The 57,671-nt window shown below is 45.8% G+C and carries 57 protein-coding genes, 1 riboswitch and 1 other annotated feature; of the genes, 18 read left to right on the plus strand and 39 right to left on the minus strand.

Annotation, left to right across the window (positions count from 1 at the left end):
* Positions 1-76: 76 nt before the first annotated feature.
* On the plus strand, positions 77-505 hold the full coding sequence (locus PQG66_RS19170; protein WP_272039413.1) for a hypothetical protein: 429 nt from the start codon (positions 77-79) through the stop codon (positions 503-505).
* A 94-nt stretch (positions 506-599) separates the two neighbouring features.
* Here PQG66_RS19170 and PQG66_RS19175 read toward each other — a convergent pair whose 3' ends face one another.
* From PQG66_RS19175 to PQG66_RS19205, 7 genes are all read right to left on the minus strand, one after another.
* Positions 600-947 (minus strand): hypothetical protein, encoded by a 348-nt coding sequence (locus PQG66_RS19175; protein ID WP_272039415.1) that lies wholly within the window; start codon positions 945-947, stop codon positions 600-602.
* Between the two features lie 13 nt (positions 948-960).
* Positions 961-2,238, minus strand: coding sequence for an MFS transporter (locus PQG66_RS19180; RefSeq protein ID WP_272039417.1), 1,278 nt, complete (start codon positions 2,236-2,238; stop codon positions 961-963).
* A 17-nt stretch (positions 2,239-2,255) separates the two neighbouring features.
* Positions 2,256-2,711 carry an NUDIX hydrolase gene (locus tag PQG66_RS19185; protein ID WP_272039419.1) on the minus strand — a complete coding sequence of 152 codons (456 nt, stop codon included), beginning with the start codon at positions 2,709-2,711 and terminating at the stop codon, positions 2,256-2,258.
* Between the two features lie 239 nt (positions 2,712-2,950).
* A complete protein-coding gene (gene rarD / locus PQG66_RS19190; protein ID WP_272039421.1) occupies positions 2,951-3,829 on the minus strand; it encodes an EamA family transporter RarD in 879 nt (292 codons plus the stop codon).
* Between the two features lie 251 nt (positions 3,830-4,080).
* Complete coding sequence (locus PQG66_RS19195) at positions 4,081-4,722, minus strand: NAD(P)-dependent oxidoreductase (protein ID WP_272039513.1); 642 nt, start codon at positions 4,720-4,722, stop codon at positions 4,081-4,083.
* A 363-nt stretch (positions 4,723-5,085) separates the two neighbouring features.
* Positions 5,086-8,994, minus strand: coding sequence for a carbohydrate binding domain-containing protein (locus PQG66_RS19200; RefSeq protein WP_272039422.1), 3,909 nt, complete (start codon positions 8,992-8,994; stop codon positions 5,086-5,088).
* A 500-nt stretch (positions 8,995-9,494) separates the two neighbouring features.
* The gene (locus tag PQG66_RS19205; protein WP_272039423.1) at positions 9,495-9,851 is read right to left on the minus strand and encodes a HesB/IscA family protein; all 357 of its coding nucleotides are present in this window, start codon (positions 9,849-9,851) and stop codon (positions 9,495-9,497) included.
* A gap of 444 nt (positions 9,852-10,295) precedes the next feature.
* Between PQG66_RS19205 and mqnE the strand changes: the two genes are divergently transcribed.
* Together mqnE and PQG66_RS19215 are read left to right on the plus strand one after the other, a co-directional pair.
* Entirely contained in the window at positions 10,296-11,402 is a 1,107-nt protein-coding gene (gene mqnE, locus PQG66_RS19210) for an aminofutalosine synthase MqnE (RefSeq protein WP_272039424.1), read from the plus strand.
* Positions 11,403-11,675: 273 nt separating this feature from the next.
* A complete protein-coding gene (locus PQG66_RS19215; protein ID WP_272039425.1) occupies positions 11,676-12,737 on the plus strand; it encodes an NAD(P)/FAD-dependent oxidoreductase in 1,062 nt (353 codons plus the stop codon).
* On the opposite strand, the gene PQG66_RS19220 is transcribed toward PQG66_RS19215, so the two are convergent.
* Complete coding sequence (locus PQG66_RS19220; RefSeq protein ID WP_272039426.1) at positions 12,734-12,988, minus strand: YuzB family protein; 255 nt, start codon at positions 12,986-12,988, stop codon at positions 12,734-12,736. The two genes, PQG66_RS19215 and PQG66_RS19220, sit on opposite strands and share 4 nt — an antisense overlap.
* Positions 12,989-13,067: 79 nt before the next feature.
* Here PQG66_RS19220 and PQG66_RS19225 point away from each other — a divergent pair, with 79 nt between their 5' ends.
* Positions 13,068-13,313, plus strand: coding sequence for a NifU family protein (locus PQG66_RS19225; RefSeq protein WP_053783253.1), 246 nt, complete (start codon positions 13,068-13,070; stop codon positions 13,311-13,313).
* Positions 13,314-13,392: 79 nt separating this feature from the next.
* Here the strand turns inward: PQG66_RS19225 and PQG66_RS19230 are convergent, their stop codons facing one another.
* Positions 13,393-14,157: an SDR family oxidoreductase gene (locus PQG66_RS19230; RefSeq protein WP_272039427.1), complete on the minus strand. Its 765-nt coding sequence runs from the start codon at positions 14,155-14,157 to the stop codon at positions 13,393-13,395.
* Between the two features lie 323 nt (positions 14,158-14,480).
* Between PQG66_RS19230 and PQG66_RS19235 the strand changes: the two genes are divergently transcribed.
* Entirely contained in the window at positions 14,481-15,479 is a 999-nt protein-coding gene (locus PQG66_RS19235) for a DUF2167 domain-containing protein (RefSeq protein ID WP_272039428.1), read from the plus strand.
* A 109-nt stretch (positions 15,480-15,588) separates the two neighbouring features.
* Here the strand turns inward: PQG66_RS19235 and PQG66_RS19240 are convergent, their stop codons facing one another.
* From PQG66_RS19240 to PQG66_RS19265, 6 genes are all read right to left on the minus strand, one after another.
* Complete coding sequence (locus tag PQG66_RS19240; RefSeq protein ID WP_272039429.1) at positions 15,589-16,425, minus strand: MetQ/NlpA family ABC transporter substrate-binding protein; 837 nt, start codon at positions 16,423-16,425, stop codon at positions 15,589-15,591.
* 37 nt (positions 16,426-16,462) lie between these two features.
* Positions 16,463-17,122, minus strand: a complete 660-nt coding sequence (locus tag PQG66_RS19245; RefSeq protein ID WP_272039431.1) for a methionine ABC transporter permease — start codon at positions 17,120-17,122, stop codon at positions 16,463-16,465.
* Entirely contained in the window at positions 17,122-18,156 is a 1,035-nt protein-coding gene (locus PQG66_RS19250) for a methionine ABC transporter ATP-binding protein (protein ID WP_272039432.1), read from the minus strand. Before PQG66_RS19250 ends, PQG66_RS19245 begins: the two co-directional genes overlap by 1 nt.
* A gap of 119 nt (positions 18,157-18,275) precedes the next feature.
* A riboswitch (SAM riboswitch) is annotated at positions 18,276-18,415 on the minus strand.
* A gap of 174 nt (positions 18,416-18,589) precedes the next feature.
* A complete protein-coding gene (locus PQG66_RS19255; RefSeq protein WP_272039433.1) occupies positions 18,590-19,309 on the minus strand; it encodes a Cthe_2314 family HEPN domain-containing protein in 720 nt (239 codons plus the stop codon).
* 235 nt (positions 19,310-19,544) lie between these two features.
* Positions 19,545-20,432 carry a COX15/CtaA family protein gene (locus PQG66_RS19260; protein ID WP_442955133.1) on the minus strand — a complete coding sequence of 296 codons (888 nt, stop codon included), beginning with the start codon at positions 20,430-20,432 and terminating at the stop codon, positions 19,545-19,547.
* Positions 20,433-20,912: 480 nt separating this feature from the next.
* Entirely contained in the window at positions 20,913-21,257 is a 345-nt protein-coding gene (locus tag PQG66_RS19265) for a thioredoxin family protein (RefSeq protein WP_272039435.1), read from the minus strand.
* A 141-nt stretch (positions 21,258-21,398) separates the two neighbouring features.
* Between PQG66_RS19265 and PQG66_RS19270 the strand changes: the two genes are divergently transcribed.
* Positions 21,399-22,688: a DUF2515 family protein gene (locus tag PQG66_RS19270; protein WP_272039436.1), complete on the plus strand. Its 1,290-nt coding sequence runs from the start codon at positions 21,399-21,401 to the stop codon at positions 22,686-22,688.
* A 169-nt stretch (positions 22,689-22,857) separates the two neighbouring features.
* On the opposite strand, the gene PQG66_RS19275 is transcribed toward PQG66_RS19270, so the two are convergent.
* From PQG66_RS19275 to PQG66_RS19330, 12 genes are all read right to left on the minus strand, one after another.
* Positions 22,858-24,486, minus strand: coding sequence for a putative polysaccharide biosynthesis protein (locus PQG66_RS19275; protein ID WP_272039437.1), 1,629 nt, complete (start codon positions 24,484-24,486; stop codon positions 22,858-22,860).
* A 65-nt stretch (positions 24,487-24,551) separates the two neighbouring features.
* Positions 24,552-24,992 carry a DUF456 domain-containing protein gene (locus PQG66_RS19280; RefSeq protein WP_272039514.1) on the minus strand — a complete coding sequence of 147 codons (441 nt, stop codon included), beginning with the start codon at positions 24,990-24,992 and terminating at the stop codon, positions 24,552-24,554.
* Positions 24,993-25,046: 54 nt separating this feature from the next.
* Positions 25,047-25,796: a Cof-type HAD-IIB family hydrolase gene (locus PQG66_RS19285; RefSeq protein WP_272039438.1), complete on the minus strand. Its 750-nt coding sequence runs from the start codon at positions 25,794-25,796 to the stop codon at positions 25,047-25,049.
* On the minus strand, positions 25,793-25,939 hold the full coding sequence (locus tag PQG66_RS19290; protein ID WP_272039439.1) for a hypothetical protein: 147 nt from the start codon (positions 25,937-25,939) through the stop codon (positions 25,793-25,795). Before PQG66_RS19290 ends, PQG66_RS19285 begins: the two co-directional genes overlap by 4 nt.
* Positions 25,940-26,147: 208 nt before the next feature.
* Positions 26,148-27,020 carry a metal ABC transporter permease gene (locus tag PQG66_RS19295; RefSeq protein ID WP_272039440.1) on the minus strand — a complete coding sequence of 291 codons (873 nt, stop codon included), beginning with the start codon at positions 27,018-27,020 and terminating at the stop codon, positions 26,148-26,150.
* The gene (locus PQG66_RS19300) at positions 27,021-27,980 is read right to left on the minus strand and encodes a metal ABC transporter permease (protein ID WP_272039441.1); all 960 of its coding nucleotides are present in this window, start codon (positions 27,978-27,980) and stop codon (positions 27,021-27,023) included.
* A gap of 4 nt (positions 27,981-27,984) precedes the next feature.
* Entirely contained in the window at positions 27,985-28,737 is a 753-nt protein-coding gene (locus PQG66_RS19305; RefSeq protein ID WP_272039515.1) for a metal ABC transporter ATP-binding protein, read from the minus strand.
* 103 nt (positions 28,738-28,840) lie between these two features.
* On the minus strand, positions 28,841-29,776 hold the full coding sequence (locus tag PQG66_RS19310) for a metal ABC transporter solute-binding protein, Zn/Mn family (protein ID WP_272039443.1): 936 nt from the start codon (positions 29,774-29,776) through the stop codon (positions 28,841-28,843).
* A 200-nt stretch (positions 29,777-29,976) separates the two neighbouring features.
* Complete coding sequence (locus PQG66_RS19315) at positions 29,977-31,941, minus strand: peptidoglycan D,D-transpeptidase FtsI family protein (protein ID WP_272039444.1); 1,965 nt, start codon at positions 31,939-31,941, stop codon at positions 29,977-29,979.
* Between the two features lie 238 nt (positions 31,942-32,179).
* Positions 32,180-34,210 (minus strand): peptidoglycan D,D-transpeptidase FtsI family protein, encoded by a 2,031-nt coding sequence (locus PQG66_RS19320; RefSeq protein WP_272039446.1) that lies wholly within the window; start codon positions 34,208-34,210, stop codon positions 32,180-32,182.
* A 97-nt stretch (positions 34,211-34,307) separates the two neighbouring features.
* On the minus strand, positions 34,308-35,453 hold the full coding sequence (locus PQG66_RS19325) for a transglutaminase domain-containing protein (protein WP_272039448.1): 1,146 nt from the start codon (positions 35,451-35,453) through the stop codon (positions 34,308-34,310).
* Between the two features lie 19 nt (positions 35,454-35,472).
* Complete coding sequence (locus PQG66_RS19330; protein WP_272039449.1) at positions 35,473-35,928, minus strand: ATPase; 456 nt, start codon at positions 35,926-35,928, stop codon at positions 35,473-35,475.
* A gap of 220 nt (positions 35,929-36,148) precedes the next feature.
* Between PQG66_RS19330 and PQG66_RS19335 the strand changes: the two genes are divergently transcribed.
* Both PQG66_RS19335 and PQG66_RS19340 read left to right on the plus strand, forming a co-directional pair.
* Positions 36,149-37,351, plus strand: a complete 1,203-nt coding sequence (locus PQG66_RS19335; RefSeq protein ID WP_272039450.1) for an MFS transporter — start codon at positions 36,149-36,151, stop codon at positions 37,349-37,351.
* 166 nt (positions 37,352-37,517) lie between these two features.
* Entirely contained in the window at positions 37,518-37,865 is a 348-nt protein-coding gene (locus tag PQG66_RS19340) for a toprim domain-containing protein (RefSeq protein WP_272039451.1), read from the plus strand.
* A 162-nt stretch (positions 37,866-38,027) separates the two neighbouring features.
* Here PQG66_RS19340 and PQG66_RS19345 read toward each other — a convergent pair whose 3' ends face one another.
* Positions 38,028-38,645 carry an SCO family protein gene (locus PQG66_RS19345; RefSeq protein WP_272039452.1) on the minus strand — a complete coding sequence of 206 codons (618 nt, stop codon included), beginning with the start codon at positions 38,643-38,645 and terminating at the stop codon, positions 38,028-38,030.
* A 452-nt stretch (positions 38,646-39,097) separates the two neighbouring features.
* Between PQG66_RS19345 and PQG66_RS19350 the strand changes: the two genes are divergently transcribed.
* Positions 39,098-40,078: a metal-dependent hydrolase gene (locus tag PQG66_RS19350; RefSeq protein WP_272039453.1), complete on the plus strand. Its 981-nt coding sequence runs from the start codon at positions 39,098-39,100 to the stop codon at positions 40,076-40,078.
* Between the two features lie 101 nt (positions 40,079-40,179).
* Here the strand turns inward: PQG66_RS19350 and PQG66_RS19355 are convergent, their stop codons facing one another.
* On the minus strand, positions 40,180-40,401 hold the full coding sequence (locus PQG66_RS19355; protein ID WP_056702318.1) for an alpha/beta-type small acid-soluble spore protein: 222 nt from the start codon (positions 40,399-40,401) through the stop codon (positions 40,180-40,182).
* A 119-nt stretch (positions 40,402-40,520) separates the two neighbouring features.
* Between PQG66_RS19355 and PQG66_RS19360 the strand changes: the two genes are divergently transcribed.
* The gene (locus PQG66_RS19360; RefSeq protein ID WP_272039455.1) at positions 40,521-40,724 is read left to right on the plus strand and encodes a hypothetical protein; all 204 of its coding nucleotides are present in this window, start codon (positions 40,521-40,523) and stop codon (positions 40,722-40,724) included.
* Positions 40,725-40,842: 118 nt separating this feature from the next.
* Here the strand turns inward: PQG66_RS19360 and trpS are convergent, their stop codons facing one another.
* Positions 40,843-41,835 carry a tryptophan--tRNA ligase gene (gene trpS, locus PQG66_RS19365; protein ID WP_272039456.1) on the minus strand — a complete coding sequence of 331 codons (993 nt, stop codon included), beginning with the start codon at positions 41,833-41,835 and terminating at the stop codon, positions 40,843-40,845.
* Between the two features lie 61 nt (positions 41,836-41,896).
* Positions 41,897-42,166, minus strand: a binding site (T-box leader).
* A 246-nt stretch (positions 42,167-42,412) separates the two neighbouring features.
* Between trpS and PQG66_RS19370 the strand changes: the two genes are divergently transcribed.
* Both PQG66_RS19370 and PQG66_RS19375 read left to right on the plus strand, forming a co-directional pair.
* Positions 42,413-43,393: an aldose 1-epimerase gene (locus PQG66_RS19370; RefSeq protein ID WP_272039516.1), complete on the plus strand. Its 981-nt coding sequence runs from the start codon at positions 42,413-42,415 to the stop codon at positions 43,391-43,393.
* A gap of 161 nt (positions 43,394-43,554) precedes the next feature.
* Positions 43,555-43,788 carry an alpha/beta-type small acid-soluble spore protein gene (locus PQG66_RS19375; protein WP_272039457.1) on the plus strand — a complete coding sequence of 78 codons (234 nt, stop codon included), beginning with the start codon at positions 43,555-43,557 and terminating at the stop codon, positions 43,786-43,788.
* A gap of 69 nt (positions 43,789-43,857) precedes the next feature.
* Here the strand turns inward: PQG66_RS19375 and PQG66_RS19380 are convergent, their stop codons facing one another.
* Together PQG66_RS19380 and PQG66_RS19385 are read right to left on the minus strand one after the other, a co-directional pair.
* Positions 43,858-44,262 (minus strand): O-methyltransferase, encoded by a 405-nt coding sequence (locus PQG66_RS19380; protein WP_272039517.1) that lies wholly within the window; start codon positions 44,260-44,262, stop codon positions 43,858-43,860.
* 288 nt (positions 44,263-44,550) lie between these two features.
* Positions 44,551-46,350 (minus strand): M3 family oligoendopeptidase, encoded by a 1,800-nt coding sequence (locus tag PQG66_RS19385; protein ID WP_272039458.1) that lies wholly within the window; start codon positions 46,348-46,350, stop codon positions 44,551-44,553.
* A gap of 118 nt (positions 46,351-46,468) precedes the next feature.
* On the opposite strand from PQG66_RS19385, the gene PQG66_RS19390 reads away from it, so the two are divergent.
* Both PQG66_RS19390 and PQG66_RS19395 read left to right on the plus strand, forming a co-directional pair.
* Entirely contained in the window at positions 46,469-46,639 is a 171-nt protein-coding gene (locus tag PQG66_RS19390; protein ID WP_272039459.1) for a YycC family protein, read from the plus strand.
* Positions 46,636-46,869 (plus strand): hypothetical protein, encoded by a 234-nt coding sequence (locus PQG66_RS19395; RefSeq protein WP_272039460.1) that lies wholly within the window; start codon positions 46,636-46,638, stop codon positions 46,867-46,869. The genes PQG66_RS19390 and PQG66_RS19395 overlap by 4 nt, the downstream gene beginning before the upstream one ends.
* A gap of 16 nt (positions 46,870-46,885) precedes the next feature.
* Here the strand turns inward: PQG66_RS19395 and PQG66_RS19400 are convergent, their stop codons facing one another.
* On the minus strand, positions 46,886-47,617 hold the full coding sequence (locus PQG66_RS19400) for a DUF2225 domain-containing protein (RefSeq protein WP_272039461.1): 732 nt from the start codon (positions 47,615-47,617) through the stop codon (positions 46,886-46,888).
* A 40-nt stretch (positions 47,618-47,657) separates the two neighbouring features.
* Positions 47,658-48,035, minus strand: coding sequence for a globin domain-containing protein (locus PQG66_RS19405; RefSeq protein ID WP_272039462.1), 378 nt, complete (start codon positions 48,033-48,035; stop codon positions 47,658-47,660).
* Positions 48,036-48,585: 550 nt separating this feature from the next.
* On the opposite strand from PQG66_RS19405, the gene ylbJ reads away from it, so the two are divergent.
* Both ylbJ and PQG66_RS19415 read left to right on the plus strand, forming a co-directional pair.
* The gene (gene ylbJ / locus PQG66_RS19410) at positions 48,586-49,824 is read left to right on the plus strand and encodes a sporulation integral membrane protein YlbJ (RefSeq protein WP_272039463.1); all 1,239 of its coding nucleotides are present in this window, start codon (positions 48,586-48,588) and stop codon (positions 49,822-49,824) included.
* A 104-nt stretch (positions 49,825-49,928) separates the two neighbouring features.
* Entirely contained in the window at positions 49,929-50,732 is an 804-nt protein-coding gene (locus PQG66_RS19415) for an NAD kinase (RefSeq protein ID WP_272039464.1), read from the plus strand.
* Positions 50,733-50,794: 62 nt separating this feature from the next.
* Here the strand turns inward: PQG66_RS19415 and PQG66_RS19420 are convergent, their stop codons facing one another.
* Together PQG66_RS19420 and lipA are read right to left on the minus strand one after the other, a co-directional pair.
* Positions 50,795-51,265, minus strand: a complete 471-nt coding sequence (locus PQG66_RS19420; RefSeq protein WP_272039465.1) for a YutD family protein — start codon at positions 51,263-51,265, stop codon at positions 50,795-50,797.
* Positions 51,262-52,161, minus strand: coding sequence for a lipoyl synthase (gene lipA, locus PQG66_RS19425; RefSeq protein WP_272039466.1), 900 nt, complete (start codon positions 52,159-52,161; stop codon positions 51,262-51,264). The genes PQG66_RS19420 and lipA overlap by 4 nt, the downstream gene beginning before the upstream one ends.
* A 244-nt stretch (positions 52,162-52,405) precedes the next feature.
* On the opposite strand from lipA, the gene PQG66_RS19430 reads away from it, so the two are divergent.
* Complete coding sequence (locus tag PQG66_RS19430) at positions 52,406-53,434, plus strand: M23 family metallopeptidase (protein ID WP_442955134.1); 1,029 nt, start codon at positions 52,406-52,408, stop codon at positions 53,432-53,434.
* A gap of 169 nt (positions 53,435-53,603) precedes the next feature.
* Here the strand turns inward: PQG66_RS19430 and yunB are convergent, their stop codons facing one another.
* Complete coding sequence (yunB, locus tag PQG66_RS19435; RefSeq protein WP_272039468.1) at positions 53,604-54,545, minus strand: sporulation protein YunB; 942 nt, start codon at positions 54,543-54,545, stop codon at positions 53,604-53,606.
* 107 nt (positions 54,546-54,652) lie between these two features.
* Here yunB and PQG66_RS19440 point away from each other — a divergent pair, with 107 nt between their 5' ends.
* Entirely contained in the window at positions 54,653-54,880 is a 228-nt protein-coding gene (locus PQG66_RS19440; protein WP_272039470.1) for a hypothetical protein, read from the plus strand.
* On the opposite strand, the gene gnd is transcribed toward PQG66_RS19440, so the two are convergent.
* Positions 54,877-55,770, minus strand: a complete 894-nt coding sequence (gene gnd, locus PQG66_RS19445) for a phosphogluconate dehydrogenase (NAD(+)-dependent, decarboxylating) (protein WP_272039473.1) — start codon at positions 55,768-55,770, stop codon at positions 54,877-54,879. The genes PQG66_RS19440 and gnd overlap by 4 nt on opposite strands.
* Positions 55,771-56,137: 367 nt before the next feature.
* Positions 56,138-57,592 (minus strand): glucose-6-phosphate dehydrogenase, encoded by a 1,455-nt coding sequence (zwf, locus tag PQG66_RS19450; protein WP_272039474.1) that lies wholly within the window; start codon positions 57,590-57,592, stop codon positions 56,138-56,140.
* Positions 57,593-57,671 lie beyond the last annotated feature (79 nt).

Below are 57,671 nucleotides of genomic sequence, written 5' to 3' on the forward strand. Positions count from 1 at the left end.
TCCAAGGGACAGGCTTCTAAAACGGGCTTCGGCATTTCACGGAAGCAGGGGAAAACCCTCGAGGGAGGGAGCTGCGGTGGGCGTTCCGGCGGTGAGTCGTTCTTTCGATCGCTGGTTGTCCCCGGATGATTTTGGATTTTCCCTTCATAGGGAAACATCCGGTGACAAACGCGAACGCTTCGCTTCTACAGAATCGATCTCACCTCCTCCACTACGCGCTACTCCTTGGGACAGGCTTCTAAAACGGGCTTCGGCATTTCACGGAAGCAGGGGAAAAACCTCGAGGGAGGGAGCTGCGGTGGGCGTTCCGGCGGTGAGTCGTTCTTTCGATCGCTGGTTGTCCTCGGATCGTTTTGGATTTTCCCTTCATAGGGAAACATCCGATGACAAACGCGAACGCTTCGCTTCTACAGAATCGATCTCACCTCCTCCACTACGCGCCGCTCCTTGGGGACATGCTTCTAAAACACGCTTAGGTTTTCACTGGAGCAGGTGGAAACGATAAAAGGCGCTACCCTTGGGGGATAGCGCCTTTTATCTGTGAATGAAGTACTTATAGTTTAGAAGTACATTGTTTTCAAGGCAGACTGCTTAGAAACTTACATGAACACCATCACAACGATAAGAGATGCACAAAAACTGAGGAACGCAATGATCGCTTGAATAAAGCTAAACGATATATTTTCAATCAGAACCATGTGTTTCCTCTGTACAACATACGAATACACAAATGCCGGAAGGATCACCGGAAGATATTGATGCAGATCTGGACCATCTGTGCTTGGCAATATTGTGCCAAGATATCCGTTTGTCGTTTCATTAACGATGAACCACGTATAAGCGATACCAATTATGACTGAAAAAAGAAATGTGGATATGAAACGAATCCGATCTCTTTGCGAATGAAAACGACTACGCTTATGGTGCAATGAATGATCTTTAACCATTATCATCATCCTCCTAAGTCATCGTTTGACGACGAACCGTTTTATCCTGAAAAGCCCTGTAATTCAGCAAGCCAGCAATAATCGCCAGAATCGTTAGTCCAGCTGCAAATAAATAGAGGTTCACGATACCAATGTATTCAGCAAGCCAGGCCATACCTAGCAAAGAAACGCAAAATACGAGATGCATCATCGAGGCTTGAGCCGACAAAACCTTAGGTAACATTCGATTAGCTACACTACTCTGAATCAATGTACGACGGTTAATCATAGCAAGTTCAGCAAAGGGCCCCATCAACATGACAAGAATCAACGCCACAAATGGCTGTGAGTTCAATGCATAGACTGCGGTCAATACGCCATATCCTGCCATCCCCACCATCATGACTGCAAAATAACGGCTGCCAATGATTCTGGCTAATGCGAGTACCAGCAAACCACCACCAATGGTTCCGGCAAAATAAGCTGCGTTGATAAAGCCCCACCAGTCTTCTCCCTGACCAAGTGCCACTTGAACAAAAGCCAGCGTAAAAGCACCTACCCAAATAGATCCGCCAAGCATATCGATCATATCCATAAACGTAAGCACCCGCAAACGAGGTGTCTTCCATATCATTTTCCAGCCTTCGGTAAGCGTATGCCATCTGCTTGTGTCAAGATCAGGTGCAATATCAGTAGATGCATTCACATGTTTCTCCGATATACCTCCATGGACTGGCTCTTTGACACCAAGTGTAAATGTGGCTGCCAAGCCATAAATTACTGCTGTAACTAACAAGGTTGAGCTCGATCCGATCCATGCAACAATTACTCCACTCAGACCCCAACCTGCAAATTGTACAACTTGGTCGCTGACACTCATGAGACCATTGGCTTTTAATAAGCCTTGTTCATGAGTAACCAGTCGCGGGATCAGTGCATTACGAGCTGGGGTAGTCCAGCCATCGAGGAAAGACATGACAAATACAAGTGAGAATACGAGTAATAATGAAGATGCATCTCCATTTATATGTAGATATACAGCCAGGCAGATAAACAGCAGAAACTGCCCGGTTTGTGACATAAAGAGCAGGCTAGACAACTTGAAACGCTGAATGAGCAGCGGTGCAACAAGGCTACTTAACAATTGGGCTCCACTGCGTAACAAGGGTAGAAGCGCTGCTGACACTAGCGAATTCGTACGATCCAGCACCATCACGGTCAGAGCCATAATATACAGAACATCCGCGGCGTTTGCAGCTGTCTGAGTTGTCCAAAGGTAATAAAAAGCTCGAGTTAAATAATTTGACCTCATGAACAGGTTCTCCGTTTCTATAGCTTACTGTGGAAAAGCGTTAAGGGATACACTTTTTTAGATATCACATTATTTGTAATCTGCATCATCACTTCCCGGTCCCGCAGTTCCAGTACATCTGAATTAGATAATTCGCCGGGTAAAATCCAGCACGCATCTGCAATTTCTGTTGGATCCAGTCGCAGAGAACCACCGATGATTTCACCCATGAAATGAAACAAAACGACTTGTTGCTTGGTACTGCTTGTGAAATTGTAAACGCCTGTCGTTGAGGTCAGTCTAATGTCATATCCCGTCTCTTCTTTGGCTTCTCGCCGGGCCGCATCCATAATATCTTCCCCATATTCCACTCTGCCTGAGGGGTAATTCCATCTGTTCCGGGCAGACGCCTTGTTCTCCTTGATAATAAGTACTTTATCTCTATGTATAATCGCAACACTCACAACGAATACAATTCCCTGTTGCTCCTTCATGCCAAATTTCCACCACCTTTCAAAAAAACTAAACTTCTATAATTAGAACATTCGTTCCTTAATTTGTAAACCACAGAATCCTTTACGTTTCCATTTCAACTTCACAAGGATGTAAAAAGAGCCCTCCACCTCTCGCGGGTTGGATAGGGCTCTTACAAGCAAAAAGAGCAGATTAACTCTGATCTTTCTGCGATTTAAAGATATTACATCGATTTCAGGTATTACAACAATTACTGATATTACATCGACTTGACCAGTTTGGTAGCACGCATGGATGCCACCGCATAGACAACAAGCGCTGTCCAGATCAAAGCAAAACCAACCAACAACACAGGTGAAACAGATTCCTTAAACACAAATATACTCAGAATTAGCATAATGGTTGGTCCGATATATTGAACAAATCCGAGCGTAGACAGTGACATGCGGGCAGCTGCCCTTGCAAAAAATAACAGCGGCAATGCGGTTACAACGCCGGAAAGCAGCAGTTCGAAAAACATAGGTGCTGGCAGAGTCCAAGCTGTTGTTTTGCCCACAATGCCAAGATAAATCCAGTAGCCTAATGCAACAGGCAGGACAACGGCAGTCTCCGACAGCAAGCCTACGGAAGCATCTTGTTTGATCTTTTTCTTCGCAAGGCCATATAAACCAAAGGAAGCTGCAAGCGAAATCGAAATCCACGGGAAACGTCCGTAGTCAATTGCAATAATGAGCACCGCAACGGCTGCAATAGCAACCGCCAGCCATTGGCCTCGGTTTGGTTTCTCTTGAAGGAATACAACGGCAAGCAGCACGTTCAGCAAGGGGTTCAAGTAATAGCCAAGGCTAGTCTCTACCACATGGCCATTGTTAACTGCCCAGATAAAGATCAGCCAGTTGACCGCAATGAGAAGGCCGCTGGCCGCAAGTGACAGTAACAGCGAACGACTGGTCCAGATTCGTTTTACATCGCTCCAGCGGCGCTGAATCGCTACTAAAATCCCCATAAATACAAATGACCAAACTACCCGATGAGATAAAATTTCCCCTGCGGGCACGTCATCAAACAACTTCCAATAAAGTGGTAGCACTCCCCACATGATATAAGCAATAATGGCATTTATTAATCCGTTGTTCATCAAACATATCCTCTCTTTATCATCTCTCTTGGTGTAAGAATCTGAGCTTGTGTCAAATCATCTAATACATCAACGGATTATACGCCTCGTTTCTTATATAAGTAAAGAAGTACTTCTAGCGAATAACGATATGAGCAGAATGTTCTCAGATGAATTTTAGTTACAACAAAAAACGCTGATCCGTTTCGACCAGCGTTCATTGCTATTGTTTTCATTGCTATTATTAATACCCTTAATCATAGTAATGTCGTTTATTTAGCCTCGCCTACTACAGTAAAGCGCTCGTTTTTATGTTTTGCATTCTCAATTTCATCCACGAGGGCAATGGCATAGTCCGCGTAGCTGATATAACTATTGCCTTCACTGTTCATAATCATGACATCCTGACCAGACTGGTATGTGCCCGTACGCGCTCCATCTGGATTGAAAAATGCTGCTGGGCTCAGAAACGTCCACTGGATACCAGAAGAGGCTTGCAAATCCTGCAAGTTTTGTCCTTGATTGGTTGCCGTTGCTTTGTACTCATCCGGGAAGCCAGGAGAATCCACAAGGCGTAGCGTTTTGGACTCGTCCGTGAACAAGCTTCCTGCACCACCCACAACAATTAGGCGTGTATTCGGAGCATCTTTGAGAATAGCGATCAGAGCTTGTCCCACTTCCACATGCAGATTCTCTTTGCCAGCCGGTGCACCAAATGCATTAACAACGACATCAAAGCCTTTAATATCCGAAACGGTTAGATCCAATACGTCTTTTTCCAATACATTCAGGCTCTTGTCTTCTAATTTGGATGCATTACGTACAATAGCAGTTACGTTATGTCCCCGATCTGCTGCTTCTTTCAGAATCAACTTACCAGCTTTACCCGTTGCACCAATAATTGCAATGTTCATCATCAATCTCTCCTTTAGATTCAGGTTTTTATTTGTTGTGTTTGTGATTGTTTCTACACTTTATAATGTAACTATATAAGTTACAACTTAGTTTGTCAACATGTCTCCTTTATTTTAATCTTGCCTTCCAGTACATAGGTGGAATTCAGGAAGGAATGAACAAGGGATCATAACGGATTATGAGTAAGAGCCCTGTTCATAAATGAACAGAGCTTTCGGTGTTTCCTTCATCTGACACCACAATCCATACCCTAAAAAAGGAGCTTACGCTTTACCTTTTAGACATGTACAGGCATTGGCCTTAGATTTGCCTTAGGAAAACACTTAAATTTTGAGCGCCACCCTTCGTATTTATCCTTCTTGTTAGGCGCTTTTACGCCCCGTTCCCCATGCTGAAATATGATTGAATTCCTTTCGTAAAAATGCCACTGACTCTTCGTTCTCACTTATACTTGGAGCTGCGGCTCCCTGAGGAGCACCAGGTATGATGATACCATTACTAAAGGTGCTTACCCCAAGGGGGAATACATAGTTGCGTCCCCCATTATTATCCCAAGTACCACTGCCATTGTTGAAAACGGCCTCCAGTCCAGTGGCTGTACCCACGTCGATGGTAATCTTGTTATACCCGGGCAGCTCAGACGCAGGAATCGGAATACCAGGAGATGTCGTCCACGTCCCCCCTACCGGGCGATAATGGATGTTGGGCTGTGCATATCCCTGCTTATAGTAGAGTGTGACACGATTGCTTATTGGGGCAGCATCTGTCGTCACACGGAGTTCCGCACTTGCTGCCGATTTGTTCTGTGCTGCATCATAAGCAACAACATAGTATGCATAGTCTGTAGCAGCCTTCAGATTAGAGTCCGTATAAGCGGGTGTTGTGGTTGTTCCGATTTTGACACCATCCCTGAACACCTCATACCCAGCTACACTTGTGTTATCTGTCGATGGATTCCAAGCAATTGCAACACGATCCGAAGCTTTCGAAGGTACTATCAGATTTGTAGGTACACTCGGCGGAGTGGTATCCACTTGTGGTGCACCTTGGGTAATGACCCCTGTATTAAACGTACTGACTCCTAGCGGGAAGAGATAGTTTTTACCTCCGTTATTATCCCAAGTGCTGCTGCCATTGTTAAAAACGGCTTCCAGTCCAGTGGCTGTGCCCACATTCACAGTTATTTTAGTGTAGCCTGGCATTTCCGCTGCCGGCATCTGTACACCTGGTGCTGTCGTCCAGGTCCCGCCCGCTGGACGATAATGAATATATGGAGTAGCATAACCCTGTTTGTAATAAATCGTAACTACATTACCTTCTTTGGTCTTTACCGTGACCGGCTCACTTGCTGCCGAGATATTTCCTGCCGCGTCTACAGCTTTGATGGTGTACACATATTGAGTTGCAGGAGCAAGGGATGAATCCGTATACGTTAACTGGGTTGATTCACCGACCTTACTTCCATCACGGTAGATCTCGTATCTTGCAACTCCGTAATTATCCTGACTTGCCGTCCATTCCAGCGTGACCGCAGACGAAGTTGGTTCTTGTACCTTAACATTCGCTGGTGCTGTTGGTGGTTCGGTATCAGCAGCAAGCGTTCGTACCTGTACGGTCTGACTGGCAACTGAGATGTTGTTTGCCTTATCTCTCGCCTTGACACTGTACGTATAGGTTTTCATTGGTTCAAGTCCGCCGTCTGTATACTCCGTCGCCGAAGAACTCCCCACCTTAGTACCATTCCGATAAATGTCATACCCATCGACACCTACATTATCCGTAGCTGCCGTCCATTGGAGGGTGACACTGCGATCTGTTACACGTGAGGCTTTCACTCCAGTTGGAACCGAAGGCGGAGTTTGGTCTACCACGAGGAATGGGTGTGTTCCCTGAATCGTTCCATTCGCATCCTCCACCACTTTACCAGAGGCATCTTTCTTATATTTTCCCGTACCTACGTATACCGTCTGAATCTCACTGCGAGTCACATTACCGTTACCGTCTACAGCCTCAATATAATAATCGACCAGTTGATCCCGGAAATCGTTGAAATAGGTGTAATACATATCCCCGATCTCCTGTGCTGGTACACGTTTGAACATATCTGTACTGCTCGGCTGCCAAGCAACACCATTGATATCAGGTTTCAGATCGCGTTTGGTCATCGGGTACTCCTGCCAATTGCTGACTTTAGCCGGATCAATGTTGGACACACCTTTGGCTTTGAGCGCTGCTGGATCATATACGCGGAAGGTGTTGTCCTTCGCATCCGCCTGTTTATCACGGTGAGTCCGCACCTTTACTTTGATATCCCTGATACCGCTCACATCATAAGCGTAGGTATAGATACCAAATGTATTGTCAAAATAATGAAGCGTCCATCCTTCAGCCTTACTGACATTAGCACTACCTGGGTTGTACGGATAACGCTGCGGCCACCATACCGATGGACCTGTGCGATCCTTGGCAAGCTGCCCGTTCACATAAGGCTTTGAGAAAAACAAGGACTGATTGAACGACAGTGTTGGCTTCACGCCGTCATCCACGTTTTCATCATAATATCCAAAACCTGAATCCAGCGCAGGCAATAGGAAATACCAACTCAGTTCTGCCGGATTCGCTCCGCCCTTATAATTGTTCGCCGGGTCTCCCTTGACCGGATAAGCCATCATCCATGGATTGAGCTGATTGCCTTCATAGGTAATCTCCCGATCCAGCGCTGTAGCAGGTTTCCAGTGATTCGGGTTGGCATCCAGCCACATCTGTTCTGCTGTCTTGGCATAATTCAGCGCCGCTTGCTCCAAAGCAAAATTACGCTCCAGATAGTGATAACCATATTCGAATGACACCGTCATCCCTTCCTGAACCCCATCCAGATTCTTCTTCGGTTCCAGATTCAGACCTGTAGCCTTGTTGAACGCATCAAACTGCCCCTTCCAGATGCCAAAAGGAAGACGCCAGTGATACCATGTCGGATCAGAGGAGGAATCCCGCGTGTCAATCCAAGAGCCATCCTGTACATGGACCACATCATCGGCTTTCGGTCTATTGGTGCGTAAGTATTCGTTGATGCTTTCCCCTTTTACACCAGGCTGTGAATAGGTTACATTCCCTGCATTCCGCCAGGTGTCCTCGGACCCTGCACGGCCTGAGGAATTATCTCCATCATGGGCAATGACAAAAAATTGCTTCTGGTCTACCATGCCTTCAAATGGTTTAAGTGCATCTGCCTTCACTGAGCCTTGATATCCTTCTTCCCAAGATTCCGCCTGAGCGACAGGAATGCCAACAATCTTCTTCTCTACTCCCGTTTCGGGATTGACATGCCGCACCCAGTGGGGTGTAGAAGCAAACGGGTATTTATTGTATACCACCTGTTTCTCGTTAAACATCGGTGCAGACACCCATGATCCAACATTACTGGTGTTTTGCAGATCGGCACGGTTAGGTGGAGACACCATCGTATCCTTGCCCGGATCGTTTAACAGCGGGTAGTCCTTGAGAGTTCGCGAAAAATGATTATTACCAATTACGGACCACTCAATGCCGAGTTGATCCAGCACCGGAATAATGCGCTCCGAGAATCCAAGCTCGGTCGGGAAAAATCCTTTGGAAGATTTGAAGCTATCCCCCAGGAAAAAGGGCTGCGCCATTACAGCATTTTGGTAGATCAGATCCTTAAGCAAATATTCGTTGCCTGCCAAAGGCCCCATAGAGTGATGTCCCGAAAAATGAATGAGGTCCATCGTTCGTTCTCCATTGGTCGTTTTCAGATTGTTGTAGGCGTTCTTCCAAGGAGCACCCCAAGCCTTGTTGTTGTAACCGTTTACACTGTTCGTATACATAAAACTGTCCACATTGTTGAGTAATGAGCCCGACATCGTAACCTGCATGCCGGCAGCCGGATGGTTGTTCTTGAGATCGCCTGCAACCTGCCAAGGCCAGCTGAGATAAGCCCCTGTTTTGGCATGATGCGTGTAATACGCGACCAGATCATCGTGAGGCATAGGTGAGCCACCAGGTAGAAAATACGGGTAACCAGCCGGAGGGTTCTTTTTCAGATCTATCACTTGCCCGTCATAAGTGTATCGAATTGGTGATCCTACAGGTGTGGAAGCATACTTTGAAGTGTCATAGTAAGCCCAGAAGTTCGGCATATGGTTATGGTACACATGGGAAGCGGAGATTTCAGCATACGCTGCTGAGGGTTGTGTGGAAATGACAATGGATAATGCCAACAGGAATGCGCCAAGCCTGCGCACAAGCTTCATGTTTTTCCTCCCTTATCTGTTGCCCCTGTGGGGACCCGTATATTTTGAAGTGAATTTGCTGCTTAACGAACCAATCTGCAATTATGGATGGCTATCCTATACGTTCTCCCCCTCCCCTCTTGTCACCCTTGGTCTGATCCAGTACCTGATACAGAGTCGCAACATGACACCTTTTATTCAAACGTTTGCACATACAAAGAATGCCCTATGTTGTCTACACCAGCCTTTCTTATCGTTCGAATACGAAAGAGAACCTGCGAACAACTCACATTTTGCAAACGTTTGCACGAAATAATATACCTACATATGGAACAAAATGTCAATGCTGGAAAAACGTCATTTGAGCTTACGACGTCATTCCACTGGTCCAGACCCAATTAAGTTTACAAAGCACAAAAAAAGGCACACTCCCTAGCGAAGCCTTTTCGCTGGAAATGCGCCCTGACATACATATCTTCTTATCGTTATAACGATGAAGTCACGCTCAAACCGACATCAAATTAACAATCTTTATCCGGTACACCCGCATCTTCACGCGTACGGAACGAAGACCCACAGCCGCATGTCGCTACTGCGTTCGGGTTATGAATGGTGAAGCCGCCGGACATGCCAGATTCTTCAAAATCAATTTCAAGCCCATTCAAATATTTCACGTTCTCTTTCTCCACAACGACCTTCATGTCCTGAATGTCCATATATATATCCTCATCGGACTCTTTATCGTCAAAGCCCATGGCGTACGAAAATCCGGTACAACCGCCTGGTGCTACACCAAGACGCAGGAACATACCAGGTGTCTCTTGCTGTGCAAGCATCTCTTTCAATCGGTCTGCAGCCGTTTCGCTGATACTAATCATGCCAGGTCACTCTCCTTTTCATTACTCTTCCTCTAAATTATACTCCACCCCGTCAAGGGGCTCAAGTCATGTTTGTCCGCTTCCGCGTTCCCCTGAACTCCTTTTTCTTCCCAGTGTATTGAACCCCTGCGGCACGAGGTTTATAATGGATAGGTGGTCACTCTAAAATTGTCAATATTTTGCCATGACTTATTTAGAATTGGTCGCATATGGAGTTGTAATTTTTTTCACATTTCGAGACCGGTTCTCAGTCCCCAATGCATATAGAGTCGTTCGACTCCTTTTGAAAAAAGAAACTTTTGCATGCAGCATACGCTGCACCGGGTAATAAGAGTTAGTCTTTCCACAAGAAGGCGGCAATTGACCGCGTCTTTGTTATGTAGTTCTGCTTCGAAGTCCTACACATCACAACTCGAATTCCGGTAAAGAATAGGAGGAAACAGCATGTCTACATTGGTAACACCGTTCACAGACAAAAGAATGGCTGAAATCGTTGAGAAAGTGCAGAACGGCGTAAGGCTGAGTGTAGAAGACGGCGTATATCTGTATCAAACAGATGATCTGCTGACTTTGGGCCAGCTGGCCAATGAGGCCAATATGCGCAAGAACGGCAAAAAAGTTTATTTTATCGAGAACATGAGCCTTTATTTCACCAACGTATGCGAAGCGCGCTGCGCGTTCTGTAATTTCCGCAAAGATCAGGGTGAGGAAGGCTCCTATACGTTATCCGGCCCGGAAATGATCGACTATGTGGAACAGCATATTCATCCAGGCGTGCGTGAGTTCCATATTGTAGGTGGACATAACAACCATGTTCCTTTTCAATATTATGTCGATTCTCTACGTGCTTTAAACGAAAAATATCCAGATGTTACGCTCAAAGCTTACACTGCGGCAGAGATTGATTTCTTCACCCGTATCAGCGGTCTCAGTATCAAAGAAGTGCTGCAAGAGCTGCAAAAAGCGGGCTTGAAATCTCTGACAGGTGGCGGTGCTGAGATTCTGTCGGATGAATATCGCAAAAAAATGCGTGTCGACAAAGCGAACGTAGATCGCTATCTCGAAGTACACCGCACGGCTCATAATCTGGGCATGCGTACACATACCACGATGCTGTATGGTTCCATCGAGTCTTACGAGGATCGCGTGAACCATATGGTACAGATTCGAGAGCTGCAAGATGAAACCAACGGATTCATGGTGTTCATTCCGCTGTCCATGCAGCCAAAGAGTAAATCAGCCAGCATTATGCGCCGTAACTCGGCATATGAGGACCTCAAAACCATTGCAATCAGCCGTCTGATGCTGGATAACATTCAGCACGTGAAGGCTTACTTTATCAACATCGGACCACAGCTTACTCAAGTTGCGTTAAGCTTTGGTGCGTCTGACGTACATGGTACGATTGTACGCGAAAAAATAAGTCATGCTGCCGGCGCACTGACACCGGAAGGTTTGACACGCAAAGAGCTGATCTGGCTCGTCAAAGGTGCAGGCCGCATTCCTGTAGAGCGTGACACATTCTACAACGAAATCCAGGTATACGAATAGCCTGCTCACATCTAAAGTATGATTGATCACAATCACAGATAGGAGGCATCATTCAACTAAACGAACCTTGCTTGAACGGGAGGAAACGTTTTGCTATGAGTGGTGCCTTAACTGTGACTGGATATCTCAAATTTACATTGTCTCTTTTCTAATTTTTAGAACTAAAACAACATTTAGAACTAAAACAACAACTGGAGCAGCGATGTGTGTGTATGGCTGTTTCACAGGTTACAGCCCCAGAACATGGGACTGATGCAGAAAGGAAGCCGAGTCATGAAAAATTTCGTCATTCTTGGAGGCGGCTATGGCGGCCTCACGATCATCAAGGAACTTCTGGAAGGTAAGATTCCGTCAGATACGCAGATCGTACTGGTAGATCGCAGCCCCTTTCAGGGATTGAAGACCGAATATTACGCACTCGCAGCAGGAACGGTATCCGATTACGACCTGCGTATCCATTTTCCAGTGAATGAAAAAGTAACCCACCGCTTCGGTGAAGTTACTGCCATTAATCTGGAGCAGCGTCAGATTGAATTCGAAGGCCAAGAGCCACTTGAATATGACAAACTTGTCATTGGACTGGGGTGTACCGATCGTTTTCATAACACTCCAGGTGCCGAGGAATACAGCTGTACCATTCAAAGTTTCAGTAAAACACGCGAGACATATCTTCGTCTTAATGAGGTTAAAGCCTACGGACAGGTTCATATTGTCGGTGGTGGCTTAAGTGGAGTCGAGATGGCTGCTGAACTGCGAGAGAGCAGACCTGATCTGAATATCAGCATTCTCGATCGTGGTGAACGTGTATTATCCGCATTCCCTCAACGTCTGTCTGCTTATGTTCACGAATGGTTCAACGAACATCAGGTTGAAGCACGGGGACATATGTCCATTTCTCGAGTTGAACCGAATGCCATCTACAACCGCGATGAACAGATTCCAACGGATGCTGTCGTGTGGACAGCAGGGATTCAACCAGTAAAAGTGGTCCAAGACCTCAATGTAACCAAAGATCCACAAGGGCGTGTCGTTCTAAATGAATATTATCAAATTCCTGAATATACGGACGTTTATGTCGTAGGTGACTGCGCCAGTATACCCTATGCACCAAGCGGTCAAGCTGCCGAGGTTCAGGGTGAACAGATCGCTCATATTCAACATGCCCTCTGGAAAGGCGAAAAACCCAATCCGCAGCCACTCAAGCTCCGCGGCACACTCGGCGCACTCGGCAAGAAGGCTGGTTTTGGGTTGATGGGCAAGACATCCATGATGGGACGTGTGCCTCGTATTTTGAAAAGCGGTGTGCTCTGGATGTCCAAACGACATCTGGGTTAATCGAGATCTAACGCATCCCAGGCATCCGCTTCGGCAATTTTCGCAAGAATGGCATTGTATAGATCTTCTATGTTGTCCGTTGCAACGACTTCACCATTGACTAAGGCAAAAGGTGTCATATAGCATTGACCGCAATTGCTCAGACAGCCATATTCAATCACGTCATAGTCTGGATTCTCATCCAGTTGATCCATGACTTCATCCGTGCCAAAATGCATATTGTTAGCACAAAATTCAATAATAGGTCTCATTTTATTCACCTGCTTTGTTTGACCATTTTAATTTGTGGTCGTTTGTAATATACTATAGGGAGGAAAGGAGTTGAACAATATGAGCGAAAACGCACAAAGCACCATGTATGATGAGGTATCTGATGTGCTTGATAAACTTCGTCCGTTCCTGCAACGCGATGGCGGTGACGTGGAACTGGTCGACGTGGAGGACGGCATCATTAAGCTGAAACTGGTCGGTGCCTGCGGCAGTTGCCCAAGCTCCACCATTACACTAAAAGCCGGGATTGAACGTGCCCTTCTAGAAGAAGTTGAAGGTGTACAAGAAGTTGTACAAGTATTCTAATCAATCCTTCACGAGATAAACCTCAGAGAGCCTTTCGCTTCGTACGAAGCGGAGGGCTCTTTTTTTGGGTCATGGTCTGTTATATTGTTGGCCGAATTGGATCAAGCCCTCCTGATACATCCATGATGTTGCCTGTTATAAAATCCGAATGATCCAGACACAAGTATGTGATCACTCGTGCAATATCTTCTCCACTACCAGGCCGCCCTCTTGGTGTTTCCTTATCGGGTATGCCTGCAATCTCTTGGATTGTTTTCTCTTTGTTCGCACCGCGAATGTCTCCTGGACAAACCATATTTACTGTAATCCCGTACGGAGCTTCTTCTACCGCAAGTGTCTTGGTAAATGAAACGAGGCCTACCTTGGCAGCAGCATAGACTGCGCGATGCGGCCAAGACCTTGCTTCACCAGCATGACTGAAGCCAAAATGAATAATTCGTCCCCACTGCTTGCGACGCATTTCAGGGAGTACGAGCTGATCCAGAATCATCGGTCCCAGAAGGTTGCCCTGTACCAACATCTGCACTTCTGCCTCAGCGTAATCTGCAAACACCCGGCGCTCACGTACAAATGGGCCGGCATTATTCACCAAAATATCGATAGGTCCTAGCTGTGCTTCTACCGCACCAACGAGTGCATGGATCTCTTCGATGTTAGATATGTCCGCCTGGACGGCAATGCAGCGAACCCCTTTGGCTATAATCTGCGCTTGCAGTAACTCAGCTTCAGCTCTGCTATGCACATAATTGAGAGCAATATCGCATCCCTGATCCGCTAGAGAGAGTGCTGTCATTTTACCAAGGCCTTTGGCACTTCCCGTTATGAGGGCAATCTTTCCCTTCACGTTTATCCCCCTCTTCAAAGAGCAGTCACTCATCCAGTATAAAAGATTTATCCTCCCCCCACAACTTGCTTATATCATTCAATGTGTTCCATCTGCGATAATGCGCATAGTAAGGACCAAATTCTCATTCTTAGTCTGCATCTTAGAGCAAAACATAAGGACTTTGGTAGGAAAATATCCCCTCTATCCCCAGATATGCCTTGATTAATAATACGTTGCATGGTACCCTCGATGAGTCATTATGATCTTATGATGATAACGACATAATACATATAAACGATGTAAATGCAGTGCATCACATGGTTTGAAAGGATTAGAGCAAAATGAAAAAAAGATGGTTACCCCTCGTACTTTCCCTACTTCTATTCACTACGATTCAGCTTCCTTCAACAGTACAAGCTTCTGTAGAGAATGAATCAGTCCAGGAATACGATTGGAAAGATGGACCTGCTACAGTACCGTTGGACGATATAGCTACGTTAAAGGTAGCGGAAGGTCTAACGTTCCTGGATGCAGAAAACACAAAACGATTTATGGAGGATTCCGAATCCTTCCCGAACGGTACGGAAATTGGAAGTATCTATGGTGCTGGTGAACAATCCAATTGGTACGTCATTTTTGAGTATAATGACACCGGTCATATTGATGACAGTGACAAAAATGATCTGGATGCGGATGAACTACTGGACAGTTACAAACGCGGCACCGACGAACAGAACAAAAAAACAAGTGCTGAGAATCAATTAAAAGTTACAGGCTGGGATATTGAACCTGCTTACGACAGCACCAAACACCAATTACGATATTCTTTGGGATTACAAACCGCGCAGCAAGAAGCGCTTGTGAATTACAACGTAAACGTATTAACACGTGAAGGATACATCGGCGTGATCCTCGTCACGGACAGTGCGAACTTCAATGAAAATCGAAAGCAGTTTGAGAACCAGGTATTGAATAACCTACAGGTTAATCAAGGGTATACATACGAAGAATTCGATGCTTCACTGGATAAAAAATCAGAGCTTGGCCTTACCGGTCTCATTTTAGGTGGTGCCGGAGTAGCCGTAGCCAAAAAAGCAGGTCTGCTGGTCTTGCTTAAAAAAGGATGGATTGTCATCGCTGCCGTTATTGTTGGTGCATTTTCATGGCTGCGCCGCAAATTAAATGGAAGAAAGCAGCAGTCTTCCTCATCTACAAGTGAATCTACTGAGGAAACATCACTTTCTCCTGCTGAAGAAGCTTACCAACAGCATGCTGCAGGACAAGAGTCTGTCACACCTTCTACTAAGGATGACACGGATACAGATACCAAAAAATCTTAAACAACTCCGGTTGAGGTTGAATGATCTAAGCATATAAAATGCCCCGCATGTTCACTACAGAACATGCGGGGCATTTCATTATGGCTTTATTTTTATGTTTATATTCACCTTAAAATGCAGGTTCAACTGCACCTTGGTAACGTTCTTTAATGAATTTTTTCACGGTTTCCGATTGAAGAGTCTCTGCTAATTTTTTCACCGCATCAGCATCTTTATTATCCTCACGGGACACCAGAATGTTCGCATACGGGTTGCCTTGCAGTTCTTCGATCAACAACGCATCTGTGGATGGATTGAGGTTAGCTTCCAGCGCATAGTTCGCATTGATAAATACCAGATCAGCTTCATCCAACTGACGAGGCATCATCGCGGCATCCAGTTCAATAATTTCAAGATTTTTCGGATTCGCAGTAATATCCTGTTTGGTTGAAGTGATGTCTTTATCGTCTTTGAGCGTAATCAAGCCTTCCTTCGCTAGCAACAAGAGTGCACGGCCACCATTCGATGGGTCATTCGGAATAGCAACTTTAGCGCCATCTTTCAGTTCATCCAAAGATTTGATCTTTTTGGAGTAACCACCGAAAGGCTCTACATGGACAGGAGTCACAGTAACAAGGTTGAAGCCGCGCTCTTTGTTTTCTGTGTCCAGGTACGGCTGATGCTGAAAGAAGTTTGCATCCAGTTTACCGTCTGACAGTTGTTGGTTTGGCTGTACGTAGTCGTTAAAAGTCACCACTTGCAAACGAATGCCTTGAGCTTCAAGTTCAGGTTTGATACTTTCCAGAATTTCAGCATGAGGTGTAGGTGAAGCGCCGACTTTCAATTCAACGGTACGTGGAGCGCCTGCCGAGTTATCCGCACCACTGTCGGATTTCTTATTGTTACCACAAGCTGCTAGAACGGCAATCATCATCAAACTGAGTAGAATAATAGACCATTTTTTCATCTGTAAAACCCCTTCGCATTATATTTTTTATCTATCTTTACTTCCGGGTGAAATAAATTACTAAGCGATCTCCAATCATTTGTAGAACCTGAACGAGAATAATCATCGATACGACCGAAATAATCATAATCTCATTCTGATATCTAAAGTAACCATAGTTAATCGCTAGCGTTCCCAAACCTCCACCACCAACCATACCCGCCATAGCCGTATAAGACACCAGCGTCACAATGGTGATTGTAATTCCAGCAAGCAAGCCTGGTAACGCCTCGGGCAACAACACACGTCTGACAATCTGCCCTGTGGATGCCCCCATCGCCTGTGCCGCTTCAATGACACCGCGATCTACTTCACGCAATGTATTTTCCACCAAGCGAGCAAAATACGGAGCAGCTGAGATCACTAGCGGCGGGATGACACCAAGTACGCCTGTAGCTGTACCCACTAATGTACGTGTAAACGGGATAAGAGCAACAATTAATATGATAAAAGGTACAGAGCGCAAAATATTAACAATGACGGATAATATAGTGTAGATTACCTGTGATTGCACGGATACGGAGCGGCCTGTCATAAACAGGATCACGCCTAGCGGCAATCCTAGGATCACAGTAAACAAGCCAGCTGCACCCAAAATCTGCAATGTCTCAATCGAGGCCGTGCCGATCTCTTCCCAGCGCACTTCAGAAAAATCCATTATCGCAGCACCTCCACATCAAGTCCTTCTGCCGTTAGTTCAGATAAGGTCTGCTCAATCGCACCAGAGTCACCCTCGAAACGCACCGTCAGTTGACCGTATGGCACCTGCTTAATTGTTGAGATTGTACCTTGCAAAATGGCGAAATCCACACCTGTTTTGCGTACCGTTCTAGACAATATCGCTTCGTACGTTTTATTACCGAGAAATGAAACTCTCACCAATTTGGAAGATACACCTGCTGGCAATTCCGTTCCTGCATTCGCCAAAGCAGTTTCTTCGAGTGCCAATCCACCCTCACTCTCACGCGAGACGAAGTCCCGGGTGATGGCATGCTGAGGTTTCAGGAACACTTCGGTGACTGGCCCTTGCTCCACAATTCCACCCTGATGAATAACAGCCACCCGATCACAGATGTTCTGGATCACATGCATCTCATGGGTGATAAGTACAATCGTCAGATTATACTTTTCATTGATATCCAGCAGCAGCTTCAGAATCGAGTTGGTCGTCTGTGGATCAAGTGCTGAGGTCGCCTCATCACAGAGCAGTACACTCGGATCACTTGCAAGCGCCCGCGCTATGCCCACCCGCTGCTTCTGCCCGCCAGACAGTTGAGCCGGATATTTATTGCTATGCTGCTCTAGACCAACCAGCGCTAGCATTTCCTTTACCTTGCGGTCAATCGCTTCTTTGGGTGTGTTGACCAGTTTTAACGGAAACGCAACATTATCGTACACTGTCGCAGAAGATAGCAGATTGAAGTGCTGAAAGATCATACCGATCTTTCGTCTTTGCTGCTGCAACTCGCTTTTGTTAAGCTGGGTTAGGTTAATTCCATCCACCCACACCTCGCCCTGCGTCGGGCGTTCAAGCAAATTAATACATCGAATCAAGGTACTCTTTCCCGCGCCCGAGTGACCAATGACGCCGAAGATTTCCCCCTTCTGAATGCTCAGATCCAGGTTTGACAAGGCCGTTGTTGTTTTGGCACGTTTGCCATATGTCTTGGTTAATCCAACCAGTTCTATCAATAGTACTGCTCCTTCCCATCACCTACATATATCTTTACCCGAAGGAAGGGAAAACTCCCCGTTTTACACAAAAAAGAGCCCTTTGCAGATACAAAGATGGCTCTTCACGTGAAATGACCTTCTCATCTGCCAAAATCATGATCAACATGATTCTGTAGGAATTAGCACCTAACATCAACAATGAAAGACATTCATGCCATCATTGCAGATCGGTTGCCGGGCTTCATCGGGCCTGTCCCTCCGCCACTCTCGATAAGAGAAATATAAAGTTGTAGAATTATATAGGTTCATGTAGTTCATCATATATGATAAACGAACTGCATCAAATGCTGTATTGTAGATACGATCCCTATTCAATAATTTGATCTGGAACTCAGTATAAGCAAAGTATTCCTATTTGTCAAATGGTATTATTTCGTCGTTCTAGATACCGTTAATGTTTCACACCTTGTTTACGCCAGATTCGATTGATGTATCGATATGCGGTGTACAACGTTTCACACACCATATCGACACCCTGCCCCATTTCCAATAGATGTTTATCTAGATCTTCCAGCTTCACTTTGCCTCGTAAGGTCTGGTGTAGCTGCCAGAGATCATCCTGCATTTCCGAGTTCATATAGTGAATTTCCATATTACGCCGTTTGCGCAATCTGCTCATAGGTTCCCTGTACGTTTCCTTGATTTTGTTTAATTTCTGCGCCAGCACGTGGTGTTCTCGGTAATAATCAAATTGCCTTAGAACGGTATAATAGGAAAAGTGCACTTTCGATTTGGACGTATTCATTTGGAAAATCTCATTTAATACAGTCCCTAATTTATCAAGTATAGCGAAGCATCGAATAAAAGCATCTTTGTAAAAGTAAACGTACCGGGCATACTCGGCTTTCTCAGCAAAGTTCATATCTTCCGTTGAACCCGCGACGATTTTTTTGCGAAAATGAGCGGCAGCGAAATAGCTCTGTTCCAGTTCATCTAACGAGGAGATCAACCCCTGCGTCCATATATACAATTTCCGGTAATCATGGTTCGGATCGTGATCGACATACATCTGCTTCTCAAAAGACTCTAGGGTGAACGCCATGGTATCCATGGCTTCCTTCAATGTTCCCTGATTCACTCGTGGTTTTTCCCCTAGTAAAGTTCGCAGCATAGAAGGCCTCCTCTTTCCACTAATGATGCAATATACATATATGTGTTCACAGCCTTTGTACAGCCGAAGATGAACCAAAGGGTTGCTTATTGCTTCTCTTATGACAACTTGATTTAGGTTACCCTGTTCCCCTCCACATCAAACAAAAGTCCACCTCTCCAATGATCGACATCACCGGATGGTGGACTTTCCAACATGGCCCAGCACAGATGCTAATGCATTGTTTTCCTTCCGTTTAGAACCGGTTCACTGGACGATATAGCTTGTATACAAGGAAGCTCATATAGGTCAAAATTCCGAATAGTATTGCAATGTCCAACATATGTGCCAGCGCCACAAACATGTAAACCTCTGGGCGACTGATGGTCCACATCATGAACATACCAATAACTACTTGTAACAAAATCAATACTACAGATACTACACCAAGCGCTCGCAATTCCCGGTTATCAGGATGTTTGCGATAAGCATAGTGTCCCAAAATTGCAATTACAATTACGAGTGACGCCGCTGCTACACGATGGGCAAAAGCAACACCTACTCCGCCAGAAAGTTCAGGAATAATCTGTCCGTTACAGAGCGGGAATCCGGAACAGCCTCCAGCTGAGTCCGTATGGCTTACAAATGCGCCTGTATATACCACCAGATACGTATAGACTGTAGAGAACCAGACCAGATTGCGGAACCCTTTGCTAACACGAGGATATTGGTTCAGACGGGCAAGGCCGCCATATCTCGCCTCCTGTCGAATGCCTAGTGCCATCATTAAGGAACTCGCGAAGGCAATAAGAGCAAATCCAAAGTGAAGCGCCATGACCGCTGACGATTGAGAGAATACAACGGCAAAAGCACCCATAATCCCCTGAATGATAACAAATAAAAGGGTTAGGAACGAGAACAATTGCAGATCACGACGTTGCTTGCCAAATCGCAAGAAAGCGACAAATGAGGCGATGGACAAGAGTCCTGCCAGTGCACTGACAGCCCGGTGGGAATATTCAATCATAGAGGCAACAGTATGCGCTGGTACAAGTTTTCCGTTACATAAAGGCCATTCTGTTCCACAGCCAAGGCCTGATTCGGTTTTGGTCACAATCCCGCCACCAAAGGTAGCCAGAAACATGACGAGACAGGTTAATACAGTTAACCATTTAAACAATGTTAAGTGCTTCAATTTTTTCTCACCCGCTGTTGGTTTAAGATGGCGAAGAAAATCTTCGCTTGATAATCTTGTTTTTTTGATCCTGATTGAGTCATATTTATTGTACTTTGACACTAATTTCACAACTAAATCCATTATACCGGATAAAATGTTCATTGACGCCGTGCTTTGTGACAAAATGTTAACGTCTGTTCAATTTTTGACCCGCAGGTCATTTTATTTTTCTTAAGGTATGTAATCAGATCGGAACGGCTCTATATCCATAGAGAAAAGGCTGTCCTAAGCCAGATTACGACTTAAGCGACAGCCTTATATACGTAAATCATGTGTAAGAGTATGTCCTGCATCAGGTTCTTTTATCCCCTGTGGCATATTCTCTCTTTTCATCAATAGAACATGCTACTTTTATGCAGAGATGTTTCTTCAGTTTCTCCAATCGCCTTACTTGTGGATGGTGTTGTATACTTCAACGGCGCGGTCCAGGAATTGTTCAATCTCTTCTCTTGACTTGCGCAGCTTGTTCACATAACGAACCAGTTCACGTCCGTCTGTATAAGCCACAAAACTTGGAATGCCCAAAATATTCTGTTCCTGGCTTACTGTACCCACCTGATCAACGTCCACTTCAATCAGAGTCAGATCACGAGAATACTTCGTTTCCACCTCAGGCATAAACGGATCGATGTATTTGCAATCCACACACCAGTCCGCCTTAAATACCGCTACTGTCAAACGTGGAGATTGAATTGCCACATCGAATTCCGGTTTGGATGTAATCTGTTCCATTGTCACATCTCCCTTTCTGTACCTTGTCTCCATCTAAGTGAAGCAAATTGGTGATTGGAAGTCAAATGTTCAGCGCATACTTAGAATAACCACAAGTCCCGACATATCAAACACAGTTTTTCATGAAAGGATGTTCCATTCATGACTTCCACCAGAAGTGACTCTTCGGAAACCAATCATTCAGGTTCTTTCTTGCAGTTTGTTCGTTCGATTCACGGAGCGGCCTTGGAAGTGTGGCGCGGTAAACAGGCTGCATGGCATGCTTCCTCCCAGCTTAGACATCCAATACTTGACCTGAACTGGAACGCAGATACAGCTGCTGTGCTTCAGGCGGAGGTGGAGCAGTTGTTACCAACAACGGGCAGGCCATCACCGACTCGAAACCTTCAGGCACAAAGTGCTCTGGTATGTGAAGAAGACTGTATCGTTTTAGAAGAGATCAAAGCGTTAACCCTGGAACAAAATCGCAGTAATGTGACACGTACGGCTGCTTATTTGGATTGTTATGAGCAGTGCCCCGAACTGCACTGGGCTCTACTGGCTCATATGGTATCCCGCAACGGCGGATATCATATGACCGACCTGCAGAGCGATCTCATGCATAATCTACAAAATCAGAAGGATCGTGAACATATGTATCGCTTACTGGAGCGGTGCAACGCCCTTATTTTCCAGGATGCATATCCTCAATTACAGCTATACCTATATAGCCGGCGGCTTGGACGAAGCTGCTTCCATCTGTTGTCCCATTTTCACGTGTCTGCATTTATGACCCCATTCTGGGAGCGTTTCTGGCTGGAACGGTGCAGTTCCATCCTCAGTGTGGCGTTAATTATTAATGAGCAGAACTATATTGAGAGCCGTGTGGTGCAACATCCGTATTTTCAAAAAGAAGTGCTTACCAAACCTGCTTTTCATCTGCATAATCTGGCTGGTTTGAATCACATCGTTTTCCCCCTCGGACAAGGTGATGGACTCGCAGGACGAGTGATTGAGCATTTTGGCAAATTAAATGAACGGATCCAGTTCGGCAAAGGACTCTATGCACTGTTATTCGGCGTGGAACAAGTACTCCAGCAGGTGTTAGCTTTCGCACGCACCGTACCGCACAGTGGCTCACGGGCCGATTATTGGCCAGGACTATTCACCACACATCAATCCGGTCCCCGCGACCATAACCTATATGCAGAAGCGCTGTTGAACGAGGAATGGCTACCGAAAGATCAGCGTCTGTATTCCCCCGAGCTGCTCGCGGCATGGGGCGATACCCCCTATGAACCGATCACGAGACACGACTGGCTCCAGACAAGAGATTGCCTCGGATACCTGACTTCGCCGCGCAGACCATGGCTATTCGAGATGAGTCATGAACATCGGTACGGCATGTTGAAAACAGCGATCGCCCATGATGTCCAAGCTATCATTCATTAGCTCAGCTCTAAACAACAAACAGAAACGAACATAAATAAAGCGCATCCGCTACAAGAGCGAACAGCGCTTTATTTGAATATATTTAGGAAAGACTGCGTATTGGATTATATCCACGTTTGATTAACGTTCGATTAAGATACATCGACTGCTCATTCTTCAATTAGATGAATTAAGCCCGTTGCCCTTCGCCACGTTGCAGACGCATCAGTGGACGGAGAATTTTTTGCAAAATCCGTGGATAACTAGCCAGCTCGTCCTTACGCAGGACACGAAGAACAATCATCAGTACCAGATATACTGCAACAACCAGCACACCAACAACCATACAGGTTAACAGGAAGGATACCCGCGCAGGCAGGAATGCACCGAACACCTGGTTACCGGTCCAATTGGCTGCGAAACCAACTGCTGCCGCGAGCAACACCGTAATGATGAATCCCAGCCAGCGGTCTCCCATAATGGAGAAATCCACGATCTTACGCAGCACACGCAAGTTCAGATAGGTAATCACCAAGAAACATAGAGCAGTGGCGATAATGATCCCATATATGCCAAAGATCGGAGCCAGTATGAGGCTTGCAATCAGCTTGATGATAATTCCTGCCGCCACGCTGATCATTGTGATCCGTGGTTTACCCACACCAAGCAAAATCGAGTTGGTCGTCATCATCGTGACTTGGAAAATCGTACCGAATGTCAGCAATGTAATAATTGGTGTCCCGTCCAAGGTGCTAAATAACAGTCCATTGACCGAATACGCCGCTGCACATAATGCAATGACAATTGGCATACCTGTCAGGATGGAAACACGCATCGCAAGAGTGATCTGATTTTTCAGATGCAACTCATCTTTTCGGGCAAAAGCCGCCGAGATGACCGGCACAAGTGATTGACTTAGGGCAATTGCCAGAATGGGGGGAATCCCTGCAATACTTTGAGCTTTGGCACCAAGAATGGCAAGCACACCTGTTGCTTCTTCCAAACCAATGCGTCCACTTAACAGTGGAACAACGAGAGACGAGTCAATGAAATTGATGGCCGGAACAGCGAGTGAAGACAATACGATCGGAATAGACAATTTGAAAATATCCGTGTAGATGCCACGCATTGGCAGCTGTTCCGCACGCTCGTAATGAAGCTGTGCCGCACGATCTTTCTTGCGCAGCTTCAATGTGAAATACAGCATTACGGCGAAGGCACCGATACTTCCGAACACCCCGCCGAAGGATGCCCCCGCTGCAATCGTTTGATCGTCATAATTCCATTGCAGCATAATATAAGCCACAATAATTGCCGTACCGACACGCGCGAATTGCTCTACAATCTGCGAGATGCCACCTGCTGTCATATTGCCGCGTCCCTGGAAATAGCCACGCATCATCGCGATCGCTGGGAAGAGCAGCAAGGCAGGAGCCAATGCCCGAATGGCACCGACAGATTCCGGCACTTTGGAAATATGGGTAGCATAGAACGGTGCCGCAAACCATAACAGTGCAGACATCACCACACCGGCTACTGCTGCGAAGATGAGGGCTGCACGGTAAATCTGCTGTGCTTCCCCCGCACGTCCGAGTGCATAGCGTTCGGATACCATTTTACTCAACGTACTGGGTATTCCCGCCGTTGCCACAGTTAACAGCATTAAATACACCGTGTTGGAGATCGTAAAGGATGCGTTACCGATATCTCCCAGGATATGCTCCAGTGGCACACGCTGCACCAGACCAAGTACTCTTGCAATCAGTGCAGCTGCCGCCAGTATAAGCGTCCCCTTAATGAATGTTTCTTTCTTAGACAAACGAATTCCCCTTCTTTCCCCCATACCGGACCTTTTTCCGGCCATAAGCTAAGCTATTGCGCTGTCTAGGCGAATCGGACCACCCAAATAATAAATAGCACAATCATCACGATTTGCAGAATAATTTTCATCACTGTACTGGTAAATAAACCAACAACTGAACCGAATCCAACTTTGGACGCTTTGGACGGAGAAGAACCACCAATTAACTCTCCGATAAATGCCCCCAGAAACGGTCCCAGAATAAGACCAAACGCCGGAATTACAAATGGACCAATGATCACACCAACGGTACTCAGCGTTGTGGATAGCTTGGAGCCACCGAACTTTTTGACTCCCCATGCACTCACTACGTAATCCGCCACAAATAGCACAACCACAATCAGAATCTGAATAATCCAGAACCAGACACCGAATGGATCAAAGCTGAAGAACCAGCCGTAGACCAGAAACGCGAAGAAAATCGCAATGGCTCCCGGGAGAATCGGGTAGACCGTGCCTGCCATACCTACTGCAAACAGCAGCACAATTAAAATCCAGCCAACGGTTGCGAGCAAAGGTTACTCCCCCTTCAAAATATGTTCACGAATCAGGTAGGCAATACCATCCTCATTATTGCTTCCAATTACCAAATCTGCCGCTTGCTTCACCTGCTCTTGTGCGTTGCCCATGGCAACACCCAAACCCACTGCTTCAATCACAGCCAGATCGTTCAGACTGTCGCCAACAGCTACCACTTCGGACATGTCGATACCTAGCAACTGGCATACTTCGGCTACACCGGTTGCTTTGGATACGTTCTCCGGATTCACCTCAATGTTTACAGGGGAGGAGTTCGTCATTTGCAGACCACCCATGTCCTGCAGCTCCATCATAATCTGATGACGAATCTCATCATCCTCGGTCGTGAATCCGAATTTCAGCCATTCCAATCCTTCGATGTTATCCGTCCAGCGATCCCGATTAAACAGCTCCTCGACGGAATACGCCCAGTACCAGCTATTATATTTCTCACCAATCTCCTGCATCTTGCGGATCAGAGCGGGGTCCATCAGATGACGCAGATGTAGCTCATGCGGAGCTTTCCAAACCTCACTGCCGTTGACCGTAACCATTGGCGTTTCCAACGCGAGTTGCACCGCATATGGCATGGCGTGGTAGACCGCTCTTCCTGTAGACAAGCACACATGTACCCCGCGGCGGATCGCAATCTGTATCCACTTGGCTGTTTCTTGTGTAATTTCATGATTATCGTTCAGCAATGTGCCGTCCATATCCAGGGCCAGCAGTTTATATTTCAGTTCACTCATGCTGTAAATCCTCCTCCAGTATGTCTCTCTCCTCTAGAATCTCTACGTGTAAATCCCTGTGCCATAAACAATAAGATCGCCCGGTACCCGCGAATGGCGGATGCCCCGGACGTCACAGCTAACGCCATTTTACCACAGATCATCCATATGCAACAAAGTAACCTGTTTTTGGGGCTTTACCGCTTCAATTCATCTAGTTATGACCAATAGCATGCATCAAAAACCGCCTGCTGTGGCAGACGGTCTTCTCATTTTAATGAGGCTATGCAGATGTAAACCCTTTATCATAGTTTTCAGAGACTGTGTACTCTACCTCGTTGCGTGTATCTCTTAAAATGTCTTCATACCTGTTCACCTCGCCGCAAACTTGCGCCGTACATATCGAAGCACGATACCGTGTTTCGGAGATAACAAGAGTGCAAGGACAAAGATCATCCCAGCCACAGCCACCATACAACCTGCAATGGAAGCATCCAATGCATAGGCCATCAGATAACCGCCAACCGAGGAGGCTGCACCGACGAGTACAGCATACAGAATCATTTTACCAAGCTGATCCGTGAGTAAATAAGCTGCTGCCGCGGGTACAATCAACATGCCTACAACGAGAATGGAGCCCACACTTTCAAAAGAAGCAACCGACGTCATTGACACAAGTCCCATGAGCGCATAATGAAACAAAACTACCGGGATGCCACAAGCAGCTGCCAGCGCTGGATCGAAGGCGCACAACTTGAACTGTTTGTAAAACAGCCCGACAACGATAAGAATGACTAGTAACGTAATACCCAGCATCCACACCGCTCTTGGCCCAACATCCATCCCCCACATGGTTAATGTATCCCATTGCACATAGGCAATCTCTCCGAACAACACACAGTCCAGATCCAGATCAATGTGCTGGGCATTCAGACTAATCAGAATAACGCCCACGGCAAAGAGTGCCGTAAAAACAATACCAATGGAGGCATCCGAAGATAGCCCTCCCGCCTGAAGACTTTGAATGAAGAACACCGTCAACAATCCAAACACCGTTGCACCCAACAACATCCATAAGGAGTCTCTGGAGCCGCTCCACAGAAACGCAATGGCAATCCCCGGCAGCACGGCATGACTGATCGCATCTCCGACCAGAGCCATCCGGCGCAGAATCAGGAAGCAACCAAGAATAGCACAAGCAGAGGAGACTAATACTGCCGTTAAAATAATCCAAAATGTAGCCATCTACAACTCCCCCCGTTTCTGCGTTTTCGGCTGTGCGGAGCCGATCTGCAACGTAGCTTGTTCTTCACGTATATACGCTGATTTGGCCTGAATGCTCCGCAGCTTGCGGGCAAGTAATCCGCGTCTTGGTGCGAGTAGAGCAGACCCAATAAACAGCACCGTTGCTGCAAGCACCGTTACCGGGCCTGTCGGCAGATTAGGAACAAGCGTGCTAAACACCGTTCCCGCTGAACCGCTTACTGCACCGAACAACCCAGACAGCAGTACCATTAGAGCGAGTGAATCGGTCCAGCATCTTGCAGCCGCTGCAGGAGTCACCAGCAGTGCTGCAACTAGCACCACACCTACCGCCTGAATTCCGGCGACAACAGCAATCACCGTGAGCAACAGAATTAATTGCTCCAGTACACCGACTGGCAGTCCCATACCTCTTGCAAAGCCCGGATCAAAGCTCACTAGCTTAAATTCCTTGAACCAGAGAAGGCAAGCAAGTAATAATACAAGACATACCCCGCCCATGATATATACATCGGTGAGCACCATCGATGCGGCTTGCCCGAACAGGTACTTGTCAAGTCCACTCTGGCTCCCGCTTGCGCTGTGCTGAATACGTGTCAACATTACTACACCGATCCCGAAGAACACCGTCAGGACGATCCCCATCGCTGCATCTTGCTTAATTCTTGAATATCTGGTGATCCACGAAATGCCGAAAGTTGCCACGATGCCTGCGATGAGTGCACCGAACAGAAACAATCCAATAGATTTCGTTTCCGTCAACATAAACGCAATACAGATTCCCGGCAGAGCGGCATGTGCGAGAGTATCTCCCATAAGACTTTGACGGCGAAGAAATGTGAAAGAACCAATAATACCACTACTGAATCCAAGCAACATACACCCAAGCAGTATCCAGCGTGTATTCGGATCGGACAGAATAGAAGCAACCCAGTTCCACATGAAGCTACACCTGGCCTTTCTCCGTTCGGCTGCCGATCATCGCAATCCGGCCTCCGTAGGTTTCCTGTAACCGATCCGGTACAAATGCTTCGTTCGTTGGTCCCGATGCTACCAGGCGTCCATTGAGCAGGAGGACATGATCAAAGTATTCTTCCACCGTAGCCAGATCATGGTGAACTACAAGCACAGTCTTACCTTGCTTTTTCAATTGCTCCAGCAGTGCGATGATCGCTCTCTCCGTGGTCGCATCCACTCCAGCAAATGGTTCATCCATAAAGTACAGGTCTGCATCCTGTACCAGAGCTCTGGCCAAAAACACACGTTGCTGCTGTCCCCCTGACAGCTGACTGATCTGCCGATACATGTAATCCCCCATGCCGACCTGTTCCAGACAATGAGCGGCTAGATCCCTCTCTTTTTTGCCAGGACGACGGAACCAGCCCAAATGTCCATATCTCCCCATCATGACCACATCTAACGCATGCGTTGGAAAATCCCAATCTACTGACTCTCTCTGGGGAACGTAACCAATTCGCCGCCTTGCTTCACGATAAGATTGTCCGAAGATTTCTACGTTACCCTGCATTTTGGGCACCAGCCCGAGAATGGCTTTGATCAATGTTGACTTCCCTGCACCGTTGGGGCCAAGTATACCAATCAGTTGTCCTTCGGGTACATCAAAAGATACATGGCTGAGTACCGGCTTTTTGTGATAAGCAACCGCCAGATTTCTTACGCGAAGAGGTGAAGAGGTCATTATTTTTCCTTGTGCTGCCAGATGATTCTCTTCATTTTCTAAAGATTGTTTCATTGCGTTGGAATCGTTCATCATCATCGCTCTCCTCTCTCCAGATCATTCATTATTTCAAAGCCGCCGCGATGGTATCGACATTGTGCCTTACCATTCCGATATAAGTCCCCTCTTCTGTTCCTTCTGCCCCCATAGCATCCGAGAACAGTTCTCCGCCTATGCTGACGGTATGTCCCTTCTCCGCAGCTCCGGCAATAATGGCTTCCATCGCTTTAGCAGGTACACTCGATTCGATGAATACAGCTTTGATCCGATTTTCTACCAGATAATCACGCAGTTCACTTACATCTTTGGCTCCATATTCCGCAGCGGTACTAATCCCTTGAAGGCCCATAACTTTGATTCCGTAGGCTTGACCGAAATAGCCAAATGCATCATGTGCTGTAACCAGTACACGGCTTGCTTCCGGAATCTGTCCGATCTTCTCTCGCACTTCCGCATCGAGTGCTTCCAGCTTCCCGAGATACGCTTCTGCCTGTGCCTTATACTGCTCCGCATGGTCCGGGTCCGCTTCCATCAGCGTGTCACGAACAGCTTCGGTTGCACGCATCCAGTGTTTGACGTTGAACCACACATGTGGATCATACGCAGTTCCACCTGTTGCTTGACCGGAGTGTAGCTCCTCCACCGGGATTTTTTCAGCTACTGCGGTGACCAGTTTACTTTTGGACATTTTCTCCAATATATCTGTCATTTTCCCCTCGAGGTGCAATCCATTGTAAAAAATCACCTGGGCTTGTTCCAGTTTGCGGATATCCCCCTGGGAGGCCTTATATAAGTGAGGGTCTACACCCGGTCCCATCAATCCGGTAACCTCGACATATGCTCCGCCCACTTCACGTGCTACATCCGCAATCATGCCTGTTGTTGCAGTAATCCGCACCTTGTCATTCCCATCCGTTCCCGGAGTACTCGAACATGCCGTAAGCACAATAATTAATACAATACAAGCCAGAGTAATGACGCCGCGATGAATACTTTTCATCTTCACCTTTAACAAGGCAATCTCCCCTTTCCCTGATCTAAAATATTTGTCCATAACTAATTAAGTTGTCCAAGGTATTATATTTTAACCTGACCTAATAATGTTTCCCCAGTGCAAATTTTATCCGATGACAAAAAAAAAGGCAAGGGTTAAATTCCCTCGCCTGTCCTGAAGCATCACTTGATTGTATTACATTAATTTCACTCCTGATTCTGATCTTTTTTGTTCTTAGGAATACCATCCAAGCCATACACACGATCATAAGCATCAAATATTTTGCGAGCTATCGGCGCTGCGCTGACCGATCCGTATCCACCTTCTGGTACAACAACCGCTATAGCAAGTTTCGGATTATCCCGCGGTGCAAAAGCGATAAAGACACCGTTCTCTTTTTTATTAGGTCCCGTTCCTTGCTCGGATGTTCCTGTCTTTCTAGCAAAATCATAAGGGAAGCCGTCAAACGCACTTACTTTCGTCACCATACCCTTATGCACCTCGTTCCAGTGCGCATCCGCAAACTTTACCTCGTTAAGAACCTTCGGTTTGAACTTTTTCACCACATTGCCATCTGCATCCCGAATTTCCTTCACCAGGTGAGGTTCCATTCGTTTGCCCTTGTTCGCCAGCATGGTCGTATACTGTGCCAGCTGCATCGTCGTATATTTGGCTTGCTGACCAAAGGACGCAAACGCCAAACGCGTCAAAGCCGACTCATCCTCATCCTTATATTCCAACTGGCCTAGGAATTCATTCGGCAGATCAATACCTGTGGAGACACCCAATCCAAACTCCTTCATGTATTCGTCCCACTTATTAATCCCTTTCTCAGCACCGTAATTTCTCAGCAAGCGCTTGCCCACCATGTCAATCATGAAAGCATTGGACGATTTTTCGATCGCTCTCCGTGCGGTAATATTTCCATTGTAGGCAGAGCGGGAATTTTTCACTTGTCGTCCGTCTTTGCCTAGCAAGGCATACCCTATATCGGGATACGTTTCTCCCGCAGAGAATAACCCCTCTTTTAGACCAATAAGTACACTCAGCGGTTTGATGACCGACCCTAGCAACACAACGGATTCCGCCCTTTTTCTAGAATCATCAGGAGGGAAAGACTCTGTCGTTCCATTGCGGAACACATACTTGATTTTGTCATAATCCCAATCATTCGGATCGTAATCGGGCATACTTGCCATGGCTACCACATTACCCGTGTCCACTTCCATGGCTACAGCATAACCGGTAACGGCTTTTGGCAACTTGCGTAATTCATCCGTAATCGCCTGCTGTGCCACAAGCTGAATCTCCTTATTGATGGTGGAGATCAGACTGTAGCCTTTCTCTGGCGGTGTTAGCTCCATCGTACCTGTAGGCAAATTTCGAGAGTCAATGTCAATCGATTGATATCCGCTTCGTCCGCGAAGCTCCTGCTGATATTGCAGTTCCAATCCATCGAAACCAACCTTCTCATCCTGGGAGTACACTAAACCTGGATCACGTTGAGAAGTCGATTGCTCGATGATCGTTTTGTACTGCTTCAATGTCCCTGCTCCCTTAAATTCCCGTGTGTAACCAACAACCTGGACAGCAACCCGGTCGGGATCATATCTCCGTACATTTTCCTCCAGTACCATAACACCAGGATACTCCGTTTTTTTCTCCAGAAAAAAAGCAATTTCTTGGGTCGTCAGATCGGACTTAACCAGTCTAGGCACATATCCGAACGTTTTCTGATGATCGAGATCCAGTCGTTTAATAATCTCTTCTGCATCCGGCTGCTTCTCGTCTCCCGGATTAAATTGCTTGAATATATCCGCCAGTTTATGAGCCAGCCCTTCCGCTTCTTTCCTGCGTTCTTCATTGCGATAATCTTCATACAGAAGTACATAGAGCGACTGCACTGGTTCCGAATAAGCTAGTGCCACTTTTCCAGTCGCATCATAGATTGGACCGCGTACCGGAGCAAGAGGAATATCTTTTGTATTACGTGTGGATTCCATGTACGTCAGTTCTGGTCCTTCGACAAACTGTACAAATGCCAATCGAAAGATCAGAATGCTGAATATGACAAATGCCACGAAAAAAAACATATTCAACCTGGCCGTCGAAGGCTTATTAGACGCTCCCTCATCTTCATTTGGCAGTTTATTCTTCAGTCGGGTAAACATACAGTGCGTCTCTCCGTTCTTTTAAATGTATAAAGTATAAGTACCTTCTCTATGTCGAAACGTCATAATAGACCCTATGTCTTATCTTCACACCTAAGTTTAACAAAACCTGACTGTAACGTCTTTCTATTTTTGGTTACATTTTCGTCATAGAATCCATTTTATGTTATATAAAATCAACAAAAAAAGACCCCGGTTTCGGGGTCTTCTCAATTAAACTACCTTTCTCACTACCATATCACTGATTATTCGTTTCCGCTTCTTTATTTTTATCTTTTTTCGGAATTCCGTCGAGTCCAAACTCCTCATCGTAAGCATCGAAGATCGCCCGCGCAACTGGCGCAGCACTGGTGGAACCGAAGCCTCCTTCTGGGATCATGACGGCAACAGCCAGCTTCGGATTGTTACGTGGTGCATAAGCGATAAATACTCCGTTATCCACCGATTTGCCACCAATACTTTGTGTCGATGTACCTGTTTTTCTGGCAAAGTCATAAGGGAAGTCGCTAAAGGAAGAAACTGAGGTTGCCATACCACGCTGTACCTCATTCCAATGCGCATCGTCGAAGTCTACCGTGTTAAGAACTTTCGGTTTCACCTTCTCCACAACATTGCCCTCTGCATCCCTGAACTCCTTCACGAATTGCGGTTGCATGCGTTTCCCTTTATTCGCAAGCATCGCTGTAAACTGAGCCAGCTGCATCGTTGTATACTTACCCTGTTGTCCAAAGGACGCATATACCAGCTTGGTTAGGGAACTTTCAGAGCTTTCCATATATTCTTTGCGTCCAGCCCATTCATTCGGCAGATCCACTCCCGTTTTTACACCAAGACCAAACTGCTCCATATAGTTGTCCCAGACTTCAACGCCTTTTGCTCCATACTGCGAATAGAGCTTCTTACCAATCTCATCAATCATAAATACGTTGGAGGAATGACGAATCGCATCATACGGACGAAGCGCACCGTAGACGTGGCCAGAGGAGTTCTGCACGCGGCGGTTATCTCCACCAAACGTTGTTGATCCTCGGTCAATGTAGACTGAATTCGTTGTAAAGAATCCCTCTTTTAAACCGATCAAAACAGTTAGTGGCTTGATCGTTGAACCAAGCAGGACAACCGATTCTGCACGCTTATTTGAATCACTAGGAGGAAATCCCCGGATTGTACCGTTCTGATAAATATATTTGATCTTATCGTAATCTTCATTGCTTATGCTGCCCGTTCTCCACACATTCGTGTCGTAATCGGGCATGCTCGCAGCTGCCACCACCTTACCTGTATCCACTTCCATGGCAACGGCGAATCCGGTAGTGGCATTTGGATGTAATCTTCCCGATACCGGGTTACGGTGTAGCCAGCTCAACTGATCCATAATGGCCTGCTCGGTTTTCATCTGCACGTTTTTGTTGATGCTGGAGATTAGATCGTACCCTTTCTCCGGCGGTGTTGTACCCGCTACACCCTCAGGTAAGTTGCGCAGGTCAACATCAACGGAGGTATACCCGCTTTTACCTCGCAACTTGTCCTGATACTGCAATTCAAGACCATCGAATCCAACAAATTCATTTTCTGTGTATACCAAACCTGGGTCGGTCTGTGTTTTGTTCGCTTCATCCACTTCTTGATACTTTTTCAAGGATTTAGAACTTTTGAATTTTTTCAGATAACCAATCGACTGCACGGCAACCGTGTCTGGATCGTAGTAACGCACACTTTCCTCTACGATCTGAATGCCTTTGAATTCATCCTTGTGCTGGAGAAAATATGCAACTTCAGCTTCCGACAAATCACTCTTGATCAGTCTTGGCATAAAGCCATTCGCTTTACGCGAGTTCAGATCCATTTCCTCCATGATTTGATCTACGGTCAAGGATTCAGAATCTTTAGATTTGTACTTTTCGAAGGCATCATGCAATCGCTGAGCGATATCCTGAACTTCTCCAATCTTCGGATTGGGTTGTCCATTCACATCCCCATAGTTTTTGTACAATGTGAGATAGAGAGACTGAATCGGCTTCGAGTATGCCAACTTTACCGTGCCCGTCGAGTCATAGATGGTTCCTCTTACGGGAGCGAGCGGTACATCTTTCGTAATATTACTCGCTTCTTCCTGGCTAAGCTCAGGGCCCTCGACAAATTGTAAATAGGCTAAACGTACAATAATCACACTAAAAATAACAAAGGAAACGAAGAAAAATACGTTCATCCGGTAGCTAAAACGCCTTTTGTCCGTAAGTTCATCCTTTTCATTGGAATGCTTTTTCATTCATCCTACCTCTTTCATGACTTGATGCATAATGCAAAACAATCCTATTTCCGGCATGATAGCCTGGCAACGTCGTCATATTTTGAACAGTGTAATATCAGGCTGACTGATCTTTCAGATGGGTGTCGGCAAAATTCGGTGGATTAAACCAGTCTCCACTAATAGCCCATGTTGGATCAAGTGGGACCCAGCTTTGAGTATTACTAAGATATACTTCATTCCACGCATGAGGTCCGTAACCACCCTGACCGTTATAGCCTAAACCTGTAACAACCTTGACATCAAGACCTTGGGAACGAGCCATGACTGCGTAGAGCCGGGCATAATCAATACATACCCCTTTACGTGTATCGAATGTATTCTTCGGGGTCTGTTCGTGCCATATCCCCTTCTGCTCGTAATCATCTACTTTCCCGTAGTCGTATTGAATTCGCGTACCCACCCAGTCATATAGCGCTCTGGCTTTCGCTTCATCTGTAGACTTCCCTTTTACAATCTCTTCTGCAGCCTGCTCAACATCTGCTGGAATGTTATGATCGATGACCTCATACTTCCGTTGCAGAATGCCGCCAAGTTCCTTCTGCACAGCCTGTGTAAATACAGGAAGCTTATCCTTGATAAACGTTCCTGATAACGGCTCAATAACAGATTTAGCTCCCTGCATGTAGATCGGAGAAGCCTCGACATAACGGCTGAACATGCTGCCCGGATATAGACTGACAATCATGAACAATACCGCGATTACGATCATCCCTCGGACCGAACCGATTACGGTTCCGATCACAGCCCCTGTCAAGCGGCTGAAGAAGCCTTTTGGTGCAGCTTGCTCATGTCCCGCATGTCTTCTGCTAAATATGAAGGAAGATATAACCCCAAGAATGATACGAATAATACCGTAACTCAGTACAAACAATACGGCGAACCGCATGAGCGGGAAATCCGCAATTGCTGTAACTAGCGTATAATACAACTGCTCCCACCGGTTTAATTCACGATTAGGCATAGCCGCAGCATGCCCAGACAACCACTCCTGTACATAGGGCGCAAGCCATAACGTCAGACCAATAGATAACAATATGCCAATCACGGCCATAATACCGTCCATCAGGAAACCAAAGAGTCTCCCCGCAGAACGTGAAGCCCCTCTGGACCATCCCTGCAACAAGGAAGCCGCTACAATCAGCAGTAGCAAAATGGTAATCCCATTCAATTCCTTCAGGCTGTCCAGCCAAGTTTGCAGCACGTCTTCATTCCCCCTTTAACTACGAAGCGGGTGCTGTTTTGTTTTTTTGTGCCTGTTCGACAAAGGTTTGGATCGTTTCGTTGCTCATCTTCCATTCACCAACCGAAATGCCGCGGAAGGTCACATCGACTTTTTCCGACTTGGTGTTACCTTTAATCTCCACATTAGGACTGGTAATCGTAAATTCACCATTCTGCCCTGCTGTATACGTTGCCTTGGAAGCCTCTTTCAGCATGATGCTTGTCGCCTCCTTCTTAAGCGCGTCCATCGTGCTGGACTGCACGTCAGTGACAGTCTGTTTAATCTGTTCAATGGAGATACCGCTGTATATCAACAGAGCCGCAATAATGATAATAGCTATCGCCCATTTCAACATCGTTTTGACCACATTCAGAACAAAGAACAAAATGATCAGAGCAACAACGATCACCAGCCAGTTCTGCATCACAAACTCTTTGATTACTTCTATGTTCATGATTACACCTTCCGTTATACGTTATAGAGTTCTTTCATGTTCCCGAATATTATACATGATTTCCGAACCTGCTGTCAGCTAAGCCCTCTCCGGTAAAAATAAACGGTCTAAGTTCGTCCTGCGGGGCGTACAAGTAGTACCATGAGGATTTGTCCTTACGAACGTGGACACGTTCAAGACCTGTGATCAAACAGGCATCGCCTAACAAGGAGGGGCTCTAGTGAAAACGGCCATCTGGCTATACCTTTTTTTGTTCCTAGCTGTATTTGATCTGCATGCCCAGTATCCCATTCTGACGCCTTTTGCCATATCACTTGGTGCAGCTCCAACCTTCATCGGATGGATGATGGGGATCTATTCTTTAACCCACTTGCCTGGTAATCTGATCGCCGGAACAGAGATTGATAAACATGGCAGCCGCCGATACATTGTGTTCAGCCTCGTAGGCGCAGGCATTATCCTACTCCTGCAGGCCCATGTCCACACCCCCTGGCAACTGCTTGCACTGCGTTCCATCAGTGGATTTGTATTAGCCTTTCTGTCTCCGGCATGTCTGGCCCTGCTTGCACAACTATCTACTGACCCAGTGAAACAAGGCAAATATATGTCAGGACATGGGGTAGTGCATACACTGGCTTCTGTGGTATCGCCAGCCGCTGGTGCAGTTATCGTGGGTGCTATGGGCTTCTCAGCCACTTTCTCCAGTCTCGGCTATCTGCTTATTCTGACAGGGGTCATTGCATTGCTCACCATGCCACGCGGCCTTGCGCCTAAGCCGCAGCCATTGACAGAACCAGCAAAATCTATCCCAGCTCACGCTAACTCTGCTCACACGCAAACTGACACATCTAAAGTATTCCTGCCTGTATCTTGGCGTTACTTTATGCTGCCCTTGGTCATTGCCTGTGCTCAGGGCATTCTGTTCTTTGAACTTCCCCTACGAGGAGACGGAGATTCCTCTATCATGTCTACTGGTTTACTATTCTCCATCATTAGTATAGGTGCATTATTTACACTTAGCATGTTATTCCTTAACCGGTATTCGCCAAAACTGCGTCTAGTCGTGGGAGTATTATTGATGTCACTTAGCTTCTTTGTTATGGCGGCGATACCACAGGTTTCGTTAACGGTCGTGTTATTTGTACTTGGAATGTCTAAGGGCATTATTTTCCCAGCCATGGCCACACTCTTTATTCATCTCAGCGGCGGCAGCAAACTTGGACGTATTTTTTCACTGCAGTCGATTGCCACCTCTATTGGATCGTTTATCGGTCCGATTACTGCTGGACAACTAAGACTTGGAGTATCACCTTATTTTATTGCCTTTATTTTGCTGATGATTGGTATTCTGCTTCTCCCGTACTACACATCCAAACCCACTGCCTCTCTCTCATCTTCCGATGCCAAAAGCATTCTGGGTTAAGACGTTGCAAGTTATAGTGAGATCTACTCATCTCTTTGCATTGAGATCTTTTGAACTTTGCATTATTCCCCCGTTTCCAGATACACTATAAGTACATTCAGTCGATTTTCGCTGTAACATTTCCCGGGGAATGTCGACATCAGCTCTCGAATCAGGGGGGAATAAGATGCCTATTCATGTCATCGTCGAAGGTAAGAATGATCGCAGTAAACTCAAACGACTAGTTGGTCCAGAGATCAACATCTTGTGCACATTCGGAACGCTAAACTCTCTCAAGCTGGAGACACTGCGCAAGCAAGTCGGCTATGATGAAGTATATTTGTTCATGGACAATGACAGCTCCGGCAAAAAAATAAGAGGCGTACTACGGGATGCTTTTCCCGATGCAGTACAGATGTATACAAGACGTGGGTATGCAGGAGTGGAAGGCACTCCAGATGAGTACATCATTGCCCAGTTAGAGAAAGCCGGGCTGGAGGAATTCATTCAGTATCCCGACCAAACTTCATATTGAAAAAGGCAACAAAAAGGCTGTTCTCGGGTCAATACAACCGGAAACAGCCTTTTCTTCAATCACGGATCTTTTAATGATGGATCGTTTAATTATAAATCTCTAAAGCAAATAATTTTCAACTCTAAACCTTACCTTCATACTCAGCCCATAACTCATGATTCATTATTCTTTGATCAACCTACGAATGTCCTCGGCAATGGTTTCCGGTTGCACATCTTCGGTATTGAACGCGTTATACACCTTGCGAAGCTGGTTATTCTCATCCACTAGACCGATCATGTTCATATGGGCAAAGTCTTCCTTGTTCTCACCTTCGATCAGAATCTGAAAAGATTCTTTAGCGAACTGTTTCGTCTTGTCCATATCGCCTCGCAAGAAATACCAGCCGGAATAATCCGCATGGAAGCGGTCGGCAAACGTTTTAATTTTCTCCCTCGTATCCACTTTCGGGTCGAATGAAATAGACACAAAGGATGCCTTGTCACCAAATGTACCATCCTCTTTCAACAAGTCCTGCACCTGAGACAGTGTAAATGTCGTAATCGGGCATACATCTGGACAGCTGGTAAAATAAAAGTAGAACAACCGTACTTTACCCTGTGTATCCGCCAGAGAGACGGTACGTCCATCCACATTTTCCATCGAAAATGATTGGATCTCCCGAATCTCGGGTAACTTCTCCTTGCTGGCAAATGCCGTGTTCCACATTAAGTACACCGCCATAATCAGTGCAATACCAAGCAATATCCATGTCCATATGTATTTCTTAATGACTTGCATCCTCTTCTCTTCCCCCCATATCATACGAATGAATGCGCATACACACCAAACAAAGTAAATCACATGATTAATATCTTACACTCTACACTTCTTTTCCAGTTGATTTTCCCAACGGCTCTATCTCAGATCGGTGTGATCATCTATGCCTTGGGCTACATATGTATTGAATAGTGTCTTCACGGCCAATGTCCAAATTCACACGGATTCACTTCACACATGAATGAACGTGTAAGTATCCATCCGTTCTATTCCGCTTACGATATAAATTTTATCATAGGCAACAGTCTAATTGTTTGACAATGTTCGTACATTTGCTGGGAATCGGACAGTTTCTTGCCAGAGTCCATTATGTTTTGCATCTACGTAAGCGGATAATATACACTAGATATGGGTATCACCTAAATAGAGATGTTTGATGTTTGAAGACGATACACCTTGTAAAGGAGACGTTTATGGATACCTCTACACATTTTGTTATGGGCATTGGTCTAGCTGGTCTCGCCTATGTTGATCCTGTCGTTGCAGCTGACCCAGTGCTCGCAGCCGCGGTCATGGTTGGTACAATTGCTGGCTCCCAGGCCCCTGATATTGATACTGCACTGCGATTCAAAAGCAATTCGCTCTATATTCGAAATCATCGAGGATTGTCACACTCACCGCCTTTCCTGCTCTTATGGGTTGTGCTTATTACCGGTGTGATTGGATTGATTTTTTCTGGGATTTCGCTGGGCCATGTAGCCTTATGGACTGCTGTAGCTGTAGGCGTACATGTATTCACAGACTTGTTTAATACGTATGGGACTCAGGCTGCTCGTCCTTTTACAGAACGCTGGATAGCTTGGAATATTATTCACATTTTCGACCCATTTATGTTCACGACACATGTGATAGCAATTCTGTTATGGGCCTTTAATCTGGCCCAGCCTGCTCCACTTTTCACTGCATTGTATATCCTAATTGGCGTATATTATATCTGGCGTACAATTGCTCGTGCACTTGCAGTTCGAAAAGTAATACGTATGGACAATAGCTCGGAAGCAGCCAAATACATTGTCATTCCTACTATTTCGTGGAGCCGCTGGCATGTCGTAAAAACAAATAAAGATGGTAGTTACGAACTTGGCAAACTCGATGGATCTGAGCTGACTTGGAGTCTTCATGCCACCTCATCCTCCCATGCAGCTGTTATCGCTTCACGCAAGTTGCCAGAGGTCAGTGCGTTTCTATACTTCACTTCTTATGCTGTCGCAGAGGTAGAAGAGCTTACTAACGGGTATAAAGTTCGCTGGGCAGACGTGCGTTATCGACACCGAAAACAGTATCCTTTTGTCGCTGTAGTCGTCATGGATCGGAATTTTGAAACCATTGATACGTATGTAGGCTGGTTAAGCGATGAGAAGATGGATAAAAAACTTTTATCTGCTGGCCCTTGACGCAAGTGTTGATTGCAGGGCACAATCGTTTATAGGAACGATTGCGACGGGAAAAGCCCGGGGCGTTATCCGCTCCGGGCTTTCTTGCCTTGCTGTATAAATTATTTGCCAGACCCAGCCAGAGACTGCTCAGCGATTTGTACCAAACGTTTAGTAATGTAACCACCCAGAGATCCTGTCTCACGGGAAGTGTAGTTACCGTAGTATCCGTCTTGTGGAATGGTCACTCCCAGTTCCTGTGCAGCCTCCATTTTCAATTGTTGCAGGGCTGCTGTTGCTTGAGGTACCACCAAGTTGTTGGAAGAACGAGATCCTTGAGCCATATTTAAAATCTCCTTTCAATCTGTGTCTGTAATGTATTGCAAGCTTGCAAGATTATTATGGCTCGTACGCTTCAAGTTATACGAAAATTCATTAATTCTGTACATGGAGGTTTTTCCCAATGAGCAAAGGCTTATCCCTATGGTTTGCGTTTTCTTCGATTGTTTTGTTAACGGTTACAGCGATTACGATCTCATACTCCGGCTGGCTAGCTACACTTCTATTTGTTCTTTCTATGGCAAATATCGCTTGGGGATTTATCATTCGTGCCAAAAAAGAACGTCGGGAAGCCAGCACCAACTCGGCTTCTGAATCGATATCCTAGGCTACAGAGCACACTTGGATGTAAATAAACGTATAGAAAGAGGAGACGGATGAACTTCATCCGTCTCCTCTTTTTCACATCCTAAAAGATGTATGCTCTTCATTTCCCTTGCTTCGAATTACAGCTTGCGTCTAGGAACAAAGCCCATCCGCTCTTTTACCGCGTCAAGTGTCTGCGTAGCAACCTCTTCTGCACGGCGTGCCGAAGTCTCTAATACATCTGTAAGCTCTCCAGACTCACGAATTTCATTATATCTGGCTTGCAGCGGTTCAATTACAGAAACAACCACTTCCGCAAGCTCTTTTTTGAATGGACCGTACATTTTACCTTCATAACGCTCTGCAACCTCATTTAATGTCATACCTGCACATTCTGCATAGATGCTCATCAGATTGCTGACTTCTGGTTTATTTGCTGGGTCATAGACCACTTCACGTCCGGAATCGGTTGTGGCACGGCTAATTTTCTTACGAATGACATCTGGTGGATCTAACAAAGCGATGTAACTTCCAGCATTCGGGTTACTTTTGCTCATTTTCGTTGAAGCATCATCCAAAGACATGACACGAGCCCCCACCTGCGGAATATACGGTTCAGGAATCGTAAAATACTCCCCATAACGGTGGTTAAAGCGGCCTGCCAAGTCACGAGTCAGCTCTAGATGTTGCTTCTGGTCCTCTCCAACAGGTACAAGATCTGCATTATAGAGCAAAATATCCGCAGCCATCAACGATGGATATACGAACAGCCCGGCACCTACAGAATCTTTACCCGAAGATTTGTCCTTGAACTGAGTCATCCTTTCAAGCTCACCCATTGACGTCAGCGTGGTCATCAACCAGCCCAGTTCCGCGTGCTGTGGCACATGGGATTGAAGAAATACGTTGGATTTGGAAGGATCGATGCCCGCAGCAATAAACAGAGCAGCAACGGCCTCTGATTGTTCGCGAAGCGCTGCTGGCTCTTGGGGCACTGTGATGGCATGAAGATCAACCACCATAAAATGGCACTTGTAGTCATGTTGTAGTTTCACAAAATTTTTAATAGCACCAATGTAATTACCCAATGTAAGCTTTCCACTTGGCTGAATTCCAGATAATACTGTTTTCATCTTTATACGCCTCCCTGATTTATTAAAACTCCCTCTACGAACGCAAAAAAGCCCCACATCCGCAAGGGACGTGAGACCGTGGTGCCACCCTTATTCGCTCTCCTACGCTGTCCTGATGACATACAGGAACACCTGTAAGGAGGAGCCTTCATTGTTCCGTAACGTGGAATATCCGGCATACCCTAATAAGGCCCGCCGTCTTAAATAGACTGCGCCTGTTCAGCTACACACTCAAGGGTCCATTCAGAAAAGAGTTCACACCAGTTCCCATCAACCACTGGCTTTCTGTAGAGATTGCTCTTCACTTACTTGTCCCTATCATCGCTTTTACTTCATTCAGTTCGTAATTATCTTCCAGAACTCTATCTTAATGCGCACAAGCTTGAATGTCAAAATAGGATAGGTTTTTCACCATCCTTTAAAATCTGTTATGATGGTATTGCCTATCCTCTGGATGCTACGCAGTCGCTTACAGGATGTTACAAAAAGTTCGCATGATCACTATGACGCGTCTGCACAGTTCGGGCAAAACCGTACCGTTTGCAGGCAGATTTCAAGTGGGAAAAGGAGCATCGATATGAAACAAGTGACCAAAAGTCAATGGAATGGTTACGACACGTATATCCTACATAGCCGTAATTTAGAAATCACCCTGTTGCCTCGGCTCGGAAATAACATTATAGCCATTCGCGATTTGGTGCAGAACAGGGATATTGTACGCCGTCCCGATGAAAATGACCTGGCCTTCTATTTGCAGAAGCCTTATCATTTCGGAGTTCCGCTGCTCATACCACCTGGACGTATTCACCGAGGACAATTCGAATATGAAGGCATACGTTATCAGTTTGATCAGAATACAGCGAATGACAACCATATCCACGGACTTCATCGCAGCCAGTCTTGGCGTGTGAGTGATATTGAAGAAGATGAAGACGGATGTTCCATTACAACCGAATTATTGACTGAAAATGACGCGCATTGGATGGAACAATTCCCAATCCCTCTGAAGCTTGAAATGACGTTTAGCCTGCAAAATGAAGTACTGACACAGCGACTTCGTGTAACAAACCTAAGCTCAACACCTGCTCCCTTTGGGATAGGGTATCATACATGGTTTTTGCTGGACGGTAACCCAGAAGAATGGATGCTCCACCTACCTGTTTCCGGATTGTATGTGCAAAATGATGAACAGCTGCCTACAGGTGAAATAGAAGCGCTGCATGATGAATGGTCCTCCCTTGAAAAAGGCATTAACATGCAAGGCCGAAACTGGGATACCCTGCTTCGTGCTTCGGAGGGTAAGCCAGCTGTGGCTCATTTGCGGAGAAAAGACGGACATACGTTGAAGTATTCAGTGGATGAAGCTCTTTTCAAACATTGGGTTTTGTATACTAAAGGAGAGTCTGATCAATTTTTGTGCATCGAACCTTACACCTGGCTTCCCAATGCACCGAATCTGCCTTTAACCGATGAAGTAACCGGACTTGTCCGACTTGAACCTAAACAGCCTATAGATTTTGTTACTCATATCGAAGTGATTACACCGATAGAACGTTAATATAAAGGTCGTGTAAACAAAGAAGCCGATCCGTACTGGAACGGCTTCTTCGAGTTGACACGACCTCTTTGGTTATCCATATATTCCCTTACGCCATATCATGTATATTTCTTTACTCTCGATCCATACTAACATCACTAACCCATAAGGAGGTGAGACATATGTACGGAGGTCAAAACCAAGGTGGCGGTAGCCGCACTAACAATCTGGTTGTTCCTCAAGCGAACGCAGCATTGCAACAATTGAAAATCGAAGCTGCGCAAGAGCTGGGTGTAACTATTCCACAAGATGGTTACTACGGTAACTATACTTCCCGTGAGACAGGATCTCTGGGAGGATATATCACGAAACGTCTGGTACAAATCGCTGAGCAGCAATTATCGGGTCGTTCGTAAGCTCGTAATTATTGCTTCAATGTAACTTGAATGGCGGCCTTCTTCGGAAGTGCCGCTTTTATTATGAGTTTATGAGGTTGATCCCATTCCGGAATCTAGATATGTATTCGTTCTAGGATAGCGAATCATCAGATTGGCCATATTGTAGTTGGATTCCATCGTTGCATCGACTAAAATCATACCCTGTCTCACAGTAAAATCGTAGCTAATTTCTCCATGCGTCCATTGACGTTTATACTTTAGTGTCTCTAAAGCCATAGCACGGAATGAGGTTCGTTGTGTATCATTAAGGCCGCTTCCTTCTATATCCATTCTTCCATCACGCCCTGTTATCGGATTATGTCGAATTCCAAATTTCCCAATAACATTATTGCGTATTTGCACAAAAACCACCCCAGAATCTAATCCAGATAACTCCTGATCAAGCTCCTTAAACACTAAATCTAACTGCCTTGCTAATGAAAGCTGTTCCATTTTCACATTAACACTCCTATTCTTAAGCTTATAGTCCTATTAACAAGGACTTACGACTCATTATATGACATCATCTGCACATACTCAACAAACGCAAACAATATTGGGTATTTTTTACTATAACTTGCGCAATTAATTGCCACTTTTCTTCCTTAAAGTGAGCTTTTTCCTTCAATTACGACAAAATATCCATGTTTCGTTTATGAACAATACAAACTAAAAAAACTACAATGAATGTCTATCAGACATTCATTGTAGTTGAGTTTATATCTTATCCAGATTTCTATGTTACTTCCCCGCTTCAGTCATCTCTAAAAATTGCTCAATATCGGCTACAACCAGGTTCGCAGCATTTTGCCAAAATTCCGGCTGTCTCAGATCTGTACCCAAATGTTTCTGAGCCAGTTCCTCCACCGTCATTCGTCCCGTGTCTCGAAGCAAATCATCATATTTTCTCGCAAAATCCGTACCTTCCTGTTGCGCTCTCGCGTAGATTCCCGCACTAAACATATACCCGAACGTATAAGGGAAATTATAGAAAGGTACACCCGTGAGATAAAAATGCAACTTCGATGCCCAGAAGTGCGGATGATTTGAAGCAAGAACGCCACAATAAGCTTCTTCCTGGGCTTCTACCATTAATCTGCTCAGCTCTTCCGCACTTACGAGGCCTTTCTTACGCTGCTCATAGAAGCGATTCTCAAACAGAAAACGGGCATGAATGTTCATAAAGAAAGCTACACTACGCTGTATTTTATCTTCTAACAAAGCAAGCTTCTCCTGCTCATTGCTTGCGGATTGTACCAAGGCATCCGCAACGATCATCTCCGCAAACGTAGAAGCCGTTTCGGCCACGTTCATCGCATATCGCTGATTAAGTGCGGGTAGCTCTTCCATAATATGCTGGTGATATCCATGACCAAGTTCATGCGCGAGCGTCGATACGTTCGATGCCGTTCCCGAGAAGGTCATAAAGATACGGGTTGCTTTGCTAAGTGGCAATGAGGTACAGAATCCACCTGGGCGTTTGCCCGGGCGATCTTCAGCCTCAATCCATCGTTTCTCAAAGGCCATTTCTGCAAAGCTAGACAGCTTCGGACTGAACTTGGCAAATTGCTCCACGATGGTTTGAGCGGCTTCGTCATATGTTACTTTTCCAACAGATTCGCCGACCGGCGCCTCTACATCGCTCCAGCTCAACTTATCGACACCCAGCAGTTGAGCTTTTCGTTCCAGGTACTTCACAAGTATCGGCTTCGTTCCATTAATGACTTCCCACATTGTATCTAGTGTCTGGCGAGACATCCGGTTGATGGCAAGAGGCTCCTTCAAGATATCATTCCATCCACGTTTCTCATACAATTTCAGACGGAAACCTGCGAGATGGTTCAAGGTATCTGCGCAGAAATCTTCCACGTCTGTCCAAGCCTGTTCCCATGTGGCAAAGACCCGCTCACGCACTTCACGATCATTGTCACTAAGTTTATTGGCTGCCTGTCCTGCTGACAGCATAACCGTTTCTCCATCTTGTTCAAATGGAATGTTCACTTTGCTTACAATCGTATTATAAAACTTACCCCAGCCGTGATAACCATCTACAGCCAGATCCAGAGCAAGCCCCTCTAACTCTGGTGACAATTTTTCTTTCGCTTGTGTACGACTCTCGTTCAGCACAAAGGATAGTGGCTGGATTTCCGGTCGTTCTAGCCATTTAGTCCATACATCCTCTGACGTTTGGCTGAGTATGTTATCGAATTTAGACTTGCTACTGTTTAGCATGGCTGCAAGGGAACTTACAGTGCCCTGAAGTTGTGCCGCTTTTTTGTCTTGTTGATTTTGAGCAGACAGACAGGATACGAATGCAGATCCTTCAGAGATTCGCACATAACAGCTCTGCAGAAGTTCAAGAATAGGGTCAAAAGCTTTCGTGTCTTCCAGCGTCGTTGGAGCAGCCGTCTGATTCAATGTTTCTTGCAACTTTCGTACATCCTCGTCCAAATCATGTAGATATGCAGCGAAAGCTTCGGAAGAAGAACCTCCACTAAAGATGGACTCCAGATCCCATACGGGATGTAATGGCATTTTCATCTAATAAGGCACCTCTTTCTATAGATTCAATGAGTAGAATTGAATTAAAAACTGGTTTTATACGCAACGTATCTCTATACTAGAGAAATAATTAGCAACTTATTCAGGAGGTAAATGTATGAAACCTTTACAAGTATCGGCTGATACGGCCGTCAAATTAGCAGAATCTCTGGGTGTTCCTTTGGAACATCTAATGCATATGCCTCAACATATTCTCATGCAGAAGATTGCAGAACTGGCCAAAGAAGAGGCTGCCAAATCTTCTGACAAAGAAGGCAAGTCGGAATGATCCCTTTTGAGAATAGCTGGCCTTACGATGTCATCATGGGGGATATTTATGTACAGCAATGCCCTTTTTGCGGAGCAAATAATGTACTATTGCCTCTTAAACCCAAAGAACTCGTCCGTATCCGTGAAGGAAAAAAGAAATTACTGGTTTTCCCTTGTTGTAATAGCAATATGACCGTCATTGATACCGATAATGATTACTTGCTGTCCAGTCGTCCTGTCCGTTCATAGCCCTGAATCCAATACATTAAAGGGGGCTGCGCTTCGCAGCCTCTTTGTCTGCCTCCAGCATTTCTTCGGGCAGCTCCATTTTTCCAGATATCATCTGTTCGCGCACCAATGCCCATTGTTCCCTTGAAGCTCGAATCATTGCTGCATCCGTAATTCGCTTGTCATGAATGACTCGGGCAAACCACTTGACTGCTTCATGGAACCGCCCTACTCTGCGATTGAGTTCTCCGATCAAATACAATAATTTCGCTTCATTGCCGCCTGTCCCTTCCTGTTCAAACACTTTAACATAAGCCTCCAGGCTAAATTCAAGGAAACGATTCTCTTGTTCATGATCTTCCATATACCGATACAACCAAGCTAAATGATGCAACAGACCGGCTACAACGCGCTCCTTTTCCTGAATCACCTGAGCACACAGTAAGCCTAATTTGTATGTAGCGAGTGCCTGCTCCAGATTCCTTGCACCACTGTAATCCCGTTTGACCCAACGATTTCCGATCTGTTCCATAAATGCCTTACGTTGCTTCTCATTCAGATTCCCCGTTGAATTCTCCGTTGAAGCAAATCCACAGGACGGACAGATCCGGACAACATAAAAATCAGGATTTTCCTCTTTGTAATACATACAAAAATCAGAATCTGTCCGGTAAGGCCGTTTCAAACTCGGTCTAACACGTGAAGTTTTGAATTCGGTCTCGCAATAGTGACACGTCACCTTCACCTTATACAGCGGCTCTAATTCCACTTGTCTATCCCTCTCCCCTAAGGCTTGTTGTATGTTGGAACTATGGTGTATTCACGAAATGGTGCGCAGGCCCAGACAAACGTTGCAATATAAAGGAATGTAGCGGCTCCTCGACACCAACCTGTGTTAACGCTTGATTCATGCATGCCAGCCATGCCTCAGCTCGCTCAACCGTCACCTCGAAATGCATATGACGAGCACGCATCATTGGATGTCCGTACGCCTCAGAAAACAACGCCGGTCCTCCAAAAAATTGAGATAGAAACATGAACTGTTTGTCCATTACTGGACCAATATCTTCTGGGAATAGTGGTGCTAGCTGTTCATTTTGCACAACGATGGGATAAAAAGCTTCCACCAATGCACGAACACCCTGCTCACCGCCAAGATTGTCATAGATACTTAAATTGGGATTCATTATTCTCCCCCTTATTTGTCGAATTTTGCAATATAATACACGTTACATGAACATGGTAAACAATAGATCAATGAGCTTCACCTTAAAGGCAAGCATCTTCATTCTATCAAAAAAAATCAAAAAGTCCTATATCATATGGAGGTTGATGTTGGAATAGAGCCTTATGTATCAAGGACTTTATAGCCTAGAAACACAAAAAAAAGCGCCAACACAAAGGCTGACGCACCACATATCCATTAATAACTTCGCCAATCTTCCTCTTCAGTACGCACCAGCGAGGCGCGTATAACATACACAAATGCACAGACCAAGACTCCGGCGATAAGACTCATGATCATCACTCCATCCATATTGATTCCACCTTTATGACAATTAGGTGACGTTCAGGCGTTTTTACTATTTTAGCATACATCAATCAAAAGAACAGCCATTTTTGCAAACGCTTACTAATTATTATTTGTACTGTTTGTCCACTCTTTCTCATATATTGATGGCAATAGCTCCCTGAAAAACAACAGGTTATTCATCTGAACAATAAAGGAGAAAACTCATGACTGCTCCTAAGCGTATTATGCAAATATGGATTATATTCGCTCTCCTGATCTTCTCTATTCTCATGGCTATGCATCCAGTGGAGACCTGGCATGCTAGCGTAAGGGGACTATCCATTTGGTGGGATGTTTTATTCCCATCTCTATTTCCCTTTCTGGTATTATCCGAGCTGCTTCTTGGCTTTGGTATCGTGCATTTCTTAGGTACACTGCTTAATCCGCTCATGAGGCCATTATTTCGAGTTCCAGGAAGTGGAGGTTTTGTCTTCGCAGTAAGCTGCGCTTCAGGTTACCCTACTGGAGCTAAACTAACGGCCCAATTATGGGAACAGAAGCTGGTTACACGAGAGGAAGGGGAGCGCTTGGTCGCATTCACCACCTCATCCGATCCCATCTTTATGATTGGGGCAGTATCCGTCGGATTTTTTCATAATACATCTATTGCTCCGATTCTTGTGGCATCCCATTACTCGGCTGCTTTTCTAGTAGGTGTACTCATGCGCTTCCATGGTCAATCTACTGCTAAGTTGCAACCCGCTCTCTCGCCGTCTCATGAACAGCACCAGAACCGCTTCCTGCGCGCAATCTATGCAATGCATACAGCTAGACAAGCAGATGGACGGACATTCGGCGAATTGCTACGGCACGCCGTGTCCTCTTCCCTACGACTTATTATTATCGTTGGCGGGCTTGTTGTATTCTTCTCTGTCATTATGGAATTATTGGTTCAGACCGGCTGGCTTGGCATATTATACGCTTGGACAGAACAAGGGCTTCAACTAGCTGGCTTACCACCATCCCTGTCACACAGTCTCGTTGGCGGCTTATTCGAGGTCACTCTTGGAGCTAAGGAAGCCGGAGCCACAGCCAGCTCCATACCTCTTATCTTCAAAGTTGCCGCTGCCTCTTTTGTACTTTCCTGGGGAGGACTATCCGTCCATGCGCAGATCATGAGTGTACTGAGCAATACACCGATGCGATATGGACCTTTTTTATTGGCCAGAGCCATCCACGCAGCCATTGCACCCTTGCTTGTCATTCTGTTATGGCCCGTTCTAATGGCTAATGCGAGTTCCCCTGCATTTTTAAACAGTCCATTCAGTCACTCCATTTCTTCATCTCATCCGGGGTGGAGTTACATTGGAGCAACCGGAATACTCGTATGTGTATCGATCCTCTTCCTTCTGCTATGTCTTGCTCTACTCTCCCAGTTGATGCTTAAACGAAGCAATAAGTAAGGCCAATCTCTAAAGCCAGTACCAAATAGTTTGCTTCAAACATTGTGTTCTGACGCGGAATTGATTATCATCGGTAGTATAATGACCACAAAGGAGCTTTCATCTTGAGATACTATGTTCAAGACCGCGGAGACCAATTATCAATTGATCTAGCTCAGCAATTTCATGCGCTGGCGAAAGAAGAAGGGTTCAAGCTGGACGCAGAATCGCCGGAGATTGTCGTCTCCATCGGAGGCGATGGAACGATGCTTCAAGCTTTTCACAATTTCATTGACCGCATTCCGGATATTGCTTTTGTTGGGGTTCATACAGGCCATCTCGGCTTCTATGCCGATTGGAAGAAGGAAGAATTAAGGGAACTGGTTAGATTGATGAGTGGTAAAGGCGATCCAGGTCTCCTTAAACCGCGTATCGTGAAGTATCCATTACTCGAGCTGGAGATTCGTAAAAAGTCAGGTAACGCTTCGTACATTGCCTTGAATGAATTTACGTTAAAAGGGGTCGACGGTACCGTTGTAGCTCAAGTTGATATCAATGACGTTACATTTGAGATGTTTCGGGGAGATGGCATCTGTGTCTCCACTCCTTCCGGCAGTACGGCGTATAACAAAGCGCTTGGCGGGGCCATGGTGCATCCTACCATTGAAGCCATTCAGATCGCAGAGATTGCTTCCATTAACAACCGCGTGTACCGAACGCTCGGCTCACCCGTCATTTTGCCCAAGCATCACCATTGCGATATTTTTTCACGTAAAGATCAGCGTTTGTTGCTAACGATTGATCACGTTAATCTGATGGTAGAAGATTTGATATCTGTTCGTTGCCAGGTCTCCGAGCAAAAGGTCAGCTTTGCACGTTTTCGCCCCTACCCATTCTGGAATCGGGTTCGGACTGCCTTCCTTGACTAACTTATACGATTCAATTTTAGGTGAAAATTCAAACATCGATGTATACAAAAAAGCGGTCCTTCTCAGGAACCGCTTTTTGCTTTGGCTTGAGGTTGCTCTTTACACTTCTGAAGCACAAAGTATGCACAACCAAAGTTACAATACTCATTGATGTAATCCACCAGATACGAAATAGTGGAATCCTTTGTTGCCTTGGGGTGGTTGTCCCGATAGAAGCCTTTGAGTCTCAATTGGCTATATCCCCAATCCCCAATAATGTAGTCATAACGCTCCAGCACTTCACTGTACCGGTCACGAAACACTTCAGCATTCCAACCTTCTTTGTGATTCTGAACGATTTCGTAATTTTTGCCGCCAACCTGCACAATCACAGGAGCTTTTGGTTTTTCCTGTACGGTTTCCTGAGTCGTTTCTTGAGTAGTTTCTTGAGTAGTCTCCTGAACGTTCTCTTGAACGGTTTCATTTACAGCATCCTGCACCTGCTGTTGTTCTTCTTTATTATTATCCTGTTCCAATCCGGACTCCTCCATCATGCGTTTGTTGCCGCCTGTTCCGTATGCTGGTTAGCAGATTTCACCTGTTCATGCGCATGATAAGAACTGCGTACCATCGGACCGGATTCCACGTGACTGAACCCACGTTTCAAACCTTCCTGTTTGAGTGCCGCAAATTCTTCAGGCGGATAGTACTTCTCAACATATAGATGTTTTTCGGATGGTTGCAAGTACTGACCAATGGTCATAATGTCACAGTTCACCGCGCGAAGATCATCCATCGTTGCTAAAATTTCGTTATATTCTTCACCTACACCCAGCATAATACTTGATTTTGTTGGAATATTAGGCTGCATCTCCTTGGCACGAGCAAGCAATTCCAGCGAACGTCTATACTTCGCTTTGGCACGCACTTTATCTGACAATCGTTCAACCGTTTCAATGTTGTGGTTCAAAATATCCGGTTTAGCATCCATCACGATCTGCAGTGAATCGCGGTCTCCCATAAAGTCCGGAATAAGCACCTCCACGCTACACAGCGGCAATCGTCTGCGTACAGCCTTCACTGTCTCGGCAAAAATAGTTGCTCCACCATCCTTCAAGTCATCTCGAGCTACACTCGTTATGACGCAATGCTGCAAGTTCATCTGTTCTGCTGCTTCTGCCACGCGTTCCGGTTCTTGCAGATCCAGTTCCGTAGGCAAACCAGTATTAACTGCACAGAATCGACATGCTCTAGTACAGATGTCACCCAAAATCATAAAAGTGGCTGTTCGATTCGCCCAGCATTCATAAATATTTGGACACCGTGCTTCCTCACATACGGTATGCAATGTTTTGGAACGCATCATCGTTTTAATTTCCTGATAATTATCTCCAGTTGTCAATTTGATCCGAATCCAGTCCGGCTTCGGTTCTTTAACGCGTTTAGCCAATGCTTAGACCTTCTTTCTACTGAAGTTAGCTTTTGCTTGGAACATATTATACCATGAAAGGCTTGGAAAAACCCCCATTTGTCACATCTTGTGCTTTCACAACATGGATAAAATCTGAGTGTTTGAAGAACGCTAGGATGTAGCTTGATCTATCGGGTACAAGTGCATCATTTTAATGGAAAGGGGCTGCTTCCCTGTGCAACAGCACTGGATACTCCGCAACACTTACGGCTTTTGCTTCAAAATCTTACTCGCAGGCGCTCTGCTTCTCCCGTTCCTTCCTGCGGATGTTCACAGTGAGCCTGTACAAAAAAAGGATACGTTGAAAAAGGCCGCGGAATCAAGACCGGCTGACATTTTCGCTGCACGTCGGCATTTGTATGAAAGTATTGGTCAAGTCACCCAGATTCCATGGTACAGACTAGCTGCTATCGATCAGTATGAACGGACCATCACACGAGCACATCCAAAGGATCGTAAGCATCCTGAAAGGTTAACTGGTATTTTCATGACTGCCCCGGCCTGGAGAGGCTGGCTGAATCCGGATGAGACAGATCAGCATCCTGGTTCCATTCTATTTTTCAACGGAAAAGGTCGGGATGGATCAGGAGACGGGATAGCCGATCCTAACAACGATCTGGATGTTCTCTACAGTATGGCCTCGATCATACAACAATACGGAAGTAAACCAGAGGATTTCGGCATTGCTCTCTGGGAATATTATCATAATTCAAGAGCCGTGCAGCGAATCCAACAATTTGCTAAGTTATATGAGCATTATGACAATCTGGATCTGTTCACACACGCCTTTCCAGTCCCTTTAGGCACCAATTATTCCTATCGCAGCACGTGGGGAACGAAGCGTAGTTGGGGCGGGTATCGCATTCATGAAGGGACCGATATTTTTGCCCCACATGGTCTGCCTGTTCGCAGCACGTGTTACGGTATTGTGGAGATTAAAGGGTGGAATCCATTTGGAGGCTGGCGTATCGGCATTCGGGATCTGAACAACCACTATCACTATTACGCTCATCTATCCGGCTTCGATAAAAGCGTTAAAGTTGGGGATGTTGTTACCCCTGGTCAGGTTGTAGGATGGGTAGGTAGCTCAGGTTATGGCAAACCAGGAACGCAGGGGAAGTTCCCCCCGCATCTTCACTACGGCATCTATAGAGATAGCGGACTACATGAATGGTCGTTTGATCCTTATCCGTTGCTTCGACATTGGGAACAAGAAGAACGAAACCAAAAGAACAAAAAAGCAAAAAAATAAATAAATAAATAAATAAATCATTTGTTTCGTTTAAACTACATGTTTTGCATTAGAAAAAGGGAACCTCTGCAAGCGCGAGAGGTTCCTTTTTCTATGGTAATAATGTAGATCACGAATTGTTCCCAACATGCAATCGTCTACTCCTCGCATCACCTAAACGGGTCTTAACCTATGGATTCCCATTCCCACCAGACTGTGAATTCCCGTTCAGATCAGGCAGGTCCGGTTCAATCTCAAGACCATTTGGCTGTGTATTGTAGTCCGGTGTTTGCAACGGAATCTGTGGCTGTGGCTGATTATTCGATGCATCCGTGCCATGACCATCATTGCCATGGGTTGCACCGTTTCCATTGTTCGTATGACCACTGCCGCCTCCGCTAGATACGCCAGCTTGACCTGATGGCAGTGCTATAGCGGGGGCGTTACTGCCGTTACTTCCAACGGGTTTGCCCTGATTGTCATAGTAATACATTGGCACATCACCAACAACGAGCAGATAAGAGATCGGGATCTCTGTGTCTACTGTCTCAGGTTCCATATCAAAAGGTACAACGACGGCGACTTCAGCGATAATGTGAATATACACCTCCACAAGTATCATATTAATGCCTGCATTTTGCTGACGTGTATTGAGGTCAACCTTCACCGCTCCTTGTGGCTCTATGCGAACCGGTATGCTTGGACCAAACGATGCCATGACTGGACTGCCCAGAGCCTGACCCAGCGGAATTTTTTCTTTCAACATATGCACATTCTGAAGGGTGGATTGCACCACATTCATTGTGCTCGCCGTGATTCGCATATGCTCATTATAGTTCAGCATGAAGCCTGAAACTTTCCCCTCGGTGTCCGTTTTCCAGTCAATTAAGCCCTCCGTTGTCTTACCTTCAGCAACCTGTGCCGTAATAGCTTTGTTGATCGCCTCCGTTGCAATCTGCTTCATCCTAATCTTGGCCAGATGCATGATCGGCGGTTTCATTTTTTTGTCTACATATGCGAACCCCTGCATCAAACAAAATGCAGATACAAGTACAACAATTAACCATACTTTGCGTTTGCCGCTAGGCGGCTTAGGCCGCCTTCTACGACTTCGCCATTTCTTTCGCATCATTGGAGCGTCCCTCCCCGCGAAATGAGCCATACGTTTATATGTTATCTGTATGCGACGTTGTCCTGAAAAAGAAGGACAATACTCGATAGGCTTGCTTGATAGGCTTCATGGGCTTAATTGGCTTGGCGATGCATAAGTGGTACGAAACAGCCGAGCGCAGTGAGGCCACGGGTATGCATCTTATGCTCGCCAAGCTCGTTGATGCATTGGAGTGGCCTGAACAGTGTTCCGCAGGATCTACACATCAGGTCACAGCAATGCAAAAAAACCTTCCGCCACAGCAGATAGGTTATCTGCTCAAGCGAAAGGTTTTCTTTTTAACAAGAATAGATTAGTTTTTCTCTACGGCATGTCCGCCAAATTCGTTACGCAGTGCTGCTACGACTTTACCTGTGAACGTATCTGTCTCCAGGGAACGATAACGCATCAGCAAGGACAAAGCGATAACCGGTGTAGCTGTTTGAAGATCAAACGCCGTTTCAACCGTCCAGCGGCCTTCGCCGGAAGAGTGCATTACACCTTTGATTTCATCCAGGTTAGCATCTTTGGAGAAAGCACGCTCTGTCAATTCCATCAGCCAGGAACGGATAACTGAACCGTTGTTCCATACACGCGCTACTTGTTCAAAGTCGAAGTCAAATCCGCTTTTCTCCAATACGTCAAAGCCTTCACCAATGGAAGCCATCATACCGTACTCGATTCCGTTATGCACCATTTTCAGGAAGTGACCGCTACCTGCTTTACCAGCATACAGATAACCGTTCTCGACGGAAGTATCTTTGAAAGCAGGCTCTACGACTGCCCAAGCTTCGGGGTCGCCACCGATCATGTAACATGCACCGTTACGCGCGCCTTCCATACCGCCGGAAGTACCTGCATCCATGTAGTGAATCCCTTGTGGTTTCAGCTCTTCATAACGACGAATGGACTCTTTATAGTGGGAGTTCCCCGCTTCGATGATGATATCCCCTTTGGACAGCAGTGGGCTAACTTCAGCCAGGACAGCATCGACAACGCTGTGAGGGACCATGATCCACAGGACACGTGGAGATTCCAGGGATTCAACCATTTCTTTGTATGAGGACACGCCTTGAGCGCCGTATTCTTTCATTTCTTTAACCGCTTCTGCATTCAGGTCAAAAGCAACTACTTCGTGTTTGTGATCGATCAGGTTTCTTCCCAGGTTCAAGCCCATTTTTCCGAGTCCGATAAGTCCAAGTTTCATTATGAAATCCTCCTGTTTGTGCAAATGTTTAGTATTCAAATTGTTCAATGAAAGCAGTTCCTGGCCAAGCAGCGAATTCCCGTTTCGGTTACGAATCGTTCCTTCGAGCGCTGTTATCACAGTTTTTTTGATCTCCCTTTGACAAGGGGAAAATCCGGTGATAAAGGCGCACGCTTCGCTTCTTCGGAATCGATTTCGCCTCCTCCACTCTCTTTGCTGTCAAACGAAATACTTTAAAATGAACAACTATCTATATATAAAATGTTTGCGCCCTTCTGGCTGGAAGAGCCGGAAGGTCTTATGCAAAATTGGAACGGTATATTTAGAAAATAACATTCGATTCGAATTAGTTGAGGAATGCTCCCTCTTACCACCAACGGAATCCATTCTCCGAAGTTAAGCGATCTGCTGATTCTGGTCCGTTTGAACCTGCGCTGTACGTATCCAGTGGGATCGTGCCTGCCGCAAATGCTTCCTGAATCGGCTGTACCCATTGCCATGCCAGCTCAACCTCGTCCCAATGTGCGAAGAAGGTAGAATCTCCACGCATCGCGTCAAAGATCAGGTTCTCATACGCTTCAGGAACGTTACGCTCTCCTGAGTTAAACGTCATATGCATTGGTTCCACTTCACCATGGTTCAGCGGATTCTTCGCATTTAGTTGTAGGGAGATGCTTTCGCCAGGGCCGATCTCTAGTGTCAGCAGGTTTGGAGCCATCGTGTTATCGGATTCTTGACCTGTTTTAAGCGGGCTTTTGAATTCGATGACGATTCGGGTCGATTTCTCAGCCATACGTTTGCCTGTACGGATATAAAATGGAACCTCACTCCAGAATGGATCATCCAGCCACAGTCTTGCGGCTACATAGGTCTCATTCTGTGAACCTGCCGGAATGCCAGGCTCGTCCAAATAACCTACAACTGTGGAGCCTTGAAGCTCACCAGCACCATATTGGGCACGAACAACTTCAGATGCCACATTCTCTTTAGTTAAAGGCCGCAATGACTCTGCGATTTTCTTCTTTTTATATTGAATCTCCTGCGGTGTGCAACGTTTCGGCAGATGCAATGCAATCATCATCAGCATTTGCAACATATGGTTTTGGAACATGTCTCGAAGTGCTCCACTCTGGTCATAATAGGCAGCACGTTCTTCGACACCTACAGTTTCACTCGCTGTGATCTGTACGTTAGCAATATACTGGTTAGACCAGAGAGCCTGAATGACCGGATTAGCATACGTCAGCGTTTCAATATTCTGTACCATGGGTTTGCCAAGGAAGTGGTCAATGCGATAAATTTCTTCTTCCGCAAACGTATTACTCAGCTTCTCATTCAGTTCACGCGCAGATTGCAAATCGTGTCCAAATGGTTTTTCGATGATCAGTTTCTTCCAGCCCTTGGTGTTACCCAAGCCGCTTTCTTGAATATTCAATGCGATTGGCTCAAAAAATTCAGGTGCAACTGACATGTAGAACATCCGGTTTTCCGGAATATTCAGCTCTTGTTCACGTTGTTGTACCAATTGAAGCAATCGCGTATAATCCTCAAGTTTGGTATTGTTCAGTGAGCAGTAACGGAATGCTCCGATAAAATCACGTACTTGTGACACTTCCTCCGGCTTTTGACGGGAGAATTCATGCAGTGACTTTTCGACATTTGCCTGAAAGTCTGCATCCGACAGTTCACGACGTCCCAGACCGATTACGGAGAACGCCTTTGGCATTTTCTGATCTACGTACAGATTGTATAATGCAGGGTAAATTTTACGTTTGGCTAAATCGCCTGTTGCCCCGAACAGGACAAATGTCATTGCATCCATTGGAGTGCCTCCTATTGATCTGTGCATTATAGTATATGATGTTTCAAAATGTTCGAACCCAAGCATAACAAAAGACGGA

Origin of the sequence: Paenibacillus sp. JJ-100 (genome assembly GCF_948329825.1) — a bacterium.
In the GTDB taxonomy this organism is placed as follows: domain Bacteria; phylum Bacillota; class Bacilli; order Paenibacillales; family Paenibacillaceae; genus Paenibacillus.

What these genes read in the sequence shown, in the direction of transcription:
- PQG66_RS19175 (WP_272039415.1), bottom strand. Translation starts at nt 947, where the DNA reads ATGGTTAAAGATCATTCATTGCACCATAAGCGTAGTCGTTTTCATTCG.
- PQG66_RS19180 (WP_272039417.1), bottom strand. Translation starts at nt 2,238, where the DNA reads ATGAGGTCAAATTATTTAACTCGAGCTTTTTATTACCTTTGGACAACT.
- PQG66_RS19185 (WP_272039419.1), bottom strand. Translation starts at nt 2,711, where the DNA reads ATGAAGGAGCAACAGGGAATTGTATTCGTTGTGAGTGTTGCGATTATA.
- rarD (WP_272039421.1), bottom strand. Translation starts at nt 3,829, where the DNA reads ATGAACAACGGATTAATAAATGCCATTATTGCTTATATCATGTGGGGA.
- PQG66_RS19195 (WP_272039513.1), bottom strand. Translation starts at nt 4,722, where the DNA reads ATGAACATTGCAATTATTGGTGCAACGGGTAAAGCTGGTAAGTTGATT.
- PQG66_RS19200 (WP_272039422.1), bottom strand. Translation starts at nt 8,994, where the DNA reads ATGAAGCTTGTGCGCAGGCTTGGCGCATTCCTGTTGGCATTATCCATT.
- PQG66_RS19205 (WP_272039423.1), bottom strand. Translation starts at nt 9,851, where the DNA reads ATGATTAGTATCAGCGAAACGGCTGCAGACCGATTGAAAGAGATGCTT.
- mqnE (WP_272039424.1), top strand. Translation starts at nt 10,296, where the DNA reads ATGTCTACATTGGTAACACCGTTCACAGACAAAAGAATGGCTGAAATC.
- PQG66_RS19215 (WP_272039425.1), top strand. Translation starts at nt 11,676, where the DNA reads ATGAAAAATTTCGTCATTCTTGGAGGCGGCTATGGCGGCCTCACGATC.
- PQG66_RS19220 (WP_272039426.1), bottom strand. Translation starts at nt 12,988, where the DNA reads ATGAGACCTATTATTGAATTTTGTGCTAACAATATGCATTTTGGCACG.
- PQG66_RS19225 (WP_053783253.1), top strand. Translation starts at nt 13,068, where the DNA reads ATGAGCGAAAACGCACAAAGCACCATGTATGATGAGGTATCTGATGTG.
- PQG66_RS19235 (WP_272039428.1), top strand. Translation starts at nt 14,481, where the DNA reads ATGAAAAAAAGATGGTTACCCCTCGTACTTTCCCTACTTCTATTCACT.
- PQG66_RS19240 (WP_272039429.1), bottom strand. Translation starts at nt 16,425, where the DNA reads ATGAAAAAATGGTCTATTATTCTACTCAGTTTGATGATGATTGCCGTT.
- PQG66_RS19245 (WP_272039431.1), bottom strand. Translation starts at nt 17,122, where the DNA reads ATGGATTTTTCTGAAGTGCGCTGGGAAGAGATCGGCACGGCCTCGATT.
- PQG66_RS19255 (WP_272039433.1), bottom strand. Translation starts at nt 19,309, where the DNA reads ATGCTGCGAACTTTACTAGGGGAAAAACCACGAGTGAATCAGGGAACA.
- PQG66_RS19260 (WP_442955133.1), bottom strand. Translation starts at nt 20,432, where the DNA reads ATGTTTCTGGCTACCTTTGGTGGCGGGATTGTGACCAAAACCGAATCA.
- PQG66_RS19265 (WP_272039435.1), bottom strand. Translation starts at nt 21,257, where the DNA reads ATGGAACAGATTACATCCAAACCGGAATTCGATGTGGCAATTCAATCT.
- PQG66_RS19270 (WP_272039436.1), top strand. Translation starts at nt 21,399, where the DNA reads ATGACTTCCACCAGAAGTGACTCTTCGGAAACCAATCATTCAGGTTCT.
- PQG66_RS19280 (WP_272039514.1), bottom strand. Translation starts at nt 24,992, where the DNA reads ATGGCAGGCACGGTCTACCCGATTCTCCCGGGAGCCATTGCGATTTTC.
- PQG66_RS19285 (WP_272039438.1), bottom strand. Translation starts at nt 25,796, where the DNA reads ATGAGTGAACTGAAATATAAACTGCTGGCCCTGGATATGGACGGCACA.
- PQG66_RS19290 (WP_272039439.1), bottom strand. Translation starts at nt 25,939, where the DNA reads ATGATCTGTGGTAAAATGGCGTTAGCTGTGACGTCCGGGGCATCCGCC.
- PQG66_RS19295 (WP_272039440.1), bottom strand. Translation starts at nt 27,020, where the DNA reads ATGGCTACATTTTGGATTATTTTAACGGCAGTATTAGTCTCCTCTGCT.
- PQG66_RS19300 (WP_272039441.1), bottom strand. Translation starts at nt 27,980, where the DNA reads ATGTGGAACTGGGTTGCTTCTATTCTGTCCGATCCGAATACACGCTGG.
- PQG66_RS19305 (WP_272039515.1), bottom strand. Translation starts at nt 28,737, where the DNA reads ATGACCTCTTCACCTCTTCGCGTAAGAAATCTGGCGGTTGCTTATCAC.
- PQG66_RS19310 (WP_272039443.1), bottom strand. Translation starts at nt 29,776, where the DNA reads ATGAAAAGTATTCATCGCGGCGTCATTACTCTGGCTTGTATTGTATTA.
- PQG66_RS19315 (WP_272039444.1), bottom strand. Translation starts at nt 31,941, where the DNA reads ATGTTTACCCGACTGAAGAATAAACTGCCAAATGAAGATGAGGGAGCG.
- PQG66_RS19320 (WP_272039446.1), bottom strand. Translation starts at nt 34,210, where the DNA reads ATGAAAAAGCATTCCAATGAAAAGGATGAACTTACGGACAAAAGGCGT.
- PQG66_RS19330 (WP_272039449.1), bottom strand. Translation starts at nt 35,928, where the DNA reads ATGAACATAGAAGTAATCAAAGAGTTTGTGATGCAGAACTGGCTGGTG.
- PQG66_RS19340 (WP_272039451.1), top strand. Translation starts at nt 37,518, where the DNA reads ATGCCTATTCATGTCATCGTCGAAGGTAAGAATGATCGCAGTAAACTC.
- PQG66_RS19345 (WP_272039452.1), bottom strand. Translation starts at nt 38,645, where the DNA reads ATGCAAGTCATTAAGAAATACATATGGACATGGATATTGCTTGGTATT.
- PQG66_RS19350 (WP_272039453.1), top strand. Translation starts at nt 39,098, where the DNA reads ATGGATACCTCTACACATTTTGTTATGGGCATTGGTCTAGCTGGTCTC.
- PQG66_RS19355 (WP_056702318.1), bottom strand. Translation starts at nt 40,401, where the DNA reads ATGGCTCAAGGATCTCGTTCTTCCAACAACTTGGTGGTACCTCAAGCA.
- PQG66_RS19360 (WP_272039455.1), top strand. Translation starts at nt 40,521, where the DNA reads ATGAGCAAAGGCTTATCCCTATGGTTTGCGTTTTCTTCGATTGTTTTG.
- trpS (WP_272039456.1), bottom strand. Translation starts at nt 41,835, where the DNA reads ATGAAAACAGTATTATCTGGAATTCAGCCAAGTGGAAAGCTTACATTG.
- PQG66_RS19370 (WP_272039516.1), top strand. Translation starts at nt 42,413, where the DNA reads ATGAAACAAGTGACCAAAAGTCAATGGAATGGTTACGACACGTATATC.
- PQG66_RS19375 (WP_272039457.1), top strand. Translation starts at nt 43,555, where the DNA reads ATGTACGGAGGTCAAAACCAAGGTGGCGGTAGCCGCACTAACAATCTG.
- PQG66_RS19380 (WP_272039517.1), bottom strand. Translation starts at nt 44,262, where the DNA reads ATGGAACAGCTTTCATTAGCAAGGCAGTTAGATTTAGTGTTTAAGGAG.
- PQG66_RS19385 (WP_272039458.1), bottom strand. Translation starts at nt 46,350, where the DNA reads ATGAAAATGCCATTACATCCCGTATGGGATCTGGAGTCCATCTTTAGT.
- PQG66_RS19390 (WP_272039459.1), top strand. Translation starts at nt 46,469, where the DNA reads ATGAAACCTTTACAAGTATCGGCTGATACGGCCGTCAAATTAGCAGAA.
- PQG66_RS19395 (WP_272039460.1), top strand. Translation starts at nt 46,636, where the DNA reads ATGATCCCTTTTGAGAATAGCTGGCCTTACGATGTCATCATGGGGGAT.
- PQG66_RS19405 (WP_272039462.1), bottom strand. Translation starts at nt 48,035, where the DNA reads ATGAATCCCAATTTAAGTATCTATGACAATCTTGGCGGTGAGCAGGGT.
- ylbJ (WP_272039463.1), top strand. Translation starts at nt 48,586, where the DNA reads ATGACTGCTCCTAAGCGTATTATGCAAATATGGATTATATTCGCTCTC.
- PQG66_RS19420 (WP_272039465.1), bottom strand. Translation starts at nt 51,265, where the DNA reads ATGATGGAGGAGTCCGGATTGGAACAGGATAATAATAAAGAAGAACAA.
- yunB (WP_272039468.1), bottom strand. Translation starts at nt 54,545, where the DNA reads ATGATGCGAAAGAAATGGCGAAGTCGTAGAAGGCGGCCTAAGCCGCCT.
- PQG66_RS19440 (WP_272039470.1), top strand. Translation starts at nt 54,653, where the DNA reads ATGGGCTTAATTGGCTTGGCGATGCATAAGTGGTACGAAACAGCCGAG.
- gnd (WP_272039473.1), bottom strand. Translation starts at nt 55,770, where the DNA reads ATGAAACTTGGACTTATCGGACTCGGAAAAATGGGCTTGAACCTGGGA.
- zwf (WP_272039474.1), bottom strand. Translation starts at nt 57,592, where the DNA reads ATGGATGCAATGACATTTGTCCTGTTCGGGGCAACAGGCGATTTAGCC.